The following is a 57671-nucleotide window of genomic DNA, read 5'->3' on the forward strand; positions in this document are numbered from 1 at the left end:
CGCGACACTGAGCACGGTGTACGAGGACAGCAGCGAGAACATGTCGTCGCTGCCCTGGTCGCCGAAGGCCGGGGCCCGGCCGCCGAGCACGGTACGCCGGTCGCGGTAGTCGACCTTGAACGCGCGGAGCTTGTCCGTCGCGATGGAGGTCGCCAGCTCGTCCAGGAGTTCGTTGCGGGTCGCCGCCGCCAGGATCTCGGTGGAGTCCTGGTAGAGGAGCAGCGCGCGGGGCATCCCGCAGTACATGTGCTGCCGTTCGGTGTCCCAGTCGTGCAGCAGGCGGGCGGCCAGCTCGGAGCCGGTGGCCTCGACGTGCCAGGCCAGCAGCAGCCGTACGGCCTCCTCGTGGAAGGCGCCGCGCGCGGTGTCGGTCACCGGGAACACCAGCAGCGAGTCGGCGCTCACCCGGTCGCGGAGGTCGCCGGAGGGATCGTACTGGTAGAGGAACCCGCCGCTCATCCCGTTGCCGAGGCCCTTGCCGAAGCCGCCGAGGTTGAGGACCGTACCGCCGGTCATGTACTCGCAGCCGAAGTCGCCGACACCCTCGACGACCGCCGTCGCACCGGAGTTGCGCACGGCGAACCGGTCACCGGCCTCGCCCTCCACGAACGTACGGCCGCCGGTCGCGCCGAACAGCGCGAAGTTGCCGATCAGCACATTGCCGCCGGGCTCGGCGCTGCCGCCGCCCGGGGCGCGTACGACGATCCGGCCGCCGCTCTGGCTCTTGCCGACGCCGTCGTTGGCGGTGCCGGTGTGTTCGAGGGTGATGCCGTCGTTGCAGAACACGCCGTACGACTGTCCGGCGGACCCGGTGGTACGGATGCGGACGGCGCCGTCGACGAGGCGGCGACGGCCTCGGTCGTCGGTCGTGATCGCGGGTCCATCCGCGTTAAGGCTGTGGTTGAGGAGCCGCTCGACGTCGATGGAGAGCTGGCCGCCGACCGACTTGTCGCTGTTGCCGAGGTGGATGCCCTCGACGAGCAGGGACGGCTCGCGCCGGTCGAGCAGCGCGGCCCGGACCTGCTCGATCAGGGCGTCGTCGGTGGTGAAGTCCTTCTCCAGGTACTCCGGGTCGGCCACGACCTTCTCGGGCACGTGTGCGAGCAGGCGGCGGACGTCGAGGCGTCCGACGCTCGCCGGGTGGTCGAGGAGCTGGAGCAGGTCCGTACGCCCTCGTGCCTCGCGCAGGGAGCGCAGGCCGAGCCGGGCGAGGATCTGGCGGACGTCGTGCGCGATGTTGAGGAGGTACTGGGCGAGTGCGCGCGGGTCGCCCTCGAACGCCTCGGAGTTGGTGGTGAGCCCGGCCGGGCACTTCACGTTGCAGTTCTTCGCCATGACACAGCCGAGCATCATCAGCGCGGTCGTACCGAACTCGAAGCTGTCGCCGCCGAGAAGGGCCGACGTGACGACGTCGCCGCCGGTCTGGTGCGCGCCGGAGCAGCGCAGGACGACCTTCTGGCGCAGCCCGTTGGCGACGAGCGCCTGGTGGACCTCGGCGACGCCGATCTCCGCCGAGCGTCCGGCGTACTTGAGGCTGGTGACGGCGGCGGCGCCCGTGCCGCCGGTGTTCCCGGCGACGTTGATGACGTCCGCGCCGGCCTTGGCGACACCGACGGCGATGGTTCCGATGCCCTCCGAGGAGACCAGCTTGACGATGACGCGGACGCGGGCGGCCTTGCAGTCGTGGATGAGCTGGGCGAGGTCCTCGATGGAGTACGTGTCGTGGTGCGGGGGCGGGGAGATCAGCTCGATGCCCGGGGTGCCGCCACGAGCCGCCGCGATATCGACCGTCACCTTCGGCGCAGGCAGCTGACCGCCCTCGCCGGGCTTGGCGCCCTGCCCGATCTTGATCTCCAGCTCCTGGAGCATCGGGTCGGCGAGATAGCCCGCCCAGATACCGAACCGGCCGGACGCGAACTGCTTGATCCGGGAGCCCCGGATGGTGCCGTACCGGGTGTGGTGCTCGCCGCCCTCGCCGCTGTTCGACATCGCGCCGACCATGTTCGTGCCGTGCGCGACGGCCTCGTGCGCGGTCGCCACGAGCGCGCCGTGGCTCATCGCGCCGGAGGCGAGGGAGCGGGTGATCTCGTGGGCGGGCTGGACCTCGTCGAGCGGGACGCTGTCGGGGGCGCCGTCGAGAAGGGTGAGCAGGTGGGCGGCGGTGCCGGTGGCCTCGACTTCGATTCCGTCGGCGCTCACGGCGAGGGTCGTGACCTCGCCCAGGTGTCCGAGCCCTGCGGCGAGGGCCGCGTGGCGCTCGGCGGCCTCGGGGCCCGGGGACGTGAGGCGCAGATGGACGGTGCCCCGCTCGGTGACGGAGGCGACCACACCCCGGACCGTGACGCTCGCGTTGCCGGTCGCCGAGAACCGGCCCAGCTCGCGCGCGAAGTCCTCGGGCGTACGGAGTCCGGTGAGGTCGGCGGGCAGCGCGAGCACGTCACGCAGCGCGGCCGGTCGGCGGGACCGCTCCTCGTGCGTGGTCCGAAGGAAGGCCCGGTAGCCGGGCGTGATCCGGAACGCGTCGATCTCGGCGTCGCTGAGGGCGTCGTACCCCGTGTTGCGGTACGCGGCGTCGGTGATGCCGAACGCGTCGTCGAGCTGGCCGAGGGTGAGGAGGCGCAGTGCCTCCGGGTCGCCCTCGCGGCCGAACTCCGGGCGCTCCTCGACCATGTCGCCGAAGCCGCGCACGGCCGTGACACCGAACGAGTGTCCGGCGCCGTCCGAGCGCTCCTTGAACAGGCCGAGCAGCGGAACCTGCCCCTCGGTCTCAACGGTCCGGGCCCGCTCGTGCCAGTCCGTCGCGGCCTGGGCGATCCGGGCGAAGCCGACACCGCCGACCGGGGCGTCCATGTGCGGGAAGGTCCGCGCGAAGACGTCGTCGCGGGTGTCGAGGTAGTTCGGCTCGAAGAACTCGCCGCCGATGTAGCTCTCGGCGGTGCACAGGCCGACCCGGCCCATGGTCTTGGCGAGGGACTTCTCGGCGGCCTTGCGGAACTTGGCGAGCGCCCGGTCGGTCTCGGTGATCTCACCGGCGGGGGCGGGCGCGCTCGGGAACTTCTCCTCGGCGCGCAGCCGTGCGCTGAGGCTGTAGACGGCGGAGGCGCCGAAGCCGAGCGCGGTCGCGACGTGATGGGAGGAGGCGAGCTGGCCGCTCTCCGCCACCATCGAGACGCGCAGCCGCAGCCCGGTCTCGATGAGCCGCTGGTTCACGGCCGCGACGGCGAGGATCACCGGGAGCGGCGCGCGGGTGGAGGAGACGGCCCGGTCGGTGAGGACGGCGATGCCGCCCCCGCCCGAGGCGAACCGCTCGACGTCGTCGCAGAGCTGCTGGAGCGCGTCCCGGAGGGCGTCGGCGTTGGCCGTCTCGTCCCCGGTCACCGGCTCGTAGAGCATGGGGAACCGCTCCAGCGGCACGATCCGCTGGTCGCGCAGCCGGACCATGTCGAGATGCCCGAGGACGGGCGAGGAGACGACCAGCTGCCGCTCGCTGGTGTTGCCGGTGCCGTCGGGCTTGGGGCCGAGGGCGACCCGCATGCTCATGCCGTCGGCCTCGCGGATGCTGTCCAGCGGCGGGTTGGTGACCTGGGCGAAGCGCTGCGAGAAGTACTTCGCCATGCCGCCCTCGGTGTCGCTGAGCGCGTTGATGGCGTTGCCGTAGCCCATCGCGGAGATCCGCTCGGACCCGGTGTTGAGCATCGGGTCGAGCATGAACCGGAAGCTCTCCTGGTTCAGCGCGTACGCCACGTACCGGCCCGCGAGGCTCAGGTCGCCGTCGTAGCCGAGGGTCGTCGTGCCCCGGTAGTAGTCGGGGGCGGGCAGGTCGTCGAGGTTCACGCGGGCCGCGTCGAGCAGTTCGCTGTACGGGCGGCGCGCGGCGAGCGAGTCGAGCACCTCGCGGGTGCGCATCCGGCGGCCGGTGCGGTGGTCGACGACGAGCATGCCGCCGGCCTCGATACGGCCCCGGTGCACGACCTCGTCGTCGGGGAACGCGACCTGTCCGGCCTCGGAGGCCACCATCAGGTACTCGGCGGTCTCGACCGTACGCAGGGGACGGAGCCCGAGCCGGTCAAGCCGCGCACCGACGACGTCCCCGTCGCTGAAGATGAGGGCGGCGGGGCCGTCGTTCTTCTCCTCGTACAGGGAGAAGTACTCCAGCATGTCCCGCACACCGTCGGGCAGGGTGCGGTCGTTCTCCCAGGCCGGCGGCATGAGCGACACGACGGCCTCGACGAGGTCCAGCCCGTCGTCGAAGACCCGGCTCTGGAGGGTCTGGTCGAGCCTGCTGGAGTCGGACTGCCCCGGCGGGCGCACGATGCTGCGGGTGCGGGCGCGCGCGAGGGCCTCGTCGGAGAGCCGGTTCTTCCTGTCCGTGTTCAGCTCGCCGTTGTGCGCCATGAGCCGGAACGGCTGGGCCATGGTCGGGTGCGGTTCGGTGTTCGTGGAGAACCGCGTGTGGAAGTACAGCGACCGCACGGAGTGCCGGGGGTCGAGGAGGTCGCAGAAGTAGGGGATGACCTCGCCGGAGTTGAGCCGCCCCTTGAGCACCTGCGTGCGCGCGCTGAGCGACAGCGCGTACAGCCCGGCGTACCGGTCCTGGTCGTCGGCGTAGGCGACGGCTTCGACGGCGAGCAGGGCGCGGTTGGCGGCGGTGTCGACGTCGGCGCGCCGCCACTCGTCCGGGGCCCGGAACACCCACTGCACGACGGGGAGTTGGTACTGCTCGGCGGCGGGCCGGGCGACGCTGTGATCGACGGGAACGTCCCGGACCAGCACGACCTCGAAGCCCTGCTCGGCGATGCACCGGCCGACAAGGTCGACCGCGGCGTCGCGCCGTGCGGCATCGGTCGGCACGAAGCAGTTGGCGACGCCGAAGTGCCCGGCGCGCAGGGTCTGGCCGGTGATCGCGCCGAAGAACTCCGCCGACAGGTCGATGCTCACGCCCGCGCCGTCACCGACGCCCTCGGCGGACGCGCCGCCGCGGTGCGGGATCGCACGGAGCGCTTCGTCACCCTTACGGATGACGTCGTGGCTCGGTGTCCCGTCGAGGCGGGTGATGAAGCCGACGCCGCAGTCACTGTGGTCGCGGGCAGGGTCGTACAGACCGAAGGCGGGCTGATTCAAGTGCGGGTCCTATGAGCGGGTTCCGGCTGCGGGTACCTTCCAGGCCCTGAAGGCACTGGGGCAGGACGGCCAGGCTGCGTCGGTGAAGCGCTCGCCGCGGGCCGGCCGGGGTGACGGCCGAGTCCCTGAATGATGCAAGTAGGAACGGTAAGGGTTACCTAACTTCCATCGCAAGGGCGTGTCCAGCACATATTGCCCTGCCGCACCGTATCTCACCCGCCGCTCCAGCCCTATCTCGCAGCTCACACCTGATAGCGTAACTAGCACGTGCAAGTTCAGGTGACCACCGGTCCGTGCCGAACTCCCCGCACCCCATGGAGCCCACATGATCCGTACGTCCTTCAACGACGGCTGGCAGGCCCGCCCCAAGGTCAACCCCTTCGCCGAGCTGTCCGGGACGAAGGTCCCCTTCCGCCCGGTCACGCTGCCGCACGACGCGATGATCGAGCGGGAGCGTGCGGCCCCGGGCGGCGAGGTCACGATGGAGGGCGGCGCGGGCGCCTACTTCCCGGGCGGTGTGTACGAGTACCGCAAGACCTTCGCCGTGCCCGAGGAAGACCGGGGCAAGCGGATCTTCGTGGAGTTCGAGGGCGTCTACCGGGATGCCACGGTGTTCATCAACGGGGACTACGCCGGACAACGCCCGTTCGGATACTCGCACTTCCGCATCGACGCCGATCGTTTCCTGCGCTTCGGCGAGGACAACGAGATCCGCGTGGAGGCCCGCGCCCACCGTGACTCGCGCTGGTACACCGGCGCGGGCATCTACCGCGACACCTGGCTCCTGGTCGGCGAGCCGGTCCGGATCGCGCCCGACGGGCTCCGGGTCACCACCCCGGACATCGACGCGCGGCGGGCGGTGGTGGAGGTCGCGACGCGGGTCGACAACGACTCGATCGCGATCCGTACGGTGGATGTCGCAACGGAGATCCGCGACGCCGACGGGAACACCGTCGCGACCGACATCTCGAAGATCACGGTGCTGCCGGGCGAGCCCGCGACCGTACGCCAACGCCTGTACGTCAGCAGCCCGTCGCTGTGGAGCCCGGACACACCCACTCTCTACACCACCACAGTGACCCTGAAGGACCTGGACACCGAGACCGTCACCTTCGGCATCCGCTCCCTCCAGCTCGACCCCGAGCACGGCCTGCGGATCAACGGCGGGCCGGTCGAGCTGCGCGGCGCCTGCGTCCACCACGACAACGGCGTCCTGGGCGCCGCCACCTTCGCCCGCGCAGAGCAACGCCGGGTCCGGCTCCTCAAGGACGCCGGGTTCAACGCGATCCGCATGTCCCACAACCCCATGAGCAAACCGATGCTGGACGCCTGCGACCGCCTCGGCATGCTGGTGGTGGACGAGGCCTTCGACGTCTGGACGTCCGGCAAGAGCGAGTTCGACTACAGCCTGAGCTTCCCCGAGTGGTGGGAACGCGACATCGAGGCGATGGTCGCCAAAGACATCAACCACCCCAGCGTGATCATGTACTCGATCGGCAACGAGATCCCCGAGACCGGATCGGCGGCCGGCGCCGCCTGGGGCCGTCGACTCGCCGAGAAGGTCCGCTCCCTCGACAGCACCCGTTACGTCACCAACGCGGTGAACGGCATGTTGGCCGTCATGTCCGAACTGGGCAAGCTGCGCGCGCAGTCACAGCAGAGGGCAGAACAGGAGGCCGGCGCGGGTGAGGGTGAGGGTGAGGACAAGGGCATCAACACCCTGATGGCCGACGCGGGCGACATGATGAACGCGATCAGCGCCTCGGGCCTGGTCACCGAGAAGACGGCCGAGTCCTTCGCCGTGCTCGACGTCGCCGGCATGAACTACGCAGAGGCCCGCTACACCCTCGACAAGGACCTCTTCCCGAACCGGATCATCCTCGGCACCGAAACCTTCCCCACCCGCATCGACGGCAACTGGCGCCTGGTGAAGCAACACGGCCACGTCATAGGCGACTTCACCTGGACCGGCTGGGACTACCTCGGCGAGGTCGGCATCGGCCGCCCCCAGTACCTCACCCCCGACGCACCCCGCCCCGCCCACACCGCGCCCTACCCCTACCTCGTCGCGGGCTGCGGCGACCTCGACATCACCGGCCACCGCCGCCCCGCCTCCTACTACCGCGAGATCGTCTTCGGCCTGCGCACCCAGCCCTACATCGCGGTACGACGCCCCGAACACCACGGCAAGACCTGGGCGGGCACCCCCTGGGCGTGGAGCGACAGCATCGCCTCCTGGACCTGGCCCGGCTCCGAGGGCAAGCCGGTCGCCGTAGAGGTCTACGGCGCAGCAGACGAGGTCGAACTCCTGGTCAACGGACGCTCGTCGGGACGCCACCCGGTGGGCGAGGACCACCGCTTCCGCACCGAGTTCGACACGACGTACGAACCCGGCGAACTCCTGGCGATCGCCTACCGCGACGGCACCGAGACCGGCCGCCACACCCTGCGCTCGGCGACCGGCCCGCTGGAGCTGCGCGCGGCAGCCGACCGCCCGGTCATCGCCACGAAGGGCGGCGACCTCGCGTACGTCACCCTCACCCTGACCGCCCCGGACGGCACCCTCCACACGGCGGCCGACCGCCCCGTACGCCTCGAAGTCACGGGCGCGGGCGTCCTGTTGGGCTTCGGCAGCGCCGACCCGGCCTCCGAGGAACGCTTCGACGCACCCGAACGCCGCACCTACGAGGGCCGCGCACTCGCCGTCCTCCGCCCGACCGGCCCCGGCAAGATCCACCTGACGGCCTCGGCACCGGAGTGCGCCCCGGTCGACGTGATCGTCACCGTGGAGTAGACCTGCCTCGGGATTACTCTCGCCGCGACTGATGAGCGAGAAGAATGAAGAGAAGAAGAGAAGAAGAGCGGGGAGGCACTGTGAGTGCGACGGGGCGCAAGCGGGTCACGGCGGCGGATGTGGCCCGGTCCCTGGGCCTCTCGCGGGCGACCGTGGGGTTCGTCCTGAACGACACCCCGGGGCAGACGATCCCGGAGGGCACGCGTCGGCGGGTGTTCTCCGAGGCGGCGCGCATGGGCTACCGCCCGCACCGGGCCGCACAGACGCTGCGGCGCGGAAGCAGCAAGGTGATCCTGTTCGTCCTGCCGGACTGGGCGGCCGGTCTCCCCATGCAGCAGCACCTCGACGAGGCCGCGCTCGCGCTGGACGAGGCGGGGTATTCCCTGGTCACCTGCCCCCGCTACGCCGCCGGCCGGGCACGCCCCCTGTGGGAACTGCTCACTCCGGACGTCGTCGTCGGCTTCAACCCCTTCGACGCCGACGAACTGGCCTCGATGCGCACCGCCGGCATCACCAGCGTCATCCCCGCCCCCGAACACCCGACGACGCTGGACGACTGGCCCGCACTCGCCGCGGGTACCGCCCTACAGATCGACCACCTGCACGAACAGGGCCACCGCCGGATCGCCTTCGCCACCCCCGCCGACCCCCACACGTCCCTACTCGACCACCGCGTGCGCAAGGCCCAACAGGCCGCAGCCCGCCTCGGCCTCGCCCCCCTCGACGTCCGCCCGGTGGACCACCGCGACACCTCCGCCCACGAGGCGGTCCACCACTGGCACACCCAGGGCATCACAGCCGTGGCCGCCTACAACGACGACAGCGCGGCGACCGTGGTGAGCGCGGCGATCCGGGCAGGCATGTCCGTCCCCACCGACCTGGCGGTGATCGGCCACGACGACACGCCCCTGGCCGCCCTGTTCGTCCCCTCGATCTCCAGCGTACGAATCGACATCGTCGGCCTCAGCCGCCACTTCGCCGCCCTCGCCCTCCACGAGGCCGACGGCCGCCCGCTTCCCCCTCGGGACGCGGCGTCCGGCACGGTGGTGATCGCCAGGGAGTCGACGGGGGGCGGCGCCGACACGCCGCGCTGAGCAGGCCTTCACCGTCCCTGACTGCACTACGGCGGGTCAGGAACCCTTGGCCACCGGCTCCCCCGGCGCCGAGGCACGGGCGGGCAGCGCCGGCAGCTCAGAAGCCGTCGGCGCCCGCCCCAGCGGAGTACGGGACCGCGTCCGTCCTCGTCACACAACCCGTCCTCACGCCTCTCGGGCCCGGTGACACCCCCCACGCCATTCTTTCGACAGGGGAGAACCGTCATACCGGGCCCGGAGGGCAGCAGTCCCCTTGCGGAACCGTGAAGAGGACGACAGGGACAGGGCGGAAGCAGGTGCTCCCTCCTCCTACCTCTTAGGACACCTTGACGCGGTCTGGCGTATGTGTTCCGTTCCGGGTGGCCCGGCACTGGCGGACCACGGCGAAGACCACCACGGCCAGGGCCACCAAGGTGGACAGGACGACCTGGTCGCGACCCCCGCCGTCGGCCGTGTCGGTGAGCATGTAGCCCAGGACGAAGGTGATGAGGGCGATGGTGGCCCAGGTCAGGTAGGGGTAGAGCCACATCCGGACGACCAGTTTCTCCGGCGACTCCCGCTCGATGATCTTGCGCATCCGCAGCTGGGAGAAGCAGATCACCAGCCAGACGAACAGGGCGATCGCGCCGGAGGAGTTGAGCAGGAACTGGAAGACGGTGTCCGGCCACAGGTAGTTGAAGGCGACCGCGACGAAGCCGAAGACCACCGAGGCCAGGATGGCCGAGCGCGGGACGCCACGGTCCGTGGTCCGGCCGAACTCGGCCGGGGCGTCGCTGCGGCGGCCGAGGGAGAAGGCCATGCGGGAGGCCGTGTACAGGCCGGAGTTGAGACAGGACAGCACCGAGGTCAGCACGATGGTGTTCATGATCTGACCGGCGTGCGGGATGCCGACGGAGCTGAGGGCGGCGACGTACGAGCCGTCCTTGAGGATGGCCGGGTCGTCCCAGCGCAGCAGCGAGACCACGATCAGGATCGAGCCCAGGTAGAACACCGCGATCCGCCAGATCACGCTGTTGGTGGCCTTGGTGACGGCGGCCCGCGGGTTCGCGGTCTCGCCGGCCGCCAGGGTGACGATCTCGCTGCCCATGAAGGAGAAGACCACCATCAGGACGCCGGTGAGGATCGCTCCGGGCCCGTTGGGCAGGAAGCCGCCATGTGCGGTGAGGTTGGAGAAGCCGGACGCCGGGTGGTCCGAGCCGGGCAGCAGGCCGAAGATGGCGAGACCGCCGACCACGATGAACGCGGCGATCGCGACGACCTTGATGCCGGCGAACCAGAACTCGAACTCACCGTAGGAGCTGACCGAGACCAGGTTGGTGGCGGTGAGGACGATCATGACGATCAGGGCCCAGCCCCACTGGGGAACCGCTGGTATCCAGCCGGCAAGGATCTTGGCTCCGGCGGTCGCCTCGACGGCGAGCACCACGACCCAGAAGAACCAGTACAGCCAGCCGATGGTGAAGCCGGCCCAGCGGCCGAGCGCGCGGTCGGCGTAGGCGGAGAACGAGCCGGAGGTGGGGTTGGCCGCGGCCATCTCGCCGAGCATGCGCATCACGAGGACGACCAGGACGCCGACGAGGGCGTAGGAGATCAGGATGCCGGGGCCGGCGGCGGCGATACCGGAGCCGGAGCCGACGAACAAGCCGGCGCCGATGACACCTCCGATCGCGATCATCGACAGATGGCGGCTCTTCAGTCCGGCCTGCAGACCGGACTCGGGCTCTGTGGGAGGGCTTTTGGGGACGGTTGTGGTCATCTCGACATCCATGGAGGGAGTGCGGACCAGGGCCCCTGGAAATTAGTTCAGTACGATCTAAAAGAACAAGACTTGTTTAACTGTTCACCTTGCTCTATTTTTTCGTGCAGCGCGCACGGCGTCTTCCGTCCCCCATGGCCGCCACCGTGTCGCCCCTGTGCCGTCCCCGTGTTCCGGTCCCCTGGGGAGCCCCCATGCACCACACCGAGGCATGGTCACGAGAACCCTCCGTACGGAGGCCGTCGCCGTGGGCCCTGCCCGCGCTCGACAGGCCGTTAGGGTGGCGTCGTGGTGAATGCAGCGGGCAAGTTCGGTCCCTACAACCAGCCGGTGCCCGCGCGGTCCGCGCCGGTCGGCGGGGCATGGGACACCCGCGTCCTGGCCGGTCGGGGGCCCACGGGAGCGGAGCTGGTCCGGTCCAGGATCGCCCTGCGGGTGCGTCTGAGGTCCGTGGCGCCAGGAGACCGGTTGCCGGACGCGGGCGTCCTCGCCGAGGAGCTGGGGATCAGTGAGATCACCGTGCGCCGCGCACTGGAGGCCATGTGCCAGGACGGCCTGCTCGACCGCCGTCGGGGCCGGGCGGGCGGCACCTTCGTCGCCGCCGACTGGGACACGGTCGTCGCCGTACTGCACGACGCCGACGAGGCCGCCGGGCTGGACTCCTTCCATCTGCTGCTCGAATGCGGGCTCGTGGCGCACAGCACGGGCGAGATACCGGACGGACAGCTCGACGGACTGCGGGCGCTGGTCGAGGAGATGGACCGGGTCGAGGATCCGGTCCGGCTGCTGGAGCTGGAGACCCGCTTCCACCTCGGCCTCGCGGAGGCCCTCGGCGGCGCCGGAATCCGTGAGTTCGCGGCCGATCTGCTCGGCCGGCAGTGCCTGCTGGGACCCGTGCCTGACCCCTCGGTCGTACGGGCCCGCAACCGCTGCCATGCCGATCTGCTCGACGAACTCACCCGCGGCGCGATGGACCCGGCGGTACACGCGGTGAAGGCACACAGGCACGCCGGCCTGCACTGATCTCCTCCCTTCCCTCCCGTCTCTCCCTTCCCCGTGCCGCCACCCCGCAGAAGGAGCTGTCGCCATGCCGGACCCCGGAGCTGTCGACCCGTCGTCGACGTCGGGCCCCGTCGCCGGCGCGCCCCAGCGGCTGCGCGGCGGCGTCCTCGGCATGGCCGACATCGCCGCCGCCACCATGGCCAACGTCGGCCCGGCGATGAGCTTCTTCTTCGGCTTCGCCTTCCTCACCACCACCGCGGGGGTCGCGTCCCCGCTGACCATCGTGGCGGCGGGGGTAGCGGTCGCGCTGCTCGGCAACACGCTGGCCGAGTTCTCCCGGGCACACCCCTCGGCGGGCAGCTTCACCACCTTCGTCGGCAAGACTTTCGGGCCGGTCAGCGCGGTGACCACGGCCCTGCTGGCCGGACTCGGCTACATCATCGCGATGGCCTCGGTGATCGCGATCTCCGGCGGCTTCGTGCAGATCACCTTGTACCACTACACGGGCGTCGACCTGCCGTGGATCATCTGGACTCTGCTGCTGACCGGGCTTTCGGTGGTTCTGATGCTGCGCGGGATCGTGGTCTCCACCAAGTGGGCCGGCTACTTCTTCGGCGTCGAGATGCTGGTGCTCGTCGTGGTGTCCGTCGCGACGATCGTCGAGCACCGCGGTGACCTCTCCGCCACCCCGTTCCAGCCCGACCACCTCACCCACGGACTCAAAGGGCTGGCGGCCGGTTTCCCCCTCGCGGTGTACCTGTTCATCGGCTGGGAGAACTCGGCGGCACTCGCGGAGGAGACGGAGAACCCACGGCGCAACGTCGGCCGCGCCGTGTTCTCCTCCGTCTCGATCATGACCGTGAGCTACATCCTCTTCTCCTACGCCACGGTGACCGGCTTCGGCTACGACGTGGAGCGGCTCGGCGCCTCCCGGATCCCCTTCATCGACGTCGCCCACCACACGCTCGGCGCGCTGGCGCTCCTTGCCTATGTAGGCGGCCTGACTTCCACCCTGGGCGTACTGATCGCGGGCATCAACTCCCAGGCCCGCCTGGTGTTCAACGCCGGACGTGAGGGGCTGCTGCCGTCCTTCTTCGGCTACGTCCACCCCACCCGTCGTACGCCGAACAACGCGATCGTCACCTTCGCCGCCACCGCGCTGCTGATCATCGGAGGCTGGGGTCTGGGCCATCTGCTCGGGTCCGACGGCGGTTCGATGAACCCCGTGGTCTTCTTCACGGAGTCCTCGAGCCTGGGCACCATCCTGATCCTGCTGGTCTACCTCGCGTCCAACATCGCCCTGCCGCTGTACTACCGCAGATACCGTCCTCAGGAGTTCCGGCCCGTCCGGCACCTCGTGCTGCCCGCGATCGGTGCCCTCGCCATCCTGGTTCCGCTCTACTACCTCGCCAAGCCCGGCCAGCCCGCCCCGTACAGCTGGTTCCCGTATGCGGCCCTGGCCACCCTGGTCGCGGCCGTCGGCTACGCGACCCTCCTGGTCCGCCGTGACCCCGGCCTGGCCGAACGGGTGGGCTCGGTCGTCGCCGACGCGGAGTGAACCGGGGGCGCCGTCCACTGTCAGGCCGAACTCAGGTCAGGAGCCCTTGCCCACCGGCTCAAGGATGGCAACGCACTCCACATGATGAGTCATCGGAAACAGATCAAAAGCCCGCAACGTCCGCACCCGATACCCCCCGTCCCGGAAATACCCCAGGTCCCGAGCCAACGCAGCCGGATCGCAAGCCACATAAGCGATCTTCCGCGCCCCCAACCGCACCAACTGCTCAACCGTCTTCTTCCCGGCCCCCGCCCGAGGCGGATCCAGGACGATCAGATCAACCTCGGTGATCCCCGTACGCGGCAACACCGCCTCGACCTTGCCCTGTTCGATGCGGACGCGGTCGAACGAGGCAAGGTTGTGACGCGCGTCCTCGACCGCCCGCTTGCCCGACTCGATGCCGAGAACCGCGCCCTTCTCGCCGACCCGGTCGGCCAACGCACCCGCGAACAGGCCGACGCCGCAGTACAGATCGAGGGCCATGTCGCCCTTGCGCGGGAGCAGGCCCTGCATGACCGCCTTCATCAGGGTGTCCGCCGCCATCGGGTGGACCTGCCAGAAGCCGCCGCTGCCGACCCGGTAGGTACGGCCGTCGGCGCGCTCACGCACGAACGCGCGGCCGTGGACGCGGTGGATACCGCCGTCGTGCTCCTCGACGCGCATCACGGAGACGGGCTTGTTCAACTCGACCAAAGGCAACCGAGCACCCGGCCTCGGCTCCAGGATGACCATGCGGTCCTGGGACCCCGTCGCGGCGATCGCGTCGACGGACTCCATCCCCGACCAGTCGCGCTCCTCGATGCCCAGCTCGCTGACGCCCGGCGCCGCGATCATGCAGTGCTCGATCGGCTCGACCTCGTGCGAACGGTGGCGCCGCAGCCCGGCGTTGCCGTCCGCGTCGACCGCGTACTGCACCCTCGTACGCCACTGAGGGACCTCACCCGGCGGCAGCTTGTCGCCCTCGGCCGGCATCACCGTGCCGTCCCAGCCGGCCTCCTCCGGGGTCAGCCCTGCGAGCCGCTTCAGCTGCTCGGCGACGACCTCGCCCTTCAGACGGCGCTGTGCGCCCGGCTTGGCGTGCTGCCAGTCGCAGCCGCCGCAGCGGCCGGGGCCGGCGTAGGGGCAGGGGGCCTCGACGCGGTCCTTGGACGCCGTGAGCACCTCCACCGCGTCCGCGCGCAGGAACCGCGCCCCCTCCTCGCCCTCCGTCACCCGCGCCACGACCCGCTCGCCGGGCAGCGTGTGCCGGACGAAGAGGACCTGCCCCTCCTCCGTACGCGCGATGCAGTGGCCGCCGTGGGCGACGGGACCGACCTCGACCTCGTACTCCAGCCCCACCAGCGATTTCTTCGGTTCTGCCTGCATGGTGGGGTGACTCCGTAAGAGAGAAAGAGAGAACGGCCGGACAACAGCCCACCAGTCTACGTGGACCCCGCCCGACCGCTCACCACAAGCCCGCAGGGGACCCGTCGGCTCAGCCCTTCGCGCTCGGCTCCTTCGGCCGTTCCTCGGCCGGGCCGCGCCGGACCGATCCGGGCGCGTTCCAGTCCTGCCGCTTGCGGGCGCGGTTCTTGGCCGCCTCGGACGACTGCAACTGGTAGGGCACCGACGTCACCATGACACCCGGGGTGAACAGCAGGCGCCCCTTGAGGCGGAGCGCGCTCTGGTTGTGCAGCAGGTGCTCGTACCAGTGGCCGACCACGTACTCCGGGATGATCACGGACACAGCGTCGCGCGGCGAATCCCGGCGCAGCCCCTTCACGTACTCGATCACCGGCCGGGTGATCTCCCGGTAGGGCGAGTCGAGCACCTTCAGCGGGACGGTGATCCCCCGCCGCTCCCACTCCTCCCGCAGCGCCTTCGTCTCCTCCGGGTCGACGTTGACGCTGAGCGCCTCCAGCGTGTCGGAGCGCATCAGTTTCGCGTACGCGAGCGCGCGCAGCGTGGGCCGGTGGATCTTCGAGATCAGCACGACGGAGTGCACCCGCGACGGCCGTACGCTGTCGTCGCTCGGGCCCTCCGGGGCCGCGATCTCCGCGGAGACCCGGTCGTAGTGCTTACGGATCGCGGTCATCACCGCGTAGAAGATCACCATGCCGAGCAGCGCCACCCAGGCACCGTGCGTGAACTTCGTTCCGAGTACGACGACCAGCACAAGGCCGGTGAAGAAGGCGCCGAAGGTGTTGATGGCGCGGGAGCGGACCATGTGCCGGCGCTTCGCCTGGTCCTTCTCGGTGGCCAGGTGGCGGTTCCAGTGCCGGACCATGCCGGTCTGGCTGAGCGTGAACGACACGAACACACCGACGATGTAGAGCTGGATGAGGCGGGTCGAGTCGGCCCCGTAGATCCACACCAGCAGGACGGCGGCGCCGGCGAGCAGCACGATGCCGTTGGAGAAGGCGAGCCGGTCGCCGCGGGTGTGCAGCTGGCGCGGGAGGTAGCGGTCCTGGGCGAGGATCGAGCCGAGCAGCGGGAAGCCGTTGTACGCGGTGTTGGCGGCCAGGAACAGCACCAGCGCGGTGGCCGCGGCGAGCAGAATGAAGAAGAAGCTGCCGTCGCCGAACACCGCCTCGGCGACCTGGGAGATCACCGGGTTCTGGACGTAGTCGGCGCCCAGTTCGACGCCCTTGTTCAGCAGGTCGTGGGCGGGGTTCTCGGCCATCCGCACCTTGGTGGCCATGGCGAGCCCGATGATCCCGCAGAACATGGTGACGGCGAGGAGGCCCATCGCCGCAAGCGTGGTCGCCGCGTTCTTCGACTTCGGCTTGCGGAAGGCCGGCACGCCGTTGGAGATGGCCTCGACGCCGGTGAGCGCGGCACAGCCGGAGGAGAAGGCGCGCAGGAGCAGGAACACGAGGGCGAATCCGGCGAGGCCCTGGTGTTCGGCCTTGATCTCGTAGCCGGCCGTCGGCGCGCGCATGGTCTCGTCCAGCACCAGCCCGCGGAAGGCGCCCCACGCGATCATGATGAAGACGCCCGCGACGAACACGTACGTCGGAATCGCGAAGAGCTTCCCGGACTCCTTGACGCCCCGCAGGTTCATCAGCGTGAGCAGCACGATGACGGCGACCGCGCAGAGCACCTTGTGCTCGACGACGAAGGGGACGGCGGAGCCGAGGTTCTCGATGCCGGAGGAGATCGACACGGCGACGGTGAGCACGTAGTCGACGAGCAGCGCGCTGGCGACCGTGAGGCCGGCCTTGGGGCCGAGGTTGGTGTTCGCCACCTCGTAGTCGCCGCCGCCGCTCGGGTACGCGTGCACGTTCTGCCGGTAGGAGGCGACCACGGTGAACATCAGTACGACGACAGCGACCGCGATCCACGGGCTGAAGTGGTACGCCGACACGCCCGCGATCGACAGGACCAGCAGCACTTCCCCGGGAGCGTAGGCCACGGAGGAGAGCGGGTCGGAGGCGAAGACGGGGAGAGCGATGCGCTTCGGCAGGAGCGTTTCGCCGAGCCGATCACTGCGCAGTGCGCGCCCGATCAGGATCCGTTTGGGCACGTCGGTCAGTTTGGACACGGACAGGATCGTAAGCTCCCCGCCTTGTTCTGGGCACATCCGGGTGAAATCCCGCCGGTCCGCCGAGTGAAATCCCGACATCCGAGACAGGCAAATACCCCTGGGACCACGTCTTCATGGCTATATGACGAAAACACAGCGCACCTTATGCACCATTCACCCCCATACCCCCTAGCCCCCTCCACGCCTTCCGGGAGCCCCCATGCCCCATCTCGCCGCGGAGCTGATCGGCGCCGGCGCCGCACTCGTCGTTCTCGCCCTGCTCACCCTGGCCAGTGTCCGCAGCATCAGCCGCAGGTAGGGGGGTGCCCTCCAGCCACCGTGCGTGTGTAGCTTGGGCGGGGGTCTGAGACCCTGTTCAAGCCAAGTCGACAACGGCGGGCCTTGACATCGGATCGGAAGGACGGTCGTGCACATCGTCATCATGGGCTGCGGCAGAGTGGGTTCCGCTCTCGCCCAGACCCTGGAGCAACAGGGGCACACGGTCGCCGTGATCGATCAGGACCCCACCGCCTTCCGACGACTGGGCTCCGGGTTCGGTGGCCGGCGCGTCACCGGGGTCGGCTTCGACCAGGACACCCTGCGCGAAGCGGGCATCGAGGAGGCGGGCGCGTTCGCCGCCGTCTCCAGCGGTGACAACTCGAACATCATCGCCGCCCGGGTGGCGCGCGAGATGTTCGGCATCGAGAACGTCGCGGCCCGTATCTACGACCCCCGCCGAGCCGAGGTCTACCAGCGCCTCGGCATCCCGACCGTCGCCACCGTCCGCTGGACGGCCGACCAGATGCTGCGCAGGCTGCTGCCGTCCGGTGCGGAGCCGCTCTGGCGCGATCCCACCGGCGGCGTCCAGCTCGCCGAGGTACACGCGTCGTCGGCCTGGGTGGGCCACAAGATCAGCAAGCTACAGGACGAGACCGGCGTGCGCGTTGCCTTCCTCACCCGCCTGGGCGAGGCGGTCCTGCCCTCCTCGCAGACGGTGCTACAGGAGGGCGACCTGGTGCACGTGATGATGCGTACGGACGACGTCGAGAAGGTCGAGGCGTCCTTCGCCGAAGGCCCCGAAGAGGAGGCCGGTCACTGATGAGGGTCGCCATTGCCGGTGCCGGCGCCGTCGGCCGCTCGATCGCGGGCGAGCTGCTGGAGAACGGCCACGAGATCCTGCTGATCGACAAGGCCCCGACGGCCATCTCGGTCGAACGGGTCCCCCAGGCGGAGTGGCTGCTGGCCGACGCCTGCGAGATCACCTCGCTGGACGAGGCCGCGCTGCAACGCTGCAACGTGGTGATCGCCGCGACGGGAGACGACAAGGTGAACCTCGTCGTCTCCCTGCTGGCGAAGACGGAGTACGGCGTCCCACGCGTCGTCGCCCGCGTCAACAACCCCAAGAACGAGTGGCTGTTCAACGAGGCCTGGGGCGTCGACGTGGCGGTCTCCACCCCCCGCCTGATGTCGGCCCTGGTCGAGGAGGCGGTGAGCGTGGGCGACCTGGTCCGCCTCCTCCGCTTCAGCCACGGCGACGCGAACCTGGTCGAGCTGACCCTCCCCCCGGAGTCGGCCCTGGCCGGCACCCAGGTCGGCGACGTGGAGTGGCCGGAGGACACGTCCCTGGTGACGATCATCCGCGGCACCCGAGTCCTGACCCCGTCCCGCGAGGACTCCCTGGAAGCGGGAGACGAACTCCTGTTCGTAGCCGCCCAGGCAAGGGAGGAACAGCTGGAGGACCTGTTGTCGGTCCGAAAGGACTGACGGGGTTTTTCAGCTCGTGCGGCGTTTCAGGACGAGCGCGTCGTATTTCAGCCTGTCCGGCGTTTGAGGACGAAGGGGGGTCTGGGGGCGCAGCCCCCAGAAGGATGGGACGGGTAGGGGCGGCGGGGGCGAGAAAACCCAACGCCGACCCCCGCACCCCTTACTCAGAAGAAGCCGCGGCCTTCCGCCGCTCCTCCTCCGCCCGCTCCTCCGCCTCCATCTCCGCGAACACATCGATAGGCGCGGGCGCCTTCGCCAGGAACACCCACGTGAGCCACACGGCCAACAGGAACGGCGGAATCTTCAACGCCACCAGCACCCACCCGAGCGACGCCGTGTCCGCCCACCAGTACAGCGGGAACAGAATCGCGCACTTGGCGAGCAGAATGAGCCCCCAGGCCCAACTGGCCTTCGCATAGGCCTTCTTGCGCCCAGGATTACGCGTACGCCAGGAGAGGTTCTCCTTGAACACCGGCCCGAGGATCAGCCCGAGCAGCGGAACACCGGCCAGCGTCGTGATGATGTACGCCAGCGACAGCCCCAGCGTGTAGAGCATGCCGGGCAGATAGAAGTCCTTCGCATTGCCCGTCATCATCGCGAAGACGACACCGAAGGCGACCCCGAACACCCCGCTGAAGGCGTGCTTGACGGTGTCCTTCATGACGAGGCGCACCACGACCATCAGCACCGAGACACCGAGGGCCGCGATGGCCGACGCGTGCAGGTCCTTCTTGATCGTGTAGATCGTGACGAAGAGCAGCCCCGGCAGGACCGTCTCGATCATGCCCCGCAGACCGCCGAACGCCTCGAAGAGCGCGGCCTCGGTCACCGCCCTGGAATCGTGCTGGGCGTCTTCGGTCGGCTTGTCGAGCGACGTCACCGGCTACTCCCGTCCGAGGGGTCTCAGTTCGTATTTCGGATTGAACAGCACACGGCGGCCCCGGCTCATCGAGATCCGGCCCGACGCGATCAGCTTGCGTCCCGGCTCTATCCCGACGATGGAGCGTCTGCCGAGCCACACCACGTCCAGCGCGGCCGAGCCGTCGAACAGCTCGGCCTCCAGGGCCGGAACCCCCGCCCTCGGCCGTAGCGTGACCGTGCGCAAGGTACCAGTAACCGTCACTATCTGTCGGTCGTGGCAGTCACCGATACGCGTACAGCCCGCGGTCTCGGTGTCCTCGCGCAGCTCCTCGGACTCCAGGTCCTCCTGCGACGAGGAGAGCCGGTCGAGCATGCGCCGAAACCGGCCCGTCGGCTTCTCGGAACGAGGAACAGCACTCATACCTGAAGCGTACCGGCGCCCACTGACACCGACGTACCCCCGTGACCTACCGCTCGAACCGGTACCCCATCCCGGGCTCCGTGATGAAGTGCTTCGGATGCGAGGGATCCGTCTCCAGCTTGCGCCGCAGCTGCGCCATGTACACGCGCAGATAGTTGGTCTCCGTCCCGTAGGACGGCCCCCACACCTCCTGGAGCAGCTGTTTCTGGCTGACCAGCCGGCCCGTGTTGCGCACGAGCACCTCCAGCAGGTGCCACTCCGTGGGGGTCAGCCGTACGTCGCGCCCGCCGCGGTGGACCTTCTTCGCGGCCAGGTCGACGGTGAACTCGGCGGTCTCCACCATGACGTCGTCCTCTGTGCTCCCGGTGGGCTCGGCCCGGCGGACGGCGGCCCGCAGCCGGGCCAGCAGTTCGTCCATGCCGAAGGGCTTGGTGACGTAGTCGTCGGCGCCCGCGTCGAGCGCCTCGACCTTCTCGTCGGACGTGTGCCGGGCCGACAGCACGAGGATGGGCACCCGGGTCCAGCCCCGGAGCCCCTTGATCACCTCGACGCCGTCCATGTCGGGCAGCCCGAGGTCGAGCACGACCACGTCGGGATGGCGGGCGGCGGCCAGTTCGAGGGCGGTGGCACCGTCGGGGGCCGCGTCGACCTCGTACTTGCGTGCCTTGAGGTTGATCACGAGCGCGCGCACGATCTGCGGCTCGTCGTCGACCACCAGCACCCGGGTCATGAAACCTGCCTCTCCGCCTGCACTTCTGTTCCCACTGCCACGGTCCCCGTCACTCCATCACGCCTCAGGGACTCGACCCCCGCGCCTGCGTCCGTCCCCGCCGCCCGCACCGTGAGCACCATGCTCAGCCCGCCCCCAGGCGTGTCCTCGGCCTGGAGCGTGCCGCCCATCGCCTCGGCGAACCCCCGGGCCACCGCCAGGCCCAGTCCGACCCCGGCCCCGCGCGGAGCGTCACCGTACCGCTGGAAGGGCTCGAAGATGCGGTCCTTCGCGTCGTCCGGCACGCCCGGCCCGCGGTCCACCACCCGCACCTCCACCCGGTCGGCGATGGCACTGGCGGCCACCAGCACCGTCTCCCCGTCCGGGCTGTACTTGACGGCGTTCTCGACCAGGTTGGCCACCGACCGCTCCAGCAGCCCGGGATCGACGGCGACCATCGGCAGCGTCTCGGGAATGTCCAGCTCGACACTGTCCTCGGGTACGCCCCCCAGCGCCATCGGCACCACCTCGTCGAGGTCGATCTCCCTGATCAGCGGGGTGACGGTGCCGGTCTGGAGCCGTGACATGTCCAGCAGGTTGCCCACGAGGTGGTCGAGCCGGTCGGCGCCGTCCTCGATGCCGGCCAGCAGTTCGGCCCGGTCCTCCTCGGACCACTCCACGTCGTCCGACCGCAACGACGTGACCGCGGCCTTGATCCCGGCCAGCGGCGTACGGAGGTCATGGCTGACGGCGGCGAGCAGCGCCGTGCGGATCCGGTTGCCCTCGGCGAGGGTACGGGCCTGGTCGGCCTGGGACTGGAGGCGCCGGCGGTCGAGGACCACGGCGGCCTGGGCGGCGAACGCGGCCAGCACGCGCCGGTCGGCGGCGGGCAGTACCCGGCCGGACAGCGCGAGCGCCATGTGGTCGCCGACCGGCATGTCCACGTCCGCGTCCTCCGGCCGCTCCACGGCCTTCCGGGTGCCGACGCTGCCCGCGCAGGTCCAGGGATCGACGTCGCCCGCCCGCTCCAGCAGCGCCACGGACTCCATCCCGAAGGTCTCCCGGACCCGTTCGAGAAGCGCCTCCAGGCTGATCTCGCCGCGCAGGACGCTTCCCGCGAGGAAGGAGAGGATCTCCGACTCGGCCCGCAGCCGGGCCGCCTGATGCGTACGCCGGGCGGCCAGGTCCACCACCGACGCCACGGCCACGGCGACCCCGAAGAAGATCACGAGGGCGACGATGTTCTTCGGGTCGGCGATGGTCAGCCGGTGGTACGGCGGCGTGTAGTAGTAGTTCAGCAGCATGGAGCCGAAGGCCGCCGAGGCGAGCGCCGGGTAGAGGCCGCCGAGCAGGGCCGCCGCCACCGTGAGCGCCAGGAACAGCAGCATGTCGTTGGCGAGGCCGAGGTCGACGGCGTTCAGCAGCAGCGCGAGGCCCAGCGGACCGGCCACGCCGACCAGCCAGCCCCAGATGATCCGCGCCCGCCCGAGCCGGGCCCCCCGGGCCACGGGCAGCCCGCGTCCCTTGCCGGCCTCGTCATGGGTGATCAGGTGGACGTCGAGGTCGGGCCCCGACTCCCGGGCCACGGTCGCGCCGACGCCGGGCCCGAAGACGTACTGCCAGGCCTTGCGCCGGGAGACGCCCAGCACGATCTGGGTGGCGTTCACACCCCGCGCGAAGTCCAGCAGCGCCACCGGGACGTCGTCCCCGACCACATGGTGAAAGGTTCCGCCAAGATCCTCGACCAGGGTCCGCTGGACGGTCAGTTCCTTCGGGGAGGCGTTGGTCAGACCGTCGCTGCGGGCGATGTAGACGGCCATGACCTCGCCGCCTGCGCCCTTCTCGGCGAGCCGGGCGGCCCGTCGGATCAACGTACGGCCCTCGGGTCCGCCGGTCAGTCCGACCACGATCCGTTCCCGCGAACCCCAGATCCTGGAGACCTGGTGCTCACTGCGGTACTCGGTCAGGTACTCGTCGACCCGGTCGGCCACCCACAGCAGCGCCAGCTCCCGCAGCGCGGTCAGGTTCCCCGGCCGGAAGTAGTTGGACAGAGCCGCGTCGACCTTGTCGGACTTGTAGATGTTTCCGTGGGCCATCCGCCGGCGCAGCGCCTGCGGGGACATGTCGACCAGCTCGATCTGATCCGCACGCCGGACCACTTCGTCGGGAACGGTCTCCTGTTGACGTACACCAGTGATCGACTCAACCACATCACCCAACGACTCAAGATGTTGAATGTTGACAGTCGATATCACGTCGATACCGGCGGCCAGCAGCTCCTCGACGTCCTGCCAGCGCTTGGTGTTGCGCGAGCCCGGGATATTGGTGTGCGGCAGTTCGTCCACCAGGGCGACCTGCGGCCGGCGGGCGAGTACGGCGTCCACGTCCATCTCGGTGAACACGGATCCGCGGTAGTCCAGGTCCTTTCGCGGGATCTGCTCCAGCCCGTGGAGCATCACCTCCGTACGCGGCCGGCTGTGGTGCTCCACGAAGGCCACCACACAGTCCGTTCCCCGCTCGACACGGCGGTGCGCCTCGGAGAGCATCGCGTACGTCTTGCCGACGCCCGGTGCCGCACCGAGATAGATCCGAAGCTTGCCGCGTCCCATGGCCTCATTGTCTTCCCGCGCCCGCTGTGTACGCAGCGTCGACCTTACGTCGACCAAAGCCGACAAAAGGGACGAGAGTCAGGCCGAAGCACGCCTTTGACGCAACCCTGACGCACCCACGAACGAGCCGCGCCCCTGCTTCGGGGCGAAGCCCGAAGCAGGGGCGCGGGGAACTGCGCGACCAGCCCCCACCGGGCCGGCAGCAAACAAACGACCTATCGAACCTCAGTGATCTCCGGCCCACGCTGCAGCTGGCCCATACCGCCGCCGAAGCGGGACCCCTGCTCCTCCTGCTGAACACCCTCAGGCACCATCTGCGCGTCGTTCGGCAGCTTCAGCACGATCGGGTCCCGAGGCGCCATCGGCCCCTCGCCACGGACGACGACCGTGTCCCGGAAGATCTGCTCCAGCAGCCCGGCCGCCTGCGGCTGCACGGCGCCCTGCCCGGAGATGACCCCCCGCAGGAACCACCGCGGACCGTCCACACCGACGAACCGCACGACCTGGAAACCACCCGTGCCGTCCGGCAGTTGCACCGGAACCTGCGCACGCAGCTCCCAGCCCAGCGGCCCCTCGACCTCGTCGACGATGCCACCCTGCTGGGTGATGCCGGAGGCGATCTCCTCGCGCACCTCGCCCCAGATGCCCTCGCGCTTGGGCGCGGCGAAGGCCTGGAGCTGTACGGCGCTGTCCCGCAGCACGACGGTCGCCGCGACGATCGCGTCGCCCGCGACCTCGACCCGAAGTTCCATGCCGTCGACTCCGGGCACGAACAGTCCGCCCAGGTCCACCCGGCCCTCGCCGGGCTCGCGGACCTCGGTGTCGTCCCAGGGCCCGTCGGGACGCGGCTCCGGCTCCAGCCGGACGCGTCCACGTCCGCCCGCGGCTTCCTCGTCCGCCTCAGTGCCGCTGTCGACGACCTGCTCGGCCTCGCCGGCCGCGTCCTCGGCGGCACCCTTCTTCTTGCGACGTCCGAACACGTCACTGTCCTTCCCGGTCGGATACGACCGAAGCGTATCGATTCCCACCCGTTGTGCCGCCCACTGCGGCCTGACCGCTGTGACCGCTCGCACCGCCCACCGAGGCGTGACCTCCGGTGGACCCGAAGCCCCCCTCGGCCCGCGCCGAGCCGGGAAGTTCCGCGACCTCCCGGAAGCGGACCTTCTCGACCTGCTGGACGACCAGTTGGGCAATCCTGTCGAAGCGCTCGAATCGCACGGGTTCGTGCGGGTCGAGATTCACCACGATCACCTTGATCTCCCCACGGTACCCGGCATCAACCGTCCCCGGGGCATTCACCAGAGCGACACCGCAGCGGGCGGCGAGCCCCGAACGGGGGTGCACGAAGGCCGCGTACCCGTCCGGGAGCGCGATGGACACCCCGGTGGGCAGAACGGCCCGTTCGCCCGGTTTCAGTTCGCACTCCTCGGTCGTCCGCAGGTCGGCTCCGGCGTCGCCGGGCTGTGCGTACGACGGAAGCGGTACGTCCGGGTCGACGCGGCGGATGAGGACGTCCAGGGGCGCACGGCCCATGGGTGCGGGGCTCACGGGTTCACCTCGAATGCGCGGGCGCGCCGGACCTGGTCCGGGTCGCTCATGGCCGCCCGGATCTCCTCCGGGCGGCCGTTGTCGATGAAGTGCTCGACCTTGACCTCGATGAAGAGGGCCTCGGCGCGCACCGCGACGGGCCCGTCGGGGCCGCCGATGCGTCCGGTGGCGGTCGAGTAGATCTTCCGCCGGGCCACCGCGGTGACCTCGGCCTCCAGATGCAGCAGGGTGCCGACGGGCACGGGCCGGACGAACTCGGTCTCCAGCCGTCCGGTCACGGCGATGGTGCGCAGCAGCCAGTTCAGGGAGCCCAGCGTCTCGTCCAGCGCACTGGCGAGCACCCCGCCGTGGGCGAGGCCGGGGGCGCCCTGGTGGGCCTCCCGCACGGTGAACTCGGCGGTGACGGTGACCCCGTCGCCGGCCCGCGCGGCGAGGTGCAGGCCGTGGGCCTGTTCGCTGCCACATCCGAAACACTGTTCGTAGTGGGCACCGAGCAGTTCTCCGGGCGCGGGCGCGTCGGGGTGCCGCACGGGCGCCACGGCGTCGGCGGGGGGCTTCAGAGCTGCGGATGTACCACTCACAGCCGCAGACCTTACCCGCGAGTCGGCCGTCGACCGACACCATGCCAAGCTTGGCTCCATGCAGCTTTCGGCCTCCCCGTACGAAGAACGCCTCACGGCCCCCCGCTCCTGGTGGCTGATCTCCTTCCTGGTCGGCGTCTCCTTCGCCCTGATCCTGCTCCCGTTCGGCACGCTGCCCCTGCTCGGCGGCCTGGTGGGCGGTACGGCGGCGGCCGCGGTGGCGGCGAGTTCGTACGGCTCGATCCGCATCCGGATCGTGGGCGACGCGCTGATCGCGGGCGAGGCGAAGATCCCGGTGGCGGCCCTGGGCGAGGCGGAGATCCTGGACGCGGAGGAGGCCCGCGCCTGGCGCACGTACAAGGCCGACACCCGCGCCTTCATGCTCCTGCGCGCCTACATCCCCACGGCGCTGCGCGTCCAGGTCACGGACCCCGCGGACCCCACCCCGTACCTGTATCTGTCGACGCGGGAGCCCGAGCAGCTGGTGGCGGCGCTGGAATCGGCGCGGGCGGCCGCCGCGCGCGACTCCGGCTGAACCGATCGGCAAATTCTTCTTCGACGGCGGGCAAAGACTTGCCCGCCGCTTCCGTACCCGGGGTGTCCGAAGCCCTGTGGGCCGCTACTTCCCGAGTTCCTTCGGCCCGTTCGCGATGTCCAGTGCGTCGGTGGGCGGCGGCAGCGGGGGCAGTTCCGGAAGCTGGTCCCAGGGGACCTGGAACCTGCGCAGGTCCTTGCGGACGTGGCCCGCGAGCTTTCTGGTGTCGCGCCGGTTCATGACCGCGCCGACGGCCGCGCCCACCATGAACGGGATCAGGTTGGGCAGGTCCCGGACCATCCGCTTCATGATCTGCTGGCGGAGTTCGCGCTTCATCTGGCCCCCGAGGGCCGAGTTGAACGTCGACGGCTTGGTCACGTCGATGCCGCGCTCGCCCGACCACGAGTTCAGGTACGCGGTACTGCGCTGCTTCAGGTTGCCCGGTGGCCGTACGCCGTAGACCTCGTGCAGCTCGGCGATCATCTTCAGCTCGATCGCGGCCACACCGGTGATCTCGGCGGCCAGCTCGGTCGGCATGGCCGGTGGCACCGGCAGCATCGCCGCGGCCCCGATGCCCGCGCCGACGGTCGCCGTGGCGCTCGCGGCGCCGGCGACGAGCTTGTCCGCGATCTCCTCGGGCCCGAGGCCCGGGAACTGTCTGCGGAGGGTGGCGAGGTCGCGTACGGGGATACGCGGGGCGTTCTCGATGATCCGGTCGGTGAGGTACGCCAGGCTCGCCTTCGCCCGGCTGCCGCCCTTGCGGACGCCTTCCCTGGCCCTGTCCCGGATCGCGGCCGTCCGTCGCGGGGCGACGGATGCGGAAGGCTCGGCCGACACCGGGAGGTCATCCCCGTGATCGGCCGGCCTGTCGGCCGGTTCGAGCGAGGCCGATCCTGGATCGGATGAGCCCCGCTCGTCGTCACGCATACCGTGAGGGCCGTCCGGCGGCCCCTGGTCCGCTCCCCGCGCGGGGAAGCGGCGCTTCCAAGGAGGGGTCGAGCCAGTCACGGCCGACCCTTCCTCAGTCGCAGTCGCGGCAGATCGGCTGACCGTTCTTCTCGCGGGCCAGCTGGCTGCGGTGGTGCACCAGGAAGCAGCTCATGCAAGTGAACTCGTCCTGCTGCTTGGGCAGAACCCGGACGGCCAACTCCTCGTTCGAGAGGTCCGCTCCGGGCAGTTCGAGGCCCTCGGCGGCCTCGAACTCGTCGACGTCCACGGAGGAAGTCGACTTGTCGTTCCTCCTGGCCTTCAGTTCTTCAAGGCTGTCCGAGTCGACGTCGTCGTCGGTCTTGCGTGGGGTGTCGTAATCCGTTGCCATGTCGCGCTCTCCCCCTCTGGGTGTCTGCGGTGTCTCAGCGCAGGTAACGCGTGAGAGGCCGGACTTGTGCCCGACCTGAGGCGGAGATTTTGCCTCACATCAAGGTCTGTTACTCAATCGACACCCAACCGACCCCCTCGAGAGAGATCGGCATGGATGGCGATGCGGACCGTACACGGTCCGAATACCGCACTTCAAAGGCGCCCCACCGTGTACTTCCCGTGATCAAGACCCCCGAAAACCCGGATTATCCGGGCCTTATGCCAGGTCGCATGATCACGGACAGTAGATGGCCGGAAATTCGCCCTTGTGATCGATCACACACGAGGTCACCGGGAAGTCGCCCCGGAAATTCCGCGCAAAGCGAACATCCTCGCGTGTCGGCGACATGATCTCAGATGGGAAGGGCGACTCGCATCACGAGCCCACCCCCCTCACGCGGTGTGGCCGAGATGTGGCCGCCGTGAGCGCGCGCCACAGAGCGCGCGATCGACAGCCCGAGGCCCACACCCTTGTCACTGCCCGTTCGCTCCGTACGCAGCCGCCTGAAGGGCTCGAAGAGGTTGTCCACCTCGTACGCCGGGACCACAGGACCCGTGTTCGAGACGACCAGCACCGCCTGTCCGTGCTGGACCACGGTGTTCACCTCGACCCAGCCGTCCTCCGGCACGTTGTACCGCACCGCGTTCTGTACGAGGTTCAGTGCGATCCGCTCCAGCAGTACGCCGTTGCCTTGGACGACCACGGGATCACGCTTCCCCCGGAACTCGACGCCCTTGGCCTCGGCCTCGGCATGCGTCTGGTCGACGGCCTGCGAGGCGACCTCCGCCAGGTCGACCGGTTTCCGCTCGACGATCTGGTTGTCGCTACGGGCCAGCAGCAGCAGCCCCTCGACGAGCTGCTCACTGCGCTCGTTGGTCGCCAGCAGCGTCTTGCCCAGCTGTTGGAGCTCCGGTGGCGCCGACGGATCCGACAGGTGCACCTCAAGGAGCGTGCGGTTGATCGCCAGCGGCGTTCTCAGCTCGTGCGACGCGTTGCCGACGAACCTCTGCTGGGCCGTGAACGCCCGCTGGAGGCGCTCCAGCATGTCGTCCAGGGTGTCCGCCAGCTCCTTCAGCTCGTCGTCGGGACCGTCCAGCTCGATCCGGCGGGACAGGTCCGAGCCGGCCACCGCACGGGCGGTACGGGTGATCCGGCCCAGCGGGGTCAGGACCCGGCCGGCCATGGCGTAGCCGAACGCGAAGGCGATCACGGCGAGACCCAGCAGCGTGAGCAGCGAGCGGCTGAGCAGGCTGTCCAGGGCGTGCTGGCGCAGGGCGTCGCTGCACGCCTTGAGCGCGGCGTTGCGCTGGTTGTCGGTGGTCGCGCTGTCCAGCACCGGGCAGGTGTCACTGGTGATCCGGGTGACGGTGCCCTCGATCTGGAACGACTGGTTGCTGCCCTCACGGATGGCCTGGGCGGCCAGCAGATAGATGATCGACAGCAGCAGGATGCCGGCGATCAGGAACATGCCGCCGTAGAGCAGCGTCAGGCGTATGCGGATGGTGGGGCGGAGCCATGGCAGCGGCAGCTGCTGGGACTTCCTCGGGTCCCAGGTGGGCTTCGGGGGCGCCTTCGGGGGAGCGGGTGTCGTGGCCATCGAATCCTCAGATCCGGTAACCGGAGCCCGGCACGGTGACGATCACGGGAGGCTCGCCCAGCTTGCGCCGCAGGGTCATCACGGTCACGCGTACGACGTTGGTGAACGGGTCGGTGTTCTCGTCCCAGGCCTTCTCCAGGAGCTGCTCGGCGGAGACGACCGCGCCCTCGCTGCGCAGCAGCACCTCCAGGACGGCGAACTCCTTCGGCGCGAGCTGGACCTCCTTGCCGTCGCGGAAGACCTCGCGGCGGTTCGGATCGAGCTTGATCCCGGCGCGCTCCAGGACGGGCGGCAGCGGCAGGCTCGTACGCCGGCCGAGGGCACGCACGCGTGCCGTCAGCTCGCTGAAGGCGAAGGGCTTGGGGAGGTAGTCGTCCGCGCCGATCTCCAGTCCCTCGACGCGGTCGCTGACGTCCCCGGAGGCCGTGAGCATCAACACGCGCGTGGGCATGCCGAGTTCGACGATCTTGCGGCAGACGTCGTCGCCGTGCACCAGCGGGAGGTCACGGTCGAGGACGACCACGTCGTAGTCGTTGACGCCGATGCGCTCCAGGGCCGCCGCACCGTCGTACACGACGTCGACGGCCATGGCCTCCCGGCGCAGTCCGGTGGCCACCGCATCGGCGAGCAGTTGCTCGTCCTCGACGACGAGTACGCGCACGTCGTTTGTCCTTCCTCGGGGTCGCCCGCGGGCCCGGTCGGCACGTTGGCGGAATCTTTTCGTGTGGTCAGGCCTCCATCCTGCCGCTTTCGCCCGTAAACCGGTTGTAAGAGGGCTCAGGACGATCACCGCAGGACACCTTCCCGGCCGCCCCTGGCCGCTCCCGCCGACGGCGGAGGGAAGAATTTTTGGCGGGTTGGGGTTTCCCCGGAACGGAGCGGGGGGAGGACGGCTTTACACCCCGCGATCACGCTCTGCGTGTGCCATGACACCTAGTGGCACAACGGACCGCTTTCCGCAGAGCGGGCGTGGGTGTCCGGCACCGTCGCCGCCCGGCAGGGCAGCGCTGGGCACCCAGTTGGAGACGTGATCGCCCCTTCCGAACGGCACACCCCCGTGCCATCGACCCACGACCCAGGACGAGGGGGCGCAGCATGGACGCATTCACCGCAGGACTTCTGCAGCGCATAAGGGCGACCGAGACCGACCTCACGCGGGCTCGCGACGAGGGCGACGACTTCCTCGTCGAAGTGGAACAGGCCGAACTCGACGACCTGCGCCGCCTCGCCGCCGAACACGGTGTGGAGGTCGGCGCGACGAGCGTCTGACGTAGTGCCTACGCACTACGTCGCAGAAACAGCGGAACCCCGGCGAATCCAGCGCCGGGGTTCTGCTGTGTCCGGCCCCCCGGGGCCGGTTCCTTGTCAGTCGTGCCAGGCGCCCAAGTCCTCCAGGAGGTGCTGGAGGGGTTCGAAGACGCCTGGGGTGCCCGCGACCGTCAGATCGCGTGACGGGGCTTCTCCGGGGCGTCCACCGGTCAGGGCGCCCGCCTCCCGGGCGATCAGGTCGCCCGCGGCCACGTCCCAGGCGTTGAGGCCGCGCTCGTAGTAGCCGTCCAGCCGGCCCGCCGCCAGATCGCAGAGGTCCACCGCCGCCGAACCGCCGCGCCGGATGTCGCGCAGCAGCGGGATCAGCTGCCTCGCCACCTCGGCCTGGTGGGCCTTGACCTCGGCGACGTAGTTGAAGCCCGTCGACACCAGGGCCTGGTCCAGGGGCGGGGCCGGGCGGACGGTGAGCCGGCGCTCGCCCTCCCAGGCACCGGTGGCCCAGGCTCCCCCGCCGAGCACCGCGTGGAACGTCTCGCCGCGCATCGGCGCCGCGACCACGCCGACGATCCGCTCGCCGTCCCGTTCGGCCGCGATGGAGACGGACCAAGTGGGCAGTCCGTACAGGTAGTTGACCGTGCCGTCGAGCGGGTCGATGACCCAGCGGATGCCGCTGCTGCCCTCGCTGGAGGCGCCCTCCTCGCCGAGGAAGCCGTCGTCCGGGCGGTGGTCGGAGATCACGTCGGTGATCAGCTTCTCCGCCGCGATGTCCATCTCCGTGACGACGTCGATGGGGCTGGACTTGGTGGCGGCGACCGCGAGGTCGGCCGGCCTGCCGTCCCGCAGCAGCTCTCCCGCGCGGCGGGCGGCTTCCTGGGCGAACCGGAGGAGTTCGGGCAGCAGGGGGTCGGTCACGGGGTTCCTCACGCGTACGGGCTGTCGGCGCCCGCGGCGGCGGGCCTGGGGGCACGGGACGGGCAGCAGCCCACCGGGCAGAGGTCGCGGGTCGCGCCGAGCGCGCCCAGGGCGCACGGCGTGATGTCCTGGCCGCTCTCGGTGGCGGCGCGCTCCAGGACGAGTTCGCGGACCGCGGCGGCGAAGCGCGGGTCGGCGCCCACGGTCGCGGAGCGGCGCATGGGCAGGCCCAGTTCCGCCGCCTTGGCCTTGGCCTCCGTGTCGAGGTCGTACAGGACCTCCATGTGGTCCGACACGAACCCGATGGGCGCGATCACGACGGCCGGGACGCCGGCGCCGTGCCGCTCCTCCAGGTGGTCGCAGATGTCGGGCTCCAGCCACGGGATGTGCGGGGCACCGGAGCGCGACTGGTAGACGAGCTGCCAGGGATGGTCGACGCCGGTCCGCTCGCGCACCGCGTCCGCGATCAGCCGGGCGGTGTCCAGGTGCTGCTTCACGTACGCCCCGCCGTCCCCGTGGTCCTCGACGGGCCCGGAGGTGTCGGCGGAGGCGGTCGGGATGGAGTGGGTCGAGAAGGCGAGGTGCGCGCCGTCCCTGACGTCCTCGGGGAGGTCCGCGAGGGAGGTGAGCACGCCCTCGATCATCGGCTCCAGGAAGCCGGGGTGGTTGAAGTAGTGCCGCAGCTTGTCGACCCGGGGGAGGTCGAGGCCCTCGGCCTCCAGGGCGGCCAGGGAGTCCGCGAGGTTCTCGCGGTACTGGCGGCAGCCCGAGTACGAGGCGTACGCGCTGGTGGCGAGGACGAGGATGCGGCGTCTGCCGTCCTGGACCATCTCGCGGAGGGTGTCGGTGAGGTACGGGGCCCAGTTGCGGTTGCCCCAGTAGACCGGCAGGTCGAGGCCGTGGTCCGCGAAGTCCTTGCGCAGGGCGTCCAGGAGGGCGCGGTTCTGGTCGTTGATCGGGCTGATCCCGCCGAACAGGAAGTAGTGCTGTCCGACTTCCTTGAGGCGTTCCTTGGGGATGCCCCGCCCACGGGTCACGTTCTCCAGGAACGGAACCACGTCGTCCGGGCCCTCGGGGCCGCCGAAGGAGAGCAGGAGCAGGGCGTCGTAGGGGGTGGCGTCGAGCGCTTCTCGCATGGTTCCGATCCTGCCACCCCCCTCGGGCAGCCGGGATCGCGGCCTGTCTCAGCGGGTGCGTCAGGGGCACCTGACCCGTAAGCTGTATCGGCTTCCTTCACGCCTTACCCGCGCATCCCTCACGTCTCACCGGATCGACCGGAGTCTCCCCGTGCCCAGCCCCTACCGCGCCCTGTTCGCCGCCCCCGGCGCCGGGCGCTTCACCGCCGCGGGGTTCCTCGGCCGGATGCCGCTGTCGATGATGGGCATCGGCGTGGTCACGATGATCTCCCAGCTCACCGGGCGCTACGGGCTCGCGGGCGCCCTCACGGCGACCATCGCCCTGGCCGCCGCGCTGGCGGGTCCGCAGGTCTCGCGGCTGGTCGACCAGTACGGGCAGCGGCGGGTGTTGCGGCCCGCGACGCTCTGCGCCCTGGTGGCCTCGGCGGGGCTGCTGCTCACCGCGCGCTTCGAGTGGCCGGACTGGGTGCTGTTCGTGTGCGGCGCCGGCATCGGCTGCGTACCGAGCGTCGGCGCGATGACCCGCGCGCGGTGGGCGGCTCTGTACCGGGACACCCCGCAGCTGCACACCGCGTACTCCTTCGAGTCCGTGGTGGACGAGATCTGCTTCATCTTCGGGCCGATCATCTCCATCGGGCTGTCCACGGTGTGGTTCCCGGAGGCGGGGCCGCTGCTCGCCGCGTGCTTCCTGGCGGCCGGAGTCTTCTGGCTGACGGCGCAGCGGGCCACCGAGCCCGAGCCGCATCCGCGCGCGCAGCACAAGGGCGGCTCGGCGCTGCGCTCCCCCGGTCTCCAGGTCCTGGTGGTCACCTTCGCGGCGACCGGGGCGATCTTCGGGGCGGTCGACGTGGTCACCGTCGCCTTCGCCGAGGAACGGGGTCATCAGGGCGCCGCGAGCGTCGTGCTGGCCCTCTACGCGGCGGGCTCCTGCACGGCGGGAGCGGTGTTCGGGCTGCTGCACCTTCCGGGAGCCCCGGAACGCCGGTGGCTGCTGGGCATATGTGCGATGGCCGTGAGTATGATCCCCCTCCTACTGGTCGGAAACTTGCCGTTTCTGGCCGTGGCGCTGTTCGTTGCGGGCCTGTCCATCGCACCCACGATGATCACGACGATGTCCCTCATCGAACAGCACGTACCACGCGCGCAACTGACCGAGGGCATGACCTGGGTGAGCACCGGGCTCGCGGTCGGTGTCGCGCTCGGCTCCTCCGTGTCCGGCTGGGTGATCGACGCCGCCGGTGCGAGCGCCGGGTACGGGGTTCCGGTGGCGTCCGGGGCCGTCGCGGTCGCGGTCGGTTTCCTCGGGTACCGCCGGCTGAGCAGGCCGGCTCCGCGTCGGGGAGGCACCGTTGAGCAGCACAGCGAGCGGCAAGAGCGGCACGTGGCGTAACTGGGCGGGCAACGTCACCGCCCGGCCGGCCCGGGAGGTCACGCCCGCTTCCGTGGAGGAACTTTCGGCGGCCGTACAGAAGGCAGCCGCGGACGGTCTGAAGGTGAAGGCCGTCGGCACCGGGCACTCCTTCACGGCGACCGCCGCCACCGATGGGGTGTTGATCCGCCCTCAACTGTTGACCGGTATCCGCAACATTGACCGCGAGAACCTGACGGTCACGGTCGAGGCGGGTACTCCGCTCAAGAGACTCAACATGGCTCTGGCCCGCGAGGGTCTGTCGCTCACGAACATGGGCGACATCATGGAGCAGACGGTCTCGGGCGCCACCAGCACCGGCACCCACGGCACCGGCCGCGAGTCGGGCTCGATAGCCGCCCAGATCAAGGGCCTTGAGCTGGTGACGGCGGACGGTTCGGTGCTCACCTGCTCCGAGAAGGAGAATCCGGAGGTCTTCGCGGCGGCCCGGGTCGGCATCGGCGCCCTGGGGATCATCACCGCGATCACCTTCGCCGTGGAGCCGCTCTTCCTGCTCACCGCCCGCGAGGAGCCGATGACCTTCGACAAGGTCACCAGCACCTTCGACGAACTCTGGGCCGAGAACGAGCACTTCGAGTTCTACTGGTTCCCGCACACCGGCAACACCAACACCAAGCGCAACAACCGCAGCGCGGGCCCCGAGAAACCGGTCAGTCGGATCAAGGGCTGGATCGAGGACGAGTTCCTCTCCAACGGCGTCTTCCAGGCAGCCCAGTTGGTCGGCCGCACGGTGCCGGCCACGATCCCGACGATCGCGCAGATCTCCAGCAAGGCGCTGTCCGCGCGGACGTACACGGACATCCCGTACAAGGTCTACACGTCTCCGCGCCGGGTGCGCTTCGTGGAGATGGAGTACGCCGTTCCGCGCGAGGCCCTGGTGGAGACGCTGCGCGAACTCAAGGCGATGGTCGACAAGTCGGACCTGCGGGTCAGCTTCCCCGTGGAGGTGCGTACGGCCCCGGCGGACGACATCGCGCTGTCCACGGCATCGGGCCGCGACAGCGCCTACGTGGCCGTCCACATGTTCCGGGGGACGCCCTATCAGGCGTACTTCACCGCCGCCGAGCGCATCTTCACGGCGCACGAGGGACGGCCGCACTGGGGCAAGGTGCACACGCGGGACGCCGACTACTTCGCGGGGGTCTACCCCCGTTTCGGGGAGTTCACCGCCCTGCGGGACCGGCTCGACCCCGAACGGCTGTTCCAGAACGACTACTTGCGACGGGTTCTCGGCGCGTAGCGAAGCAATTGGTTCCGTTTCCGATGTTTACGTGAACTGCGTTGCGTCCGAGGTCACGGAACCGGTGGGAGATCGGCCAACTCGCACTCCCCTGCTGGAATTGGGTGGCGTGCCAATCCACGCACGTGGCCCAAATGGAGTACTGTTGCGAGCCCTGGGTCCGGTCTCCCGCCTGGGCGTCCGGGGCCTTCCAGGATCGCCAAGAGGGGGCTCGTTGCACAGGGTGACGGAGTTTGTCACTTAGCGTTGCGAATAGATAACCGTGACATAACGGCGATCTCGGGCCCGCGCCCGACACGCCGGGCAACTCGGCAAGGTTGTGGCAGGCTGCACCCGGGCAGGCCACACTCGACTAGCGGAAGCAGCGACGCACGTGACGTCGGCAGGCACCACCCGGGAGGTCCCCATGCCCGAACTGCGTGTCGTGGCCGTCTCTAACGACGGCACACGGCTGGTGCTGAAGGCTGCGGACAGCACGGAGTACACGCTTCCGATCGATGAGCGTCTGCGCGCCGCCGTTCGCGGCGACCGTCCCCGCCTCGGCCAGATCGAGATCGAGGTGGAGAGTCATCTCCGCCCCCGCGACATCCAGGCACGTATACGTGCCGGTGCGTCCGCGGAAGAAGTGGCGCAGCTCGCCGGGATTCCGGTCGATCGTGTGCGTCGCTTCGAGGGCCCCGTGCTGGCCGAACGAGCCTTCATGGCCGAGCGGGCCCGGAAGACTCCGGTCCGCCGGCCCGGTGAGAACGCCGGTCCACAGCTCGGCGAGGCCGTGCAGGAGCGGCTGACGATCCGTGGCGCCGACAAGGACACCGTCCAGTGGGACTCGTGGCGCCGCGACGACGGCACCTGGGAAGTCCTGCTGGTCTATCTGGTCGCCGGTGAACCGCACTCGGCGAGCTGGACGTACGACCCGCCCCGGCGGCTCGTCCAGGCCGTCGACGAGGAGGCCCGCTCGCTGATCGGCGAGTCGGACGACCTCTCGGCGCCCGAGCCCAGCTTCCCGTTCGTACCGCGCATCGCCCGGCTGCCGCGCGACCGCCCGCTGGACCGTCCGGCCCTGCCGGCACCGTCGCCGGAGGCCACCGAGGAGAGCGCGAGCGAGCGCGATTCACTGACCAGCCTGCTGGAGGCGGTACCGAGCTTCCGTGGCGACATGGTCGTGCCGGAACGACCCTCCTCCACGGAAGCCCCGGAGGAACCGGCACCCGAACCCGAGGTGGAAGAGCCTCCGGCTCCCGCGGCCTCGGCGGGTTCCGCGTACGCGGACGTGCTGATGCCTCGCTCCGTCGGCGCTCACCGTGACCGGCTGGTCGGTGCGACCGACCGCCAGGCGGAGGCGGACGGGGTGCGGCCTGGGCGTAGAGCGGCCGTACCGAGCTGGGACGAGATCGTGTTCGGCACGCGCCGCAAAAACAAGGAGTAGCCCGCAGGGTTCCTCGGTCCGCCGCGGCGCCGCCGTGGCTGGTCGCACAGTTCCCCGCGCCCCTGACGGGGCGCTTCGCGCCCCCCGTTCAGCCGAACGGGGGGCATGGAACTGTTGGGCTACTGCGGGTCCGGGCCCACGGCCACCGGGCGCGTCGGGTCGCTCGACCACTCCGACCAGGAGCCGACGTACAGCGCCGCCGGGATGCCCGCCACCGCCAGGGCGAGGACCTCGTGGGCGCCCGAGACGCCTGAGCCGCAGTACACGCCTACCGCGGTGGTGTCCGTTGTGCCCAGGGTCCTGAAGCGGGCCGCCAGTTCGTCCGGGGGCAGGAAGCGGCCGTCGGGTCCCACGTTCTCGTTCGTGGGGGCCGAGACCGCGCCCGGGATGTGGCCGCCGACCCGGTCGATGGGCTCGACCTCGCCCCGATAGCGCTCCCCCGCGCGGGCGTCGAGCAGCAGGCCGGAGCGGGCCAGTGCGGCGGCGCCGTCCGCGTCCAGCAGTTCCACCGCTCCCGGCGCCGGCGTGAAGTCGCCCTCGGCGGGCGCGGGTACGTCCGTGTCGAGCGCTCCCTCCCAGGACGGCAACCCGCCGTCAAGGACCCGCACGTCCGGGTGACCTGTCCAGCGCAGCAGCCACCACGCGCGGGCCGCCGCCCAGCCCTGTCCGCCGTCGTACACAACGACCGGGACGCCGGACGAGACACCCGCGCGGCGCATCGCCGCGCCGAACACCTCCGGGTCGGGCAGCGGATGCCGGCCACCCGCCCCCGACGCGGAGGCGAGTTCCCGGTCCAGGTCGACGAAGACGGCGCCAGGGAGATGCCCGGCGGCGTACGCGACGCGCCCGTCGAAGGGCGCAGCGCCGGGCATGCTCAGCTGCCAGCGGATGTCGAGCAGGACCGGCGGACGGGAACCAGCCAGCTCGTTCACTAGTTCGGGTGCGGAGATGATGGCGTTCATGGCTCCATCCTTGCGTACGGGGTGGCCGCGACGGCCAGGGCGGGCTACTCTCCCGCCGGACAGGTTCGATCACCGGGCGTACTGGATCGGGCACATGCTGTACGACCGATGGACACCCTGCGGCAATCGCATGGAAACGGGCGGGAAACGGCGGATCGGGCACCCTCACGACGAGGACGTGCGGGGGTCGGCGCGGCCGGAGCGCGCGGTACCGCGGGTGGTGCGAGCATCGGCACGGGGCGTGCGTGCGCGCGGGATCGCGGCACGGCACGACGGACGTACGGGACGAGGCACGCCGTACGACGGTATGCGGCAGGTCCGCCGACGCGGCGGACAGCGGAAGTGACACGGCCACCGCGAGGGGTCGAGGAGAGAGTGACGATGACCGAGGCACGGGAGTCGGCCGGCCGGAACAGCGAGGCGCACGACCGGCACGCGCCCGGCACACCCTGCTGGGTGAGTCTGATGGTGCACGGCATGGCGGCGACCCAGGACTTCTACGGGGAGCTGTTCGGCTGGGAGTTCGAACCTGGCCCCCAGCAGCTCGGCTGGTACGTCCGGGCCCGGCTGGACGGTCATGAGGTGGCCGGCATCGGCCAGCTGCCGCCGGACCGCCATCTCCCCATCGCGTGGACGCCGTACCTCGCCTCGGACGACGCGGACCTCACGGCGGAGATGGTCCGCCACTCGGGCGGCACAGTGGGCGTCGGCCCCCTGGACGCGGCCGAGGCGGGCCGGCTGGCGATCGCCTCCGACCCGATGGGAGCGGTGTTCGGCATCTGGCAGGCCGCCGCCCACCTGGGCACGGACATCACCGGCGTCCCCGGCACACCCGCCTGGAACGAGCTGGTGACCCGTGACTCGTCGAGCGTCGCCAAGTTCTACAAGACCGTCTTCGGCTACGAGGAGGAGCCCGTGGTGTCGGCGAACTTCGACTACGTCACCCTGCACGTCGAGGGCCGACCGGTCGCCGGCATCCACGGCGTGGGCAACTCCCTGCCCCGGGACCGGGGTCCGCACTGGATGACGTACTTCGAGGTCTCCGACGCGGACGCGGCGGCCACACAGCTGGCGGACCTGGGCGGCCATGTCGTCAAGCCTCCGCACGACAGCGCACACGGGCGCGTGGCGACGGTGACGGACCCGGAGGGGGCGTTGTTCTCACTGATCCAGAGGTGATCCGGGAGGGCCCACTGACGGCCCCCTGACGGCCCCTGCGCCGTAGCCCCTACGCCGGCCGCAGGACGCTGTGGATCGCCGCCTCACCGGCCGCGAAGATCGAGTCCTCGCGGACCGTCGCGCCGGGACTCGGTGCGTGCATCATCGTGCCGTCGCCGACACAGATGCCCACGTGACCGACGTGGCCCATGTCGCCGTGGAAGAAGACCAGGTCGCCGGGCCGGATGTCGGCGAGGTGGATCGCCATGCCGGCGCTCGCCTGCTCGTGCACGGCACGCGGGAGCGCGACCCCGGCGGCCTTCCAGGCGGCCTGGATGAGACCGGAGTTGTCGTAGGACCCCGGTCCCACCGCGCCCCAGACGCACGGCCTGCCGATCTGCGCACGGGCGAAGGCGACCGCCTTCGCGGCCTTCGCACCCGGCTCCAGCCCGAACGCGATGCCGTTGCCGATGCTCGCGCCGGCCACGGCACCGGCGCCCAGGAACGGGTCGGTGCCGAAGTAGGTTCCCGTGCCGTAGGACGTCTGTGCGACGTACGAGGTCTGCGCGACGTGGGGCGCCTGGGCGACGTAGGGCGCCTCCGCGACGGGGAACGGGGCGGCGGCCGGGAACGGGTCCGCCACCGGGAACGGGTCCGCGACCAGGGGGAGTTCGGTGACGAGGGCGTAGTTCCCGTCCCGGAGCGTGCCCGCGTACAGGGGTGTGCCTTCGAGGGACGCGTCCGTGCCCGGACCTGCCGACTGGGGCAGTTGCGGCATCTCGGCCGGGAGCGGAGCGGTGCTCGTGGCGGGCGACGGGAACCAGCTGGGCTCGGCGGGCAGCGCGGTCAGGCCCCCCGGGGCTTCCTGACGCGGTGAAGGCACGGCCGACAGCGCGTTCATGGGCGCGGCGGGCAGTTCGGCGACCGGCGCGGGCGGCAGTTCGGCCCTGGGTACGGGCGACAGTTCACGCGCGGATCCCGTGGGCAACGCGGGCATGGGTGCGGCGGTCAGCTCCGGCACGGCGCGGGCGGCCGGTTCGGCGGGAGGGCTCGCGGGACGAGCGGGGCGGGGCTCGGCTGCGCGGGCCGGCCTCCTGTCGGGCGGCAGTACGGCCGGCAGTGTCGGGCCCAGTTTGGCGCGCGCCGCGTCGAACCACGGTCGGGTGACCTCGTCGAGGGCGGGGTCCGAGCGCCTGCGCGCGGTGTCGGGCGTCGGGTTGACGCGCCTGCGCATGCCGACCTTCATCGCGCGGGTGGCGTTGAAGGTCCCGGAGGCGCTTTCGGCCTGGTCGTAGAGGCTGTTGATCCGCTGCTGGACCTCCTCACGGCTCGGCCCATCATTACGGGTTCGTTCCGGCGCCATGCGGGACGAGCTCCTTCCGTGTTCCACCCCCGAGTCAACTGTCTGCTTCGAACAGCGACTTGGGAAGAAGTCGTACGGAGGTCAACTTAGCCAACTTGTGCGGTTCAAGTGAAGGTTGAAGCGCGAAATGTCCGATACGTAATTGTGACCTTCGTCGTATCGGGGGTGGCTCGGGGTTCAGGCGGAGCGTTCTGGGAAGGCTCGGCGGGCCGAGAAGCGGCAGGTGACCGGGCGCCGGAACCGGCGGACCGGAGCGGCCTGTTCGGGCGACGACGATCAGGCAGGGCCGACCGGCAGGACGTCCGGGGAGAGCGCGCCGGCGTGCGCGGAGGCGCTCGTCATGCGGCGACGGTGGTGGCGTCGGCACAACACCTCGTAGCCGACCTCCGCGGCGAGGCTGCTCACATCGCCGACCACGACCTGCTCGCCCTCCACCACCATCTCGCCGTTCACGGTACGGGCGTTGTGCGTGGCACGCGCGCCGCACCAGCACATCGCCTCGACCTGGAGCGTCTCTATCCGGTCCGCCAGCTCGATCAGCCGTCGCGAGCCCGGGAAGAGCTTCGTACGGAAGTCGGTGGTGATGCCGAAGGCGTAGACGTCGAGGCGCAGATCGTCGACCACGCGCGCGAGTTGGTCGATCTGGTCCGGCGCCAGGAACTGCGCCTCGTCCACGATCAGGTAGTCGACCCGGCCGCCCTGCGACACCCGGTCCACGACATAGCCGTACAGATCCATCCCCAGGACCGCCTCGACCGCGTCGGTCACCAGACCGAGCCGCGAGGAGAGCTTGCCCTCCCCCGCACGGTCGTCCCGGGTGAAGATCAGGCCTTGCAGCCCCCTGGCCGACCGGTTGTGCGCGATCTGCAGCGCCAGGGTCGACTTCCCGCAGTCCATCGTCCCGGAGAAGAACACCAGCTCGGACATGGGAAGTTGAGCACCTTTCGGCGAGGGACACGGAGGAGGGGCAGACGGGTCGGGAAGGGGGCGAGCGTCAGGAGCGTACTTGGAGCAGCGGGACGAGCTGTTCCGCGGGGGTCATCGAGCCGTGGTTGCCGACCATCGCCGACTCCCTCGGCTCCCGCTCGGAGGCGACGATCAGGACGTCGTCCCGCGCCGCCGCGACCACGTCGCCGATCCGGGCGTACACCCGTTCGTCGATCGTCGGTCCGAACCAGCCCGCCGCTATCGCCTCGTCCCGCGAGGCCACCCAGAACTGCTCGCCGAGCACCTCGCGCCAGCAGGTCAGTACGTCGGACTGGGCGCCCGGCACCGCGTACACGTGCCGCGCCCGGCCCTCGCCGCCCAACAGGGCGACGCCGGCGCGCAGTTCCCAGTCCTCGTCGAAGTCGATGCGGTGCTGCTCGTCGAAGGGGATGTCGATCATGCCGTGGTCGGCGGTGACGTACAGGGCGGCGCGCGGCGGGAGTTGTTCCGCCAGCCGCTGGACGAGCCGGTCGACGTACATGAGCTGGCCGCGCCAGGCGTCCGAGTCGACGCCGAAGCGGTGGCCCTTGCCGTCCACCTCGGCGTAGTACGTGTAGACCAACGAGCGGTCACCGGCGGCCAGTTGCTCGGCGGCGAGGTCCATGCGGTCCTCGCCGGACAGCTTCCCCCGGAACGTTCCGCCACTGAGCGCGATCTTGGTCAGCGGGGTGTTCTCGAAGGTCGGCGAGGAGACCTGGACCGTGTGCACACCGGCCTGGTGCGCCAGCTGGAACACCGTGGGGTGCGGCTGCCACGCGCGCGGTTCCGTCCACGGCTGCCAGCGCAGCTGGTTCATCAGCTCGCCGGTGGCCGGGTTGCGGACGGTGTAGCCGGGCAGGCCGTGCGCGCCCGGCGGCAGTCCGGTGCCGACGGAGGCGAGGGAGGTCGCGGTGGTCGCGGGGTAGCCGGTGGTGATCGGGCGGCCCGTGTCACCTCGTGAGCTGCTTATGAGGGAGCTCATGAAGGGGGCCTCGTCCGGGTGGGCGAGGAGCTGCTCCCAGCCCAGGCCGTCGATCAGGAACACGCAGTTCCGGTCGGCGGGCGCCAGCTCCGGGATGGCCGAGGACATGCCCGGTACGTCCATGCCGGCGGCCAGGGTGGGCAGCAGGTCGGCGAGCGAGCCCGTGCCGTAGTGCGGGACGGGCGCGGAGGAGACTGCGAGTGGTTCCGGGTGGTCCCAGGTGGTGGGCTGGGACATCAGCGGGCGACGTCCGCGGTCGCCTCGGAGAGGGCCTGCGCGAAGACGAGGGCCTGGCGCACCGTCTCGGGGCCGTCGCCGGCCTCGCTGACGCGCAGGCTCAGGTCGTCCGCCGTGGAACTGCCCGTGTAGCCGTGGTCGGCCTCGCAGTTGGGGTCGCCGCAGGCGGCCGGCTCCAGGTCGATACGGGCGACGGCGCCCCAGCCGATGGTCAGGACGACCTCACGGGGCAGCGTGCCCGGCGTGTACGACTCCGGGTTGGCGACGACCCTGCTGAGCACGACGGACGAGATCCGGCCGAGCTTCACGGACTCCGTGGACGTGGTGGCGTACGGCGTCGGGGACGTGGTGTCCGCGGCCTGCTCGTCCGTGTGGCTGACGATGAACCGGTTGCCCGTGAGGACGAGCACGGTCACGTGCCGACGCACCTCGTTCGCGTCGAACGTCGTCTCCTGGTGGACCAGGTACGACCGGATGGAGTCGCCGCCGATCGCGGCCTCCACCGCCTCGGCCACGAGGGCCGGGTAGTAGCCGCTGCGCTCGATCGCCGCTCGCAGCCCCTGGGTCGTCGTACTGGTCTTGGCCATGTGCCCATCCTACGGGGGCCCACTGACTGCGAGGCACCGCTCAGTACACAGGAAGTGTCCTGGGACCCAGGTCGTCACGGACGGGCGGCGGGGCCAGCCGCACCGACGCCCCGAGCACGCTCAGCCCGTGCTGTGCGACGACCACCGGCTCCAGGGACACGGCGATCACCTCGGGGTGGTCGTCGACGAGCCGCGACACCCTGAGCAGCAGTTCTTCCAGCGCCCCGGTGTCGACCGGCGCCGAGCCGCGCCAGCCGAAGAGGAGCGGCGCCGTCCGGATCGACCGGATCAGTGAGGCCGCGTCGCGGTCGGTGACCGGTATCAGCCGGTGCGCGGTGTCCCCGAGCAGCTGCGAGGCGGGCCCGGCGAGCCCGAAGGACAGCACCGCGCCGGCCGCCGGGTCGATGACCGCCCGTACGACGGTGTCGACTCCCCGCGACGCCATCCCCTGTACGACGGGCCGCACCTCGTGCGGATTCCCGAAGAGGCCGGTCAACTCGGCGTACGCCCGCCGCAGTTGCTCCTCGTCCGCGAGATCCAGGCGTACGCCGCCCAGGTCGGCGCGGTGGCGCAGGTGCGGGGCGGTGGCCTTGAGGGCGACGGGGTAGCCGATGGTCCGCGCGGCGGCCACGGCGTCGTCGGCGCTCAGCGCGGGCAGGGCCCTGCGCACCGGGATGCCGTACGTCCCGAGCAGCTCGCACGTCTCGTCCGTACCGAGCGTGAGCCCCTGCCCACGCGCGAGGAGCCCGCCGATCAGCTCGGCGGCCCCCTTCTCGTCGATGTCCGCGTCGATGGACTCGGGCACCTTGCCGGGCTCGGCGACCTCCCGCCGCCACTGCCCGTACTTCACGGCTTCGGCGAGGGCGCGCACGGCGCGCTCGGCGGCGGGGTAGGCGGGGATGAGACGGGAGCAGGAGTCGGGGGTGGGCGGCGTTGCAGGGGCGGGCACCTCCGGTGCGGCGGGCTGCGGCGGTGCAGCACCCGCAGTGGGTGGCTGGGTTCCCACAGCCGCTGACGTCCCTGTCCTCGCTGCCGCGGTGGGCAGGCGTTCCGCAGGGCGGAACGGGTGGGCACCGCCCGCAACGCCGGGTGCCGTCGAACCCGCCTGTGGTGCGGTGCTCGCGGCAGCCGACAGCGCCTCCGCCAGCCCGCCCAACTCCACGTGCACCACCAGCACCGGCTTCCCCGGAACCTCCGCCGCGGCCGACCGAAGCGCCTCGGCCAACGCGGCGTCCCCGAGGGTGCCCTCCCCCACCGTGGGGATCGCGGTCACCACCACCGCATCGCACCCCTCGTCCGCCAACGCCTCCGACAGCGCCCGGCGGAAGTCCTCCGGCGACGCCCCCGTCGTCAGATCCAGCGGCGCGAGCGGCCGCAGGCCCTCCGACAGGCACGCGTCGTACGTCAGCAGCCCCAGCGACTCCGAGTTCCCCAGGATCGCCACCCGCGGCCCGGCGGGCAGGGGCTGCCGGGCCAGCAGCAGCCCCGCGTCGACCAGTTCGGTGATCGTGTCCACGCGGATCACCCCGGCCTGCCGGAGCAACGCGGACACCGTCGCGTGCGGCAGCCGCGTGGCCCGTACGGCATGCCCCTGTGGAGCGGCGCCGCCGTGCCGCGCCCCCTGGACGACCACCAGCGGCTTCGCCGCCGCCGTGCGCCGCGCGAGGCGCGTGAACTTGCGCGGGTTGCCGATGGATTCGAGGTACATGAGGACGACGTCGGTGTCCGGGTCGTCGTACCAGTACTGGAGTACGTCGTTGCCGGACACGTCGGCCCGGTTGCCGGAGGAGACGAACGTCGACACTCCCGTGACCCCGGTGACGCCTCCCCCGCGCCGGTGCAGCCGGGAGAGGAGGGCGATCCCGATGGCGCCGGACTGCGCGAACAGGCCGATCCTGCCGGGCCTCGGCATCTCGGGGGCGAGCGACGCGTTCAGCCGGACGTCCTCGGCCGTGTTGATGACGCCGAAGGCGTTGGGGCCGATGATGCGCATCCCGTACGTGCGCGCGTGCCGTACGAGTTCGCGCTGCCGCTCCCGCCCTTCGGGGCCGCTCTCGGCGTACCCGGCGGAGACCACGACGAGGCCCTGCACCCCGTGCTCTCCGCACTCGGCGACGACATCGGGGACGTACTCGGCCGGGACGGCGACGACCGCGAGGTCGACGGAGCCCTCGATCTCCCGCACCGACCGGTGGGCCGGCACCCCGTCGATGTCCTTCTGCTCCTCCGGGAAGGCACTGTTGACCGCGTACAGGTCACCGGTGAAACCGGCGTCCCTGATGTGGTCGAGAACGCTGCGGCCGACGCCGCCGGGGGCACGGCCGACGCCGATGACGGCCACCGCACCCGGGACGAGCAGCCGTCGTACGGAGCGTGCCTCGGCCCGCTGCTCCCGCGCGCGCTGGACGGCGAGTGAGCGGTCGGTGGGCTCCAGGTCGAACTCCAGGCGGACGACGCCGTCCTCGAAGCTGCGCTTCTGGGTGTACCCGGCGTCCGTGAACACCTTGATCATCTTGGTGTTGGCCGGCAGGACCTCGGCGGCGAAGCGGCGGATGTCGCGCTCGCGGGCGACGGCCCCGATGTGTTCGAGGAGGGCCGAGGCGACACCCCGGCCCTGGTGGGCGTCCTGCACCAGGAAGGCGACCTCGGCCTCGTGGGCGGGACCGGACGCGGGCAGGCCGTCGGCATCAATGCGGTCATAGCGTACGGTGGCGATGAACTCGCCGCCGACCGTGGCCGCGAGCCCCACCCGGTCCACGAAGTCGTGGTGGGTGAAGCGGTGGACGTCCTTTGCGGACAGGCGCGGATAGGGCGCGAAGAAGCGGTAGTACTTCGACTCGTCCGAAACCTGCTCGTAGAAGCTGACCAGCCGGTCGGCGTCGTCCGCGGTGATGGGCCGGATGCGGGCGGTGCCGCCGTCGCGCAGCACGACGTCCGCCTCCCAGTGGGCGGGGTACTCGTGCCGGTCCGACGAGTTCTGCATGCGCCCCAGAGTACGGCTCGCGTACGACAACGTCGCGAGGCAGTCTGTGGGGACCGAAGTCGGGCCCAGGCCGGGGTCCGAACGCGGTTCCGGGACAGGTTTCCACCTGCCTCCCGGAACGCTTCACGCTATGGAACAATGGTCTAGACAACCCTGAGACAGTGAAGGGCAGCATCACATGGCTGAGCGCCGCGTCAACGTCGGCTGGGCGGAGGGCCTCCACGCCCGCCCCGCCTCCATCTTCGTCCGTGCGGCCACGGCCGCCGGCGTCCCCATGACGATCGCCAAGGCCGACGGCAACCCCGTCAACGCGGCCTCCATGCTGGCGGTCCTCGGCCTGGGTGCCCAGGGCGGCGAGGAGATCGTCCTCGCCTCCGAGGCGGAGGGCGCCGACGCGGCGCTCGACCGCCTGGCGAAGCTGGTGGCCGAGGGACTCGAGGAACTTCCCGAGACGGTCTGAGAAATTGAAGGCGCCGACTGCCGCGGTCAGCCGTCGCCTCAAAGGCACCACCCGCACACGTGAAGGGCTCACCCGGAATTCCGGGTGAGCCCTTCACGTTTATCGTTTATGGGCAGCAGAAATAATCCCCCGCGAATTCCACCCTCTTTGTATACGGCGCCCGTGTTAATGACGCAGGCCCGTCATGTTTACGGGATGTTGCGAAGTCCTCACACGCTCCGGGCGGTCTCCGCCGCCCGGAAAGCGCAGCCGGTGCGCGCCGGTCGCCCGCTCGGTGTGCAGCGCCGTGACGGCTCGCGCCCGCTCACTGTCGCCGCGCGCCACGGCGTCCACGATCGCCCCGTGCTCGGTCCAGGACTCGACGGGATTGGCCGGGGCCTCCACCGCGTACATCCAGGCGATCTTGTGCCGGAGCTGGGTGAGCGTCGAGGTCAGGGCGTGGCTTCCGGAGGCCTGGGCGAGCGTCTCGTGGAACCAGCCGCCCAGGGAGCGCAGATCCTCGCTGTTGCCCCTCCTGGCCCGCTCCTGCCCCAGCCTGACCAGGCCGCGCAGCACTTTCAGATGGGCCTCGGTGCGTCGCTGGGCGGCCCGGGAGGCACCCAGCGGCTCCAGGAGCATGCGCATCTCCAGCAGGTCGGAGGCCTCCTGCTCGGTCGGTTCCGCGACGCACGCGCCCGCGTGCCGCCGGGTGACCACGAAGCCCTCGGCCTCCAGGGTGCGCAGGGCCTCGCGGACGGGGACGCGCGAGACGCCGTACCGGCGCGCGAGCAGTTCCTCGGTGAGCCGGCTGCCGCGCTCGTAGACACCGGCGACGATGTCGTCCCGGATCGCCGTGCATACCGAGTGCGCCGGAATACGCATGTCCGACCTCCGCTTTAATCCCCGTGAAACGTCGACGATTGACGTGTGTTCAGTGACTCTATTGCAGAGAACCGGAATTTCCGACGGCAGGCCGGAATCCGGGGATATTTTTTGGACACAGGGCCGTCGGAAACGCCGAAAGCCCCGGCTCGGGGAGCCGGGGCCACGACAAGAGATGCGCGTGGTTGTCAGACGTTCACACCGTGCGAGCGGAGGTAGGCGACGGGGTCCATGTCCGAGCCGTACTCCGCGGTCGTGCGGGCCTCGAAGTGGAGGTGCGCACCGGTGACGTTGCCGGTGGCCCCGGAGAGACCTATCTGCTGCCCCGGGGTGACCGTCTGGCCGACGGACACGTTGATGGACGACAGATGACCGTACTGAGTGTACGTACCATCAATCATCTTGATCACGATGTTGTTGCCGTAGGAGCCGCCCCAGCCCGCCTCGACGACCGTGCCGGAGCCCACCGCGTGGACGGTGGTGCCGGACGAGGCGTGGAAGTCGATGCCGGTGTGGCTGCCGGAGGACCAGACGGCGCCGCCCGCCTTGTAGCCGGTGGAGATGTACGAGCCGGAGATCGGGGCGACGAAGGTGTTGAGGCGCTTGCGCTCGGCCTCGCGGGCGGCGCGGGCCTCCGCCTCGCGTGCCTCCTTGGCCCGCTCCTCCGCCTCCTTCTTCGCGGCGGCCAGGGCGCGTTTCTCGGCTGCGACGGCCCGCTTCTCGGCGGCGGCCTTCTCGGCGGCCTGCTCCTGGGCGGCGGCCTGCGCGTCGATCTTGTCGGCGAGCGTCTCGCCGATGGAGATCACCGGAGTGAGGCCGGTCTGCTCGACCGTGGACTCTGCGGCGAGCGCCGGGGCGGCGAGGCTGCCGACGGCGCCGGTGGTGGCGAGGGCCGCGACGCCTGCCGCGCGGACGGTGGTACGGGTGACGAGGCTGGGGCGGCGGGGACGACGGTGCTTCCCGGTGGCGCGGGTGAACGCCATGTAGTGGCTGGTCCTTTCCTTCCTTCTCGCCTACCGGGTTAGCTGACGGGTTCGGAGCAGGAAGGTCTCCTACGGACCCCCTCGCTGGGCGCGCGGGCGTCCGATTCACCCCAGGGACTGCACAGTGTGGGTCCCCGGCTCCCCTGGCTCGCGCCATGTGGGGACTCGGCGATGACTGTCCGGGTGCCGCGGCTGCGGCGTGGTGCGTGACGGACAGCCGGACCGACGCTAAGCCGCGTAACTTTCAATCAACAAACCGATCACGGGTTTTGTAGCGCATGCCACAGGGCAGACGGTCAACCTCTCCATCAATACGGGCAACTTGCCCATCAATATGGACAAGAGGGGCCCGGTGACGCTTCCGTCACCGGGCCCCTGTCGTGCATCGCGGTGCCGCTACTCGGCGGAAACGACGCTCACTTCGCCGATGCCGAGGGCCCTGACGGGCTCCTCGATCGTCGCCGCGTCACCGACGAGGACCGTCACCAGCCGGTCCACCGGGAAGGCGTTCACGGCCGCCGCGGTGGCCTCCACGGTGCCGGTGGCGGCGAGCTGCCGGTACAGCGTGGCCTGGTAGTCGTCGGGCAGGTGCTGCTCGACCTGGTCGGCCAGCGTGCTCGCCACGGCCGCCGCCGTCTCGTACTTGAGCGGGGCGACGCCCACCAGGTTCTGCACCGCGACATCGCGCTCGGCGTCGGTGAGCCCCTCGGCCGCGAGCGTGCGCAGCACCTTCCAGAGGTCCTCCAGGGCGGGACCGGTGTTCGGCGTGTCGACGGAGCCGCTGATGGCGAGCAGCGCGGCGCCCGTGCCGTCCGGGGCCGAGCGCAGGACCTGGCCGAACGCCCGCACACCGTAGGTGTAGCCCTTCTCCTCGCGCAGGACGCGGTCCAGGCGGGAGGTGAGGGTGCCGCCGAGGCAGTACGTGCCGAGGACCTGGGCGGCCCAGACACGGTCGTGCCGGTCGGCGCCGATGCGGCCGATGAGCAGCTGGGTCTGCACGGCGCCCGGGCGGTCCACGATCACGACGCGGCCGGTGTCGTCGGCGGTCACCGGCGGCACGGGCCGCGGCTGGGCCGTCGAACCGGTCCACGCCCCCAGGGTCTCGCCGAGCAGCGCGTCCAGGTCGACGCCGGTGAGGTCGCCGACGACCACGGCGGTGGCCGTGGCGGGGCGGACGTGCCTCTCGTAGAAGGCGCGTACGGCCGCGGAGTCGATCTTCGCGACCGTCTCCTCGGTGCCCTGGCGCGGCCGGGACATGCGCGAGGTCTCCGGGAACAGCTCCTTGTAGAGCTGCTTGGCGGAGCGGCGGGCCGGGTTGGCCGTCTCGTGCGGGATCTCGTCGAGCCGGTTGCGCACCAGCCTCTCGATCTCGCTGTCCGCGAACGCGGGTGCCCGGAGGGCGTCGGCCAGCAGACCGAGCGCCTTGGGGAGCCGTGACACGGGGACTTCGAGGCTGAGGCGGACGCAGGGGTGGTCGGCGTGCGCGTCGAGGGTGGCGCCGCAGCGCTCCAGTTCGGCGGCGAACTCCTCGGCGGAGTGCTTGTCGGTGCCTTCGGAGAAGGCCCGGGCCATGATCGTGGCCACGCCGTCGAGACCGGCCGGCTCGGCCTCCAGGGGAGCGTCGACGAGCACCTCGACGGCGACGATCTGCTGGCCGGGGCGGTGGCAGCGCAGGACGGTCAGGCCGTTGTCGAGCGTGCCGCGTCCGGGGGCCGGGAAGGCCCAGGGCCTGGCCTCGCCCGCCTGGGGCTGGGGGTGGAACTTCATCGTGGTGAGCTCGGTCACTTGGCCGCCTCCTCGTCCTTGTCGCCGGCTTCGACCGTGGCCTCGGCCTCGGGGTCCTCGGGGGGATCCGCGTCCTCGGCGGTCTCTCCGGCGACCGGCTCGTAGACGAGCACCGCGCGGTTGTCGGGGCGCAGCCGGTCCTTGGCGGCCTGCTGGACCTCCTCGGCGGTCACCTCCAGCACGCGCTGGACGGCGGTCAGCGCGAGCTGCGGGTCGCCGAACAGCACGGCGAAGCGGCACAGTTCGTCGGCGCGGCCCGCGACCGTGCCGAGACGGTCCAGCCACTCGCGCTCCAACTGGGCCTGGGCGCGCTCCATTTCCTCGGCCGTGGGGCCCTCGGCGGCGAACCGCGCGAGTTCCTCGTCGACGGCGGCCTCGATGACCGGCACCTCGACGTCCGCGGAGGTCTTCACGTCCAGCCAGCCCAGGGAGGGCGCTCCGGCCAGTCGCAGCAGGCCGAAGCCGGCCGCCACCGCCGTACGGTCGCGCCGTACGAGCCGGTTGTAGAGGCGGGAGGACTCGCCGCCGCCGAGGACGGTGAGCGCCAGGTCGGCCGCGTCGCACGCGCGCGTGCCGTCCTCCGGGAGCCGGTAGGCGGCCATCAACGCGCGCGCGGGGACCTCTTCGACGACGACCTCGCGCAGCTGCTCGCCGATGATGTCGGGGAGGGCGCCGGAGCGCGGCGCGGGCTTGCCGTCGTGCCCGGCGATGGAGCCGAAGTACTTCTCGACCCAGGCGAGCGTCTCCTCGGGGTCGATGTCCCCGACGACCGACAGGACGGCGTTGTTGGGCGCGTAGTAGGTCCTGAAAAACGCCCTTGCGTCCTCCAGGGTCGCCGCGTCCAGGTCCGCCATCGAGCCGATCGGCGTGTGGTGGTAGGGGTGGCCCTCCGGGTAGGCGAGGGCGGTCAGCTTCTCGAACGCCGTCCCGTAGGGGACGTTGTCGTAGCGCTGCCGGCGTTCGTTCTTGACGACGTCCCGCTGGTTCTCCATGGACTCGTCGTCGAGGGCCGCGAGCAGCGAGCCCATGCGGTCGGCCTCCAGCCAGAGGGCGAGCTCCAGCTGGTGGGTGGGCATGGTCTCGAAGTAGTTGGTGCGCTCGAAGCTGGTGGTGCCGTTGAGCGAGCCGCCCGCGCCCTGGACCAGTTCGAAGTGGCCGTTGCCCTTCACCTGGCCCGAGCCCTGGAACATCAGGTGCTCGAAAAGGTGAGCCAGGCCCGTACGGCCCTTGACTTCATGGCGTGATCCGACGTCGTACCAGAGGCACACCGCCGCGACCGGGGTCAGGTGGTCCTCGGAGAGCACCACGCGCAGCCCGTTGGCGAGGCGGTGCTCTGTCGCTGTCAGGCCGCCGGAGCCTGCCTCGGCTGTGGCCGTGTGACCCATGGGCATGTACGTCCCTTCGATCGCGGATGCGGTTGTTGCAACCGCTGATTTCCTGCCGGTCCTGCCACTGTATGCAAGCGTGCGGAGTGCTGGCGAAGTTCCCGGCGGACGTACGCCGACAGCGAGATTCCGCAGCTTCGGGACGGTACGTTTCAGCAACGGCGCCCACCGTCGAACACCGCCGCAGGCACGGGCCTTGGTCCGCGTTGTCAGTGCGGCAGTCCACAATGGTCCGCGTCAGATCCCGTTCACGTCCCAGCAAGACACCGACTCAAGCACCCCGTAAGCGAACGACCAGGAAACAGAAGGAGCCGGCAGCGATGGCCCGCCGCAGCACGAAGACCCCGCCGCCCGATGACTTCGAGGAGCGGATCCTCGACATCGACGTCGTCGACGAGATGCAGGGCTCCTTCCTCGAGTACGCGTACTCGGTCATCTACTCCCGAGCCCTGCCCGACGCCCGCGACGGCCTCAAACCCGTACACCGTCGCATCGTCTACCAGATGAACGAGATGGGCCTGCGCCCCGACCGCGGCTATGTGAAGTGCGCCCGTGTCGTCGGCGAGGTCATGGGTAAGCTCCACCCGCACGGCGACTCGTCGATCTACGACGCCCTGGTGCGGCTCGCCCAGCCCTTCTCCATGCGTGTACCGCTGGTCGACGGCCACGGCAACTTCGGTTCGCTGGGCAACGACGACCCGCCGGCCGCCATGCGGTACACCGAGGCCCGGATGGCCGACGCGACGTCCCTGATGACGGAGTCCATCGAAGAGGACACGGTCGACTTCGCGCCGAACTACGACGGCCAGGAGCAGGAACCGGTGGCGCTGCCCGCCGCCTTCCCGAACCTGCTGGTCAACGGCGCGTCGGGCATCGCGGTCGGTATGGCCACGAACATGCCGCCGCACAACCTGGGCGAGGTCATCTCGGCCGCCCGGCACCTGATCCGCTATCCGAACGCGGACCTCGACACCCTGATGCGGCACGTCCCGGGCCCCGACCTGCCCACCGGCGGCCGGATCGTCGGCCTCGCCGGCATCAGGGACGCGTACGAGACGGGCCGCGGCACGTTCAAGATCCGCGCCACGGTGTCGGTGGAGAACGTGACGCCGCGCCGCATGGGCCTGGTCGTCACCGAACTGCCCTTCACCGTCGGCCCGGAGAAGGTGATCGCCAAGATCAAGGACCTGGTCGGCGCGAAGAAGCTCCAGGGCATCGCCGACGTCAAGGACCTCACCGACCGCAACCACGGCCTGCGCCTGGTCATCGAGATCAAGAACGGCTTCGTGCCGGAAGCCGTCCTGGAGCAGCTCTACAAGCTGACGCCGATGGAGGAGTCCTTCGGCATCAACAACGTGGCGTTGGTGGACGGCCAGCCCCTCACGCTCGGCCTCAAGGAGCTCCTGGAGGTCTATCTCGACCACCGCTTCGAGGTCGTGCGGCGCCGCTCCGAGTTCCGCCGCGGCAAGCGCCGTGACCGGCTACACCTGGTCGAGGGCCTGCTCACCGCGCTGGTGGACATCGACGAGGTCATCCGGCTGATCCGCTCCAGCGACAACTCCGCGCAGGCGAAGGAGCGCCTGATGGAGCGCTTCGGCCTGTCCGAGATCCAGACGCAGTACATCCTGGACACCCCGCTGCGCCGGCTGACCCGGTTCGACCGCATCGAGCTGGAGTCCGAGAAGGACCGGCTGGCCGCCGAGATCGCGGAGCTGACCCGGATCCTGGAGTCGGACGCGGAACTGCGCAAGCTGGTCTCGACCGAACTGGCCTCGGTGGCCAAGAAGTTCGGCACCGACCGGCGTACGGTCCTGCTGGAGTCGGCCGGTGCCGCCACCGCCGCCGCGGTCCCGCTCCAGGTGGCCGACGACCCGTGCCGGGTGCTGCTGTCCTCGACGGACCTGCTGGCGCGTACGGCGAACGGCGAGCCGTTCCCGGCGGACGAGGACGGCCGGCGGACGAAGCACGACCTGATCGTCTCCGCGGTCCCGGCGACGGCGCGGGGCGAGGTGGGCGCGGTGACGTCGGCCGGCCGCCTGCTGCGCATCAACGTCATCGACCTGCCCCAGCTCCCCGACACGATGGCGGCGCCCAACCTCTCGGGCGGCGCCCCCCTGTCGGAGTTCCTGTCCCTGGAGGACGGCGAGACGGTGGTCTGTCTGACGACGCTCGACGAGTCCTCCCCGGGTCTCGCGATCGGCACGGAACAGGGTGTCGTCAAGCGGGTGGTCCCCGACTATCCCTCCAACAAGGAGGAGTTGGAGGTCATCACGCTGAAGGAGGGCGACCGGATCGTCGGCGCCGCCGAGCTGCGTACGGGCGAGGAGGACCTGGTCTTCATCACGGACGACGCCCAGTTGCTGCGTTTCCAGGCCGCCCATGTCCGTCCCCAGGGCCGCCCGGCCGGCGGTATGGCGGGCATCAAGCTGACGGACGGCGCCAAGGTGATCTCGTTCACGGCGGTGGACCCGGCGGTGGACGCGGTCGTCTTCACGGTCGCGGGTTCGCGCGGCACGCTGGACGACTCGGTGCAGACGACGGCGAAGCTGACCCCGTTCGACCAGTACCCGCGCAAGGGCCGCGCCACCGGCGGTGTCCGCTGCCAGCGGTTCCTGAAGGGCGAGGACTGTCTGTCCGTGGCCTGGGCGGGCCCGGCACCGGCACGCGCGTCCCAGAAGAACGGCACGCCGGCGGAACTCCCGGAGATGGACCCGCGCCGCGACGGCTCGGGCGTGTCGCTGCCGAAGACGGTGGGTGTGGTGGCGGGCCCGCTGTAGACAGGCCCGGCGCAGGTCAGCCGATCTCTTCGGAGCCCTCCGGGCTCGGCTCCTGTACGTATCTCAGGACGCCCCACATGCTGTGCTCGTCGGCGTGTGGGGCGTCGTCCATGCAGGCCTCCAACTCCTTGCCGAGGGCGGGCAGTCCGATGCCGGACCCGATGAGGACGAGCCGGCTGAGCCGGTCCTCGCCGTCGCCCCAGGGCTCGGGATAGAACCGCAGGAACGGCCCGACGGCATGCACGGCGTACCGGTTGCGCGGGTCGTGCGGCCCGAAGTCGACGTACCCCTTGATGCGGTAGAGCCCTGTGGGCCGGCTGTCGAGGAACTCCATGAGCCGACGCGGGTCGAGAGGCGTCGAGGAGCTGAAGGAGAGACTGTCGTAGGCGGCGTGCAGATGCCCGGAGTGGCCCTGCCCCCCGTCCTCCCCGTCCTCCCCGTGATCGTGCAGGTCGTCGAAGGACAACTGCCCGATACGTTCCTCGGTCGGCCGGCAGTCGAAGAGGAACTCGGGGTCCACGCGCCCGTAGTCGGCGGGGACGACGGCGGCGCGGTCGACCAACCCACGGACGATCCCGAGAACCCGCTCACCCCCGTCAGCGACCTGCCCGACCTTGTTGACGACGACGAGATCGGCGAGGGCGAGATGGCGGTCGATCTCGGGATGCTTCGCCCGCGTGTCGTCGAACTCGACGGCGTCGACGACCTCGACGAGCCCTCCGTACACGACCCGGGGATTCTCACTGGCGAGCACCATGCGGACGAGTTCCTGCGGTTCGGCGAGTCCGCTGGCCTCGATGACGATGACGTCGATCCGGGCCGAGGGTTGAGCGAGTCGATCAAGATAGACATCAAGTTCACTCGCATCAACAGCGCAGCACAGACACCCGTTCCCCAGGGAGACGGTGGAGTCTCCCAGGGCCCCCGCGACCGCCATGGCGTCGATCTCGATGGCCCCGAAGTCATTGACGAGAGCCCCAATACGGCTGCCACCGCTGCGGTGCAGGAGGTGGTTGAGGAGGGTGGTCTTGCCGGAGCCGAGAAAGCCGGCGAGAACGATGACGGGGATCTGGTGACTGCTCGGACCCGGACCCGGCTGACTCAATCTGCGACCTCTCTCACGCGGACGCGCACACCGGCTCACGGCCGCGCGCACGTACGGGGAACGAATGCCGCCCCAGGATACGAGCCGGAGGAATCGTCCCTGAGTGAACGATTGTTAGCAGCCGGGGCGGGGCACACGTCTGACATGGCGCCGGAGTGTGCGACCCTCGCTTCCTTCCGTGCGCCTCCTCTCCGCCTCCCCCGCCGATCAGAGCCACTCGGCACTCTGGAGGCGGCAAGCGCCGCCCATCGCTCGCCGGTCCCCCTCCGTCGACCCGCATTCCGACGACCGGCGGACGGCCGCCTGATTCGGGGGTTGACATGACCATACGGAAGAGCGTGATGCGGGGACTCGGCCCTGCCCTGGCAGCGGGCCTCGGCCTGATGACAGGCGCCCTCGCCACCCTGGCCGCGCAGCGTCACGAGTTCGACTCACTGCGCATGCGGCTCGAATCCCTGGAACAGGTGGCGCTCACGCAACGCCACACCAACCTGGCACACCAACAGCGCCTCCACTGGGAACTGCTGAGCAAGGCCATCGACAGTCCCGATCTGGCCGAGGTGCTCGACATCTTCGAAGTACCGGCTTCCCCGCAGAAACGGAAGCAGTACCTCTTCGCCAACGCCCTGTACACCAATGCCCTTTTCTACTACCGCATCGGCAACCTGAGTCGCGAGGAGTTCTTCGGGCACCTACGCGGTCACCTCCAGAACCCCGTATTCAGGGAGTACTGGTACGCGACGCGAGGGCAGCGGGCGACCATCCCGGACGATTCGGACGAGGCCGAGTTGGGGCACATGATCGACGACCTCCTGCGCCAACTGGAGGATGCGGACATCGACGAGTGGTGGGTGGTCGGCGATCCCCCGGGCTCCGACGAGTAGCGCACACCAGAAATCACACCCACGGGCCATAACGAACGGGTCAAGTTCCCAGTTGTCCCAGGCGGCACTGGGGTTGACTCACACGTGATCGCGCAGGGCAACTCCACAAGACCGTCGCCCACGCCGCCGGACATCGACGCGCACGCCCCACAGGGCCGCCTTCGTCCCGCAGCAGTCGTGCGCAGACTTCTTTCCGCCCGCGAGACGTGAAAAGGAAATCAACAGTGAGCAAGATTGTCCGTCGGATCGGTGTGCCTCCTGTCGACCGGGGGAGCACAGGGGGCGGAAATTGCCCCGATATCTTCGAGTTGTCCGACGGAAGTTTCGCTGTCATCGGCACCGATGCCACCGAATCACTCGACCCCGGCCTTCCTTCCGATGCGTCTCGCGCCGACTACGAAAGAATCGTAGTCATTACTCGCGAAACCCTTATTCGTGCCAAGGCCGACATTCCAGATCTCTGAGCACCGACCGGACGAGCTGACCCGGCCCGCTCGACGCGGCGCCGGGTCGCAGTCGTTCAGGCGACGGCCGGCACCGCCACCGGCGGCACAGGCCCCACATACCGCGCCGCCGGCCGAATGATCTTCGAGTCCTCCGCCTGTTCCAGGATGTTGGCGCTCCAGCCCACCACCCGCGCCGCCGCGAACGTCGGCGTGAACATCTCGCGTGGCAGACCGCACAGCTCCATGACCACGCCCGCGTAGAACTCGACGTTCGTGTGCAGTTCCCGGCCCGGCTTCAGTTCGGCCAGGATCGCCTCCACCCGCCGTTCGACCTCGACCGCCAGATCCACCAGTGGGCCGCCGAACCGCTCGGCGATGCCCCGGAGCATGCGGGAGCGGGGGTCCTCGGTGCGGTAGACCGGGTGACCGAAGCCCATGATGCGGTCACCGGCGAGGACGCGTTCGCGGATCCAGCCGTCGATGCGGTCCGCCGTGCCGATCGCATCCAGGGTGTCCAGCGCACGGCTCGGGGCACCGCCGTGCAGCGGACCCGACAGGGCTCCCACCGCTCCCACCAGAGCCGCCGCCACATCCGCCCCGGTCGACGCGATGACCCGCGCCGTGAATGTTGATGCATTGAATCCGTGGTCAATGGTTGAGATCAAGTATTGCTCGATCGCCCTGGCGTGCAGCGGCTCCGGCTCCGCCCCCGTCAACATGTACAAGTAGTTGGCCGCGTACGGGAGGTCGTCCCTCGGTTCCACGGGATCAAGGCCCCGACCCAGCCGGTACAGCGCCGTCAGCACGGTCGGTACGGCCGCCGAGGCGACCAGCGCGTCCGCCCGCCGCCGCTCCGCGTCGATGTCGTACACGGGCCGGAAGCCCTTCGCCGCACCGAGCAGCGACAGCGCCGTACGCATTCCGGCCAGCGGTCCGGACCGGCCGCTCGCCGCCGCGATCGCGGGCAGCGCCGCCCGCACCTCGTCGGGCAGCCGCCGCAGCGCCGCGGTCTCGGCGGTGAAGGCGGCGAGACGGTCCGCGTCCGGCAGGTCGCCGTGGACCAGGAGGTGCCACACGTCCTCGAAGCCGCGGGTCTGCGCGAGTTCGACGGCGGAGTACTCGCGGTAGTGGTAAAAGCCCTCACGCCCCCGGACGTCACCAATTCGGGTGTCGGTGACGACGACGCCCGCGAGCCCTCGCGGTACGTCGACAGCGGTGATCGCCGCTGTAGCGGCCTGGTTGATCGGCATGATTCCTCCCTGAACTTGATTCGACTGTCCATGATTGACTGAAACGATGTCAATATTGATCGAATCAATGCTCAGTCCATACGGATACGGTGACCCTCATGCGCGATCAAGAACCCGCCCCCGACCACACCGGCCGGCGCCTGAGCACCAAGGAGACCGCCGAGCTGCTCGGCGTGAAGCCCGAGACCGTGTACGCGTACGTGAGCCGCGGTCAGCTCAGCAGCCGACGTGATCCCAGTGGCCGCGGCAGCACCTTCGACGCCAAGGAGG

46 protein-coding genes and 1 riboswitch (2 of these 47 cut by a window edge) are annotated in these 57671 nt (G+C 70.2%); of the genes, 17 read left to right on the forward strand and 29 right to left on the reverse strand.

Annotated features, from left to right (window positions below; translation table 11 throughout):
- Positions 1-5121 carry the 5' portion of a glutamate synthase-related protein gene (locus tag OG787_RS10510; protein WP_405535022.1) on the reverse strand. The gene continues 393 nt to the left of window position 1, outside the view, so the window shows 5121 of its 5514 coding nt (coding positions 1-5121); the start codon lies at positions 5119-5121; its stop codon lies beyond the left edge, outside the window.
- Positions 5122-5446: 325 nt separating this feature from the next.
- Between OG787_RS10510 and OG787_RS10515 the strand changes: the two genes are divergently transcribed.
- Together OG787_RS10515 and OG787_RS10520 are read left to right on the forward strand one after the other, a co-directional pair.
- Positions 5447-7915 (forward strand): glycoside hydrolase family 2 TIM barrel-domain containing protein, encoded by a 2469-nt coding sequence (locus tag OG787_RS10515; RefSeq protein ID WP_405535023.1) that lies wholly within the window; start codon positions 5447-5449, stop codon positions 7913-7915.
- A gap of 80 nt (positions 7916-7995) precedes the next feature.
- Complete coding sequence (locus OG787_RS10520; RefSeq protein WP_405535024.1) at positions 7996-9009, forward strand: LacI family DNA-binding transcriptional regulator; 1014 nt, start codon at positions 7996-7998, stop codon at positions 9007-9009.
- 316 nt (positions 9010-9325) lie between these two features.
- Here the strand turns inward: OG787_RS10520 and OG787_RS10525 are convergent, their stop codons facing one another.
- Positions 9326-10765, reverse strand: a complete 1440-nt coding sequence (locus OG787_RS10525) for an amino acid permease (RefSeq protein ID WP_369029378.1) — start codon at positions 10763-10765, stop codon at positions 9326-9328.
- A 288-nt stretch (positions 10766-11053) separates the two neighbouring features.
- On the opposite strand from OG787_RS10525, the gene OG787_RS10530 reads away from it, so the two are divergent.
- Both OG787_RS10530 and OG787_RS10535 read left to right on the forward strand, forming a co-directional pair.
- Positions 11054-11788, forward strand: coding sequence for a FadR/GntR family transcriptional regulator (locus tag OG787_RS10530; RefSeq protein ID WP_369029377.1), 735 nt, complete (start codon positions 11054-11056; stop codon positions 11786-11788).
- A gap of 64 nt (positions 11789-11852) precedes the next feature.
- The gene (locus tag OG787_RS10535; protein ID WP_369029376.1) at positions 11853-13325 is read left to right on the forward strand and encodes an APC family permease; all 1473 of its coding nucleotides are present in this window, start codon (positions 11853-11855) and stop codon (positions 13323-13325) included.
- A gap of 36 nt (positions 13326-13361) precedes the next feature.
- On the opposite strand, the gene OG787_RS10540 is transcribed toward OG787_RS10535, so the two are convergent.
- Both OG787_RS10540 and OG787_RS10545 read right to left on the reverse strand, forming a co-directional pair.
- Positions 13362-14690 (reverse strand): class I SAM-dependent RNA methyltransferase, encoded by a 1329-nt coding sequence (locus OG787_RS10540; RefSeq protein WP_405535025.1) that lies wholly within the window; start codon positions 14688-14690, stop codon positions 13362-13364.
- A 109-nt stretch (positions 14691-14799) separates the two neighbouring features.
- A complete protein-coding gene (locus tag OG787_RS10545; RefSeq protein ID WP_369029374.1) occupies positions 14800-16848 on the reverse strand; it encodes an APC family permease in 2049 nt (682 codons plus the stop codon).
- A 409-nt stretch (positions 16849-17257) separates the two neighbouring features.
- On the opposite strand from OG787_RS10545, the gene OG787_RS10550 reads away from it, so the two are divergent.
- Together OG787_RS10550 and OG787_RS10555 are read left to right on the forward strand one after the other, a co-directional pair.
- Positions 17258-17929 carry a TrkA family potassium uptake protein gene (locus OG787_RS10550; protein WP_235474347.1) on the forward strand — a complete coding sequence of 224 codons (672 nt, stop codon included), beginning with the start codon at positions 17258-17260 and terminating at the stop codon, positions 17927-17929.
- Positions 17929-18594, forward strand: a complete 666-nt coding sequence (locus tag OG787_RS10555) for a TrkA family potassium uptake protein (protein ID WP_235474348.1) — start codon at positions 17929-17931, stop codon at positions 18592-18594. Before OG787_RS10550 ends, OG787_RS10555 begins: the two co-directional genes overlap by 1 nt.
- A 160-nt stretch (positions 18595-18754) precedes the next feature.
- Here the strand turns inward: OG787_RS10555 and OG787_RS10560 are convergent, their stop codons facing one another.
- From OG787_RS10560 to OG787_RS10590, 7 genes are all read right to left on the reverse strand, one after another.
- Positions 18755-19474 (reverse strand): DUF3159 domain-containing protein, encoded by a 720-nt coding sequence (locus tag OG787_RS10560; RefSeq protein WP_369029373.1) that lies wholly within the window; start codon positions 19472-19474, stop codon positions 18755-18757.
- A gap of 3 nt (positions 19475-19477) precedes the next feature.
- Entirely contained in the window at positions 19478-19876 is a 399-nt protein-coding gene (locus tag OG787_RS10565) for an OB-fold nucleic acid binding domain-containing protein (RefSeq protein WP_369029372.1), read from the reverse strand.
- Positions 19877-19922: 46 nt separating this feature from the next.
- On the reverse strand, positions 19923-20606 hold the full coding sequence (locus tag OG787_RS10570; protein ID WP_369029371.1) for a response regulator: 684 nt from the start codon (positions 20604-20606) through the stop codon (positions 19923-19925).
- Complete coding sequence (locus OG787_RS10575) at positions 20603-23194, reverse strand: ATP-binding protein (RefSeq protein WP_405535026.1); 2592 nt, start codon at positions 23192-23194, stop codon at positions 20603-20605. The genes OG787_RS10570 and OG787_RS10575 overlap by 4 nt, the downstream gene beginning before the upstream one ends.
- 215 nt (positions 23195-23409) lie before the next feature.
- Positions 23410-24174 (reverse strand): DUF3710 domain-containing protein, encoded by a 765-nt coding sequence (locus OG787_RS10580; protein WP_369029369.1) that lies wholly within the window; start codon positions 24172-24174, stop codon positions 23410-23412.
- A gap of 1 nt (position 24175) precedes the next feature.
- A complete protein-coding gene (gene dut / locus OG787_RS10585; protein WP_369029558.1) occupies positions 24176-24727 on the reverse strand; it encodes a dUTP diphosphatase in 552 nt (183 codons plus the stop codon).
- A gap of 11 nt (positions 24728-24738) precedes the next feature.
- Complete coding sequence (locus OG787_RS10590) at positions 24739-25323, reverse strand: PaaI family thioesterase (RefSeq protein ID WP_369029368.1); 585 nt, start codon at positions 25321-25323, stop codon at positions 24739-24741.
- Between the two features lie 58 nt (positions 25324-25381).
- On the opposite strand from OG787_RS10590, the gene OG787_RS10595 reads away from it, so the two are divergent.
- A complete protein-coding gene (locus OG787_RS10595; RefSeq protein ID WP_369029367.1) occupies positions 25382-25858 on the forward strand; it encodes a DUF3093 domain-containing protein in 477 nt (158 codons plus the stop codon).
- Between the two features lie 84 nt (positions 25859-25942).
- On the opposite strand, the gene OG787_RS10600 is transcribed toward OG787_RS10595, so the two are convergent.
- From OG787_RS10600 to OG787_RS10615, 4 genes are all read right to left on the reverse strand, one after another.
- Positions 25943-26866, reverse strand: a complete 924-nt coding sequence (locus OG787_RS10600) for a hypothetical protein (RefSeq protein ID WP_369029366.1) — start codon at positions 26864-26866, stop codon at positions 25943-25945.
- Positions 26867-26879: 13 nt separating this feature from the next.
- Positions 26880-27176, reverse strand: a complete 297-nt coding sequence (locus OG787_RS10605) for a DUF4193 domain-containing protein (protein ID WP_003997302.1) — start codon at positions 27174-27176, stop codon at positions 26880-26882.
- 394 nt (positions 27177-27570) lie between these two features.
- Entirely contained in the window at positions 27571-28815 is a 1245-nt protein-coding gene (locus tag OG787_RS10610; protein ID WP_405535027.1) for a sensor histidine kinase, read from the reverse strand.
- Between the two features lie 7 nt (positions 28816-28822).
- Positions 28823-29476: a response regulator transcription factor gene (locus OG787_RS10615; protein ID WP_006380516.1), complete on the reverse strand. Its 654-nt coding sequence runs from the start codon at positions 29474-29476 to the stop codon at positions 28823-28825.
- Positions 29477-29910: 434 nt separating this feature from the next.
- Between OG787_RS10615 and OG787_RS10620 the strand changes: the two genes are divergently transcribed.
- The gene (locus tag OG787_RS10620) at positions 29911-30084 is read left to right on the forward strand and encodes a hypothetical protein (RefSeq protein ID WP_167467697.1); all 174 of its coding nucleotides are present in this window, start codon (positions 29911-29913) and stop codon (positions 30082-30084) included.
- 96 nt (positions 30085-30180) lie between these two features.
- On the opposite strand, the gene OG787_RS10625 is transcribed toward OG787_RS10620, so the two are convergent.
- On the reverse strand, positions 30181-30996 hold the full coding sequence (locus OG787_RS10625) for an inositol monophosphatase family protein (protein ID WP_405535028.1): 816 nt from the start codon (positions 30994-30996) through the stop codon (positions 30181-30183).
- Positions 30997-31004: 8 nt separating this feature from the next.
- Positions 31005-32132: a ferrochelatase gene (locus tag OG787_RS10630; RefSeq protein WP_369029363.1), complete on the reverse strand. Its 1128-nt coding sequence runs from the start codon at positions 32130-32132 to the stop codon at positions 31005-31007.
- A 151-nt stretch (positions 32133-32283) separates the two neighbouring features.
- Between OG787_RS10630 and OG787_RS10635 the strand changes: the two genes are divergently transcribed.
- The 3 genes from OG787_RS10635 to sepH all read left to right on the forward strand — a co-directional run bounded on the left by OG787_RS10635 (position 32284) and on the right by sepH (position 36227).
- Positions 32284-33522, forward strand: a complete 1239-nt coding sequence (locus OG787_RS10635) for an MFS transporter (RefSeq protein WP_405535029.1) — start codon at positions 32284-32286, stop codon at positions 33520-33522.
- Positions 33482-34801 (forward strand): D-arabinono-1,4-lactone oxidase, encoded by a 1320-nt coding sequence (locus tag OG787_RS10640; RefSeq protein ID WP_369029361.1) that lies wholly within the window; start codon positions 33482-33484, stop codon positions 34799-34801. The genes OG787_RS10635 and OG787_RS10640 overlap by 41 nt, the downstream gene beginning before the upstream one ends.
- 406 nt (positions 34802-35207) lie before the next feature.
- Positions 35208-36227 (forward strand): septation protein SepH, encoded by a 1020-nt coding sequence (sepH, locus tag OG787_RS10645; protein ID WP_369029360.1) that lies wholly within the window; start codon positions 35208-35210, stop codon positions 36225-36227.
- Positions 36228-36346: 119 nt separating this feature from the next.
- On the opposite strand, the gene OG787_RS10650 is transcribed toward sepH, so the two are convergent.
- A complete protein-coding gene (locus tag OG787_RS10650) occupies positions 36347-37189 on the reverse strand; it encodes a sulfurtransferase (RefSeq protein ID WP_369029359.1) in 843 nt (280 codons plus the stop codon).
- 381 nt (positions 37190-37570) lie between these two features.
- Between OG787_RS10650 and OG787_RS10655 the strand changes: the two genes are divergently transcribed.
- Complete coding sequence (locus OG787_RS10655; protein ID WP_369029358.1) at positions 37571-38368, forward strand: VOC family protein; 798 nt, start codon at positions 37571-37573, stop codon at positions 38366-38368.
- Between the two features lie 49 nt (positions 38369-38417).
- Here the strand turns inward: OG787_RS10655 and OG787_RS10660 are convergent, their stop codons facing one another.
- The 5 genes from OG787_RS10660 to OG787_RS10680 form a co-directional block, all read right to left on the reverse strand.
- Positions 38418-39710 (reverse strand): NlpC/P60 family protein, encoded by a 1293-nt coding sequence (locus OG787_RS10660; RefSeq protein WP_369029357.1) that lies wholly within the window; start codon positions 39708-39710, stop codon positions 38418-38420.
- 276 nt (positions 39711-39986) lie between these two features.
- Positions 39987-40637 (reverse strand): thymidine kinase, encoded by a 651-nt coding sequence (locus OG787_RS10665; protein ID WP_369029356.1) that lies wholly within the window; start codon positions 40635-40637, stop codon positions 39987-39989.
- Between the two features lie 67 nt (positions 40638-40704).
- On the reverse strand, positions 40705-41895 hold the full coding sequence (locus tag OG787_RS10670) for an alkaline phosphatase family protein (protein ID WP_369029355.1): 1191 nt from the start codon (positions 41893-41895) through the stop codon (positions 40705-40707).
- Complete coding sequence (locus OG787_RS10675) at positions 41895-42482, reverse strand: DUF5998 family protein (protein ID WP_389356130.1); 588 nt, start codon at positions 42480-42482, stop codon at positions 41895-41897. The genes OG787_RS10670 and OG787_RS10675 overlap by 1 nt, the downstream gene beginning before the upstream one ends.
- A 40-nt stretch (positions 42483-42522) precedes the next feature.
- On the reverse strand, positions 42523-45465 hold the full coding sequence (locus OG787_RS10680) for a GNAT family N-acetyltransferase (protein WP_369029353.1): 2943 nt from the start codon (positions 45463-45465) through the stop codon (positions 42523-42525).
- Positions 45466-45643: 178 nt separating this feature from the next.
- On the opposite strand from OG787_RS10680, the gene OG787_RS10685 reads away from it, so the two are divergent.
- On the forward strand, positions 45644-45925 hold the full coding sequence (locus OG787_RS10685) for an HPr family phosphocarrier protein (protein ID WP_006379745.1): 282 nt from the start codon (positions 45644-45646) through the stop codon (positions 45923-45925).
- 165 nt (positions 45926-46090) lie between these two features.
- On the opposite strand, the gene OG787_RS10690 is transcribed toward OG787_RS10685, so the two are convergent.
- The 4 genes from OG787_RS10690 to OG787_RS10705 all read right to left on the reverse strand — a co-directional run bounded on the left by OG787_RS10690 (position 46091) and on the right by OG787_RS10705 (position 50945).
- Positions 46091-46786, reverse strand: a complete 696-nt coding sequence (locus tag OG787_RS10690; protein ID WP_369029352.1) for a GntR family transcriptional regulator — start codon at positions 46784-46786, stop codon at positions 46091-46093.
- A gap of 188 nt (positions 46787-46974) precedes the next feature.
- Positions 46975-47769 (reverse strand): M23 family metallopeptidase, encoded by a 795-nt coding sequence (locus tag OG787_RS10695; protein WP_369029351.1) that lies wholly within the window; start codon positions 47767-47769, stop codon positions 46975-46977.
- Between the two features lie 13 nt (positions 47770-47782).
- Positions 47783-47950, reverse strand: a riboswitch (cyclic di-AMP (ydaO/yuaA leader).
- A 215-nt stretch (positions 47951-48165) separates the two neighbouring features.
- Positions 48166-49554, reverse strand: coding sequence for a M16 family metallopeptidase (locus OG787_RS10700; RefSeq protein WP_369029350.1), 1389 nt, complete (start codon positions 49552-49554; stop codon positions 48166-48168).
- On the reverse strand, positions 49551-50945 hold the full coding sequence (locus OG787_RS10705) for a M16 family metallopeptidase (RefSeq protein WP_369029349.1): 1395 nt from the start codon (positions 50943-50945) through the stop codon (positions 49551-49553). Before OG787_RS10705 ends, OG787_RS10700 begins: the two co-directional genes overlap by 4 nt.
- A gap of 314 nt (positions 50946-51259) precedes the next feature.
- On the opposite strand from OG787_RS10705, the gene OG787_RS10710 reads away from it, so the two are divergent.
- Complete coding sequence (locus OG787_RS10710; RefSeq protein WP_405535032.1) at positions 51260-53716, forward strand: DNA topoisomerase (ATP-hydrolyzing) subunit A; 2457 nt, start codon at positions 51260-51262, stop codon at positions 53714-53716.
- 16 nt (positions 53717-53732) lie between these two features.
- Here the strand turns inward: OG787_RS10710 and OG787_RS10715 are convergent, their stop codons facing one another.
- Positions 53733-54821, reverse strand: a complete 1089-nt coding sequence (locus OG787_RS10715; protein ID WP_405535033.1) for a CobW family GTP-binding protein — start codon at positions 54819-54821, stop codon at positions 53733-53735.
- 320 nt (positions 54822-55141) lie between these two features.
- On the opposite strand from OG787_RS10715, the gene OG787_RS10720 reads away from it, so the two are divergent.
- Together OG787_RS10720 and OG787_RS10725 are read left to right on the forward strand one after the other, a co-directional pair.
- Complete coding sequence (locus tag OG787_RS10720) at positions 55142-55705, forward strand: DUF6082 family protein (RefSeq protein ID WP_405535035.1); 564 nt, start codon at positions 55142-55144, stop codon at positions 55703-55705.
- A 224-nt stretch (positions 55706-55929) separates the two neighbouring features.
- On the forward strand, positions 55930-56169 hold the full coding sequence (locus OG787_RS10725) for a hypothetical protein (protein ID WP_369029345.1): 240 nt from the start codon (positions 55930-55932) through the stop codon (positions 56167-56169).
- 56 nt (positions 56170-56225) lie between these two features.
- Here OG787_RS10725 and OG787_RS10730 read toward each other — a convergent pair whose 3' ends face one another.
- Positions 56226-57401, reverse strand: coding sequence for a citrate synthase (locus OG787_RS10730; protein ID WP_405535036.1), 1176 nt, complete (start codon positions 57399-57401; stop codon positions 56226-56228).
- Between the two features lie 98 nt (positions 57402-57499).
- Here OG787_RS10730 and OG787_RS10735 point away from each other — a divergent pair, with 98 nt between their 5' ends.
- Positions 57500-57671: the beginning of a citrate synthase gene (locus OG787_RS10735; protein ID WP_405535037.1), read on the forward strand. The gene runs 1085 nt beyond the window's last position; only the first 172 of its 1257 coding nucleotides appear in the window; the start codon lies at positions 57500-57502; its stop codon lies beyond the right edge, outside the window.

It is taken from the genome of Streptomyces sp. NBC_00075, from assembly GCF_045041225.1.
Lineage (GTDB): Bacteria > Actinomycetota > Actinomycetes > Streptomycetales > Streptomycetaceae > Streptomyces > Streptomyces adonidis.

Excerpts from the sequence above, each read along its gene's own strand:
- OG787_RS10515 (WP_405535023.1), top strand. The coding sequence starts at position 5,447 with ATGATCCGTACGTCCTTCAACGACGGCTGGCAGGCCCGCCCCAAGGTC.
- OG787_RS10525 (WP_369029378.1), bottom strand. The coding sequence starts at position 10,765 with ATGACCACAACCGTCCCCAAAAGCCCTCCCACAGAGCCCGAGTCCGGT.
- OG787_RS10535 (WP_369029376.1), top strand. The coding sequence starts at position 11,853 with ATGCCGGACCCCGGAGCTGTCGACCCGTCGTCGACGTCGGGCCCCGTC.
- OG787_RS10540 (WP_405535025.1), bottom strand. The coding sequence starts at position 14,690 with ATGCAGGCAGAACCGAAGAAATCGCTGGTGGGGCTGGAGTACGAGGTC.
- OG787_RS10555 (WP_235474348.1), top strand. The coding sequence starts at position 17,929 with ATGAGGGTCGCCATTGCCGGTGCCGGCGCCGTCGGCCGCTCGATCGCG.
- OG787_RS10565 (WP_369029372.1), bottom strand. The coding sequence starts at position 19,876 with ATGAGTGCTGTTCCTCGTTCCGAGAAGCCGACGGGCCGGTTTCGGCGC.
- OG787_RS10570 (WP_369029371.1), bottom strand. The coding sequence starts at position 20,606 with ATGACCCGGGTGCTGGTGGTCGACGACGAGCCGCAGATCGTGCGCGCG.
- OG787_RS10575 (WP_405535026.1), bottom strand. The coding sequence starts at position 23,194 with ATGGGACGCGGCAAGCTTCGGATCTATCTCGGTGCGGCACCGGGCGTC.
- dut (WP_369029558.1), bottom strand. The coding sequence starts at position 24,727 with ATGGGCCGTGCGCCCCTGGACGTCCTCATCCGCCGCGTCGACCCGGAC.
- OG787_RS10595 (WP_369029367.1), top strand. The coding sequence starts at position 25,382 with ATGCAGCTTTCGGCCTCCCCGTACGAAGAACGCCTCACGGCCCCCCGC.
- OG787_RS10605 (WP_003997302.1), bottom strand. The coding sequence starts at position 27,176 with ATGGCAACGGATTACGACACCCCACGCAAGACCGACGACGACGTCGAC.
- OG787_RS10610 (WP_405535027.1), bottom strand. The coding sequence starts at position 28,815 with ATGGCCACGACACCCGCTCCCCCGAAGGCGCCCCCGAAGCCCACCTGG.
- OG787_RS10620 (WP_167467697.1), top strand. The coding sequence starts at position 29,911 with ATGGACGCATTCACCGCAGGACTTCTGCAGCGCATAAGGGCGACCGAG.
- OG787_RS10630 (WP_369029363.1), bottom strand. The coding sequence starts at position 32,132 with ATGCGAGAAGCGCTCGACGCCACCCCCTACGACGCCCTGCTCCTGCTC.
- sepH (WP_369029360.1), top strand. The coding sequence starts at position 35,208 with ATGCCCGAACTGCGTGTCGTGGCCGTCTCTAACGACGGCACACGGCTG.
- OG787_RS10650 (WP_369029359.1), bottom strand. The coding sequence starts at position 37,189 with ATGAACGCCATCATCTCCGCACCCGAACTAGTGAACGAGCTGGCTGGT.
- OG787_RS10655 (WP_369029358.1), top strand. The coding sequence starts at position 37,571 with ATGACCGAGGCACGGGAGTCGGCCGGCCGGAACAGCGAGGCGCACGAC.
- OG787_RS10660 (WP_369029357.1), bottom strand. The coding sequence starts at position 39,710 with ATGGCGCCGGAACGAACCCGTAATGATGGGCCGAGCCGTGAGGAGGTC.
- OG787_RS10665 (WP_369029356.1), bottom strand. The coding sequence starts at position 40,637 with ATGTCCGAGCTGGTGTTCTTCTCCGGGACGATGGACTGCGGGAAGTCG.
- OG787_RS10670 (WP_369029355.1), bottom strand. The coding sequence starts at position 41,895 with ATGTCCCAGCCCACCACCTGGGACCACCCGGAACCACTCGCAGTCTCC.
- OG787_RS10675 (WP_389356130.1), bottom strand. The coding sequence starts at position 42,482 with ATGGCCAAGACCAGTACGACGACCCAGGGGCTGCGAGCGGCGATCGAG.
- OG787_RS10680 (WP_369029353.1), bottom strand. The coding sequence starts at position 45,465 with ATGCAGAACTCGTCGGACCGGCACGAGTACCCCGCCCACTGGGAGGCG.
- OG787_RS10685 (WP_006379745.1), top strand. The coding sequence starts at position 45,644 with ATGGCTGAGCGCCGCGTCAACGTCGGCTGGGCGGAGGGCCTCCACGCC.
- OG787_RS10690 (WP_369029352.1), bottom strand. The coding sequence starts at position 46,786 with ATGCGTATTCCGGCGCACTCGGTATGCACGGCGATCCGGGACGACATC.
- OG787_RS10695 (WP_369029351.1), bottom strand. The coding sequence starts at position 47,769 with ATGGCGTTCACCCGCGCCACCGGGAAGCACCGTCGTCCCCGCCGCCCC.
- OG787_RS10705 (WP_369029349.1), bottom strand. The coding sequence starts at position 50,945 with ATGCCCATGGGTCACACGGCCACAGCCGAGGCAGGCTCCGGCGGCCTG.
- OG787_RS10710 (WP_405535032.1), top strand. The coding sequence starts at position 51,260 with ATGGCCCGCCGCAGCACGAAGACCCCGCCGCCCGATGACTTCGAGGAG.
- OG787_RS10720 (WP_405535035.1), top strand. The coding sequence starts at position 55,142 with ATGACCATACGGAAGAGCGTGATGCGGGGACTCGGCCCTGCCCTGGCA.
- OG787_RS10730 (WP_405535036.1), bottom strand. The coding sequence starts at position 57,401 with ATGCCGATCAACCAGGCCGCTACAGCGGCGATCACCGCTGTCGACGTA.